The 57671-nt window shown below is 65.7% G+C and carries 49 protein-coding genes (2 of these 49 only partly in view); 30 read left to right on the forward strand and 19 right to left on the reverse strand.

What is annotated here, in order from left to right:
* Window positions 1-1792, reverse strand: the 5' portion of a protein-coding gene (locus ACFWAY_RS16680; RefSeq protein ID WP_378511304.1) for a protein kinase. The gene continues 1706 nt to the left of window position 1, outside the view; 1792 of the gene's 3498 nt are visible here — the first part of the coding sequence; it begins with the start codon at window positions 1790-1792; its stop codon lies beyond the left edge, outside the window.
* Window positions 1793-2295: 503 nt separating this feature from the next.
* Here ACFWAY_RS16680 and ACFWAY_RS16685 point away from each other — a divergent pair.
* Together ACFWAY_RS16685 and ACFWAY_RS16690 are read left to right on the forward strand one after the other, a co-directional pair.
* Window positions 2296-3558, forward strand: a complete 1263-nt coding sequence (locus tag ACFWAY_RS16685) for a M20 family metallo-hydrolase (protein ID WP_378511305.1) — start codon at window positions 2296-2298, stop codon at window positions 3556-3558.
* A gap of 43 nt (window positions 3559-3601) precedes the next feature.
* The gene (locus tag ACFWAY_RS16690; protein ID WP_378511306.1) at window positions 3602-4309 is read left to right on the forward strand and encodes a PucR family transcriptional regulator; all 708 of its coding nucleotides are present in this window, start codon (window positions 3602-3604) and stop codon (window positions 4307-4309) included.
* 103 nt (window positions 4310-4412) lie between these two features.
* On the opposite strand, the gene ACFWAY_RS16695 is transcribed toward ACFWAY_RS16690, so the two are convergent.
* From ACFWAY_RS16695 to gabT, 5 genes are all read right to left on the reverse strand, one after another.
* Window positions 4413-5300, reverse strand: coding sequence for an HpcH/HpaI aldolase/citrate lyase family protein (locus ACFWAY_RS16695; protein WP_378511307.1), 888 nt, complete (start codon window positions 5298-5300; stop codon window positions 4413-4415).
* Window positions 5287-5802, reverse strand: coding sequence for a hypothetical protein (locus ACFWAY_RS16700; protein WP_378511308.1), 516 nt, complete (start codon window positions 5800-5802; stop codon window positions 5287-5289). Before ACFWAY_RS16700 ends, ACFWAY_RS16695 begins: the two co-directional genes overlap by 14 nt.
* 74 nt (window positions 5803-5876) lie before the next feature.
* Complete coding sequence (locus ACFWAY_RS16705) at window positions 5877-8942, reverse strand: NAD-glutamate dehydrogenase domain-containing protein (protein WP_378511309.1); 3066 nt, start codon at window positions 8940-8942, stop codon at window positions 5877-5879.
* 54 nt (window positions 8943-8996) lie between these two features.
* Window positions 8997-10451: an NAD-dependent succinate-semialdehyde dehydrogenase gene (locus ACFWAY_RS16710; protein WP_378450468.1), complete on the reverse strand. Its 1455-nt coding sequence runs from the start codon at window positions 10449-10451 to the stop codon at window positions 8997-8999.
* A gap of 45 nt (window positions 10452-10496) precedes the next feature.
* Window positions 10497-11843 carry a 4-aminobutyrate--2-oxoglutarate transaminase gene (gabT, locus tag ACFWAY_RS16715; RefSeq protein WP_378450469.1) on the reverse strand — a complete coding sequence of 449 codons (1347 nt, stop codon included), beginning with the start codon at window positions 11841-11843 and terminating at the stop codon, window positions 10497-10499.
* A 174-nt stretch (window positions 11844-12017) separates the two neighbouring features.
* Here gabT and ACFWAY_RS16720 point away from each other — a divergent pair, with 174 nt between their 5' ends.
* Both ACFWAY_RS16720 and ACFWAY_RS16725 read left to right on the forward strand, forming a co-directional pair.
* Window positions 12018-13523 carry a PucR family transcriptional regulator gene (locus tag ACFWAY_RS16720; protein ID WP_378511310.1) on the forward strand — a complete coding sequence of 502 codons (1506 nt, stop codon included), beginning with the start codon at window positions 12018-12020 and terminating at the stop codon, window positions 13521-13523.
* Window positions 13524-13650: 127 nt separating this feature from the next.
* Window positions 13651-14157, forward strand: coding sequence for a DUF664 domain-containing protein (locus ACFWAY_RS16725; RefSeq protein ID WP_378450471.1), 507 nt, complete (start codon window positions 13651-13653; stop codon window positions 14155-14157).
* On the opposite strand, the gene ACFWAY_RS16730 is transcribed toward ACFWAY_RS16725, so the two are convergent.
* Window positions 14142-15374, reverse strand: coding sequence for an oxygenase MpaB family protein (locus ACFWAY_RS16730; protein WP_378511311.1), 1233 nt, complete (start codon window positions 15372-15374; stop codon window positions 14142-14144). The two genes, ACFWAY_RS16725 and ACFWAY_RS16730, sit on opposite strands and share 16 nt — an antisense overlap.
* Before the next feature lie 141 nt (window positions 15375-15515).
* Here ACFWAY_RS16730 and ACFWAY_RS16735 point away from each other — a divergent pair, with 141 nt between their 5' ends.
* Window positions 15516-16142 carry a TetR/AcrR family transcriptional regulator gene (locus ACFWAY_RS16735; protein ID WP_378511312.1) on the forward strand — a complete coding sequence of 209 codons (627 nt, stop codon included), beginning with the start codon at window positions 15516-15518 and terminating at the stop codon, window positions 16140-16142.
* Window positions 16143-16231: 89 nt separating this feature from the next.
* On the opposite strand, the gene ACFWAY_RS16740 is transcribed toward ACFWAY_RS16735, so the two are convergent.
* Entirely contained in the window at window positions 16232-18544 is a 2313-nt protein-coding gene (locus ACFWAY_RS16740) for a serine/threonine-protein kinase (protein ID WP_378511313.1), read from the reverse strand.
* Between the two features lie 260 nt (window positions 18545-18804).
* On the opposite strand from ACFWAY_RS16740, the gene ACFWAY_RS16745 reads away from it, so the two are divergent.
* Window positions 18805-19137, forward strand: a complete 333-nt coding sequence (locus ACFWAY_RS16745) for an ArsR/SmtB family transcription factor (protein WP_378511314.1) — start codon at window positions 18805-18807, stop codon at window positions 19135-19137.
* Window positions 19134-19622, forward strand: coding sequence for an SRPBCC family protein (locus tag ACFWAY_RS16750; protein ID WP_378450476.1), 489 nt, complete (start codon window positions 19134-19136; stop codon window positions 19620-19622). Before ACFWAY_RS16745 ends, ACFWAY_RS16750 begins: the two co-directional genes overlap by 4 nt.
* A gap of 38 nt (window positions 19623-19660) precedes the next feature.
* On the opposite strand, the gene ACFWAY_RS16755 is transcribed toward ACFWAY_RS16750, so the two are convergent.
* Window positions 19661-20683: a LacI family DNA-binding transcriptional regulator gene (locus ACFWAY_RS16755; protein WP_378511315.1), complete on the reverse strand. Its 1023-nt coding sequence runs from the start codon at window positions 20681-20683 to the stop codon at window positions 19661-19663.
* Window positions 20684-20864: 181 nt separating this feature from the next.
* Between ACFWAY_RS16755 and ACFWAY_RS16760 the strand changes: the two genes are divergently transcribed.
* The gene (locus ACFWAY_RS16760; RefSeq protein ID WP_378511316.1) at window positions 20865-22265 is read left to right on the forward strand and encodes an adenylosuccinate lyase family protein; all 1401 of its coding nucleotides are present in this window, start codon (window positions 20865-20867) and stop codon (window positions 22263-22265) included.
* A gap of 1 nt (window position 22266) precedes the next feature.
* Window positions 22267-23808 carry an SLC13 family permease gene (locus ACFWAY_RS16765; protein WP_378511317.1) on the forward strand — a complete coding sequence of 514 codons (1542 nt, stop codon included), beginning with the start codon at window positions 22267-22269 and terminating at the stop codon, window positions 23806-23808.
* A gap of 21 nt (window positions 23809-23829) precedes the next feature.
* Here the strand turns inward: ACFWAY_RS16765 and ACFWAY_RS16770 are convergent, their stop codons facing one another.
* The 3 genes from ACFWAY_RS16770 to ACFWAY_RS16780 form a co-directional block, all read right to left on the reverse strand.
* The gene (locus ACFWAY_RS16770) at window positions 23830-24999 is read right to left on the reverse strand and encodes an NADH:flavin oxidoreductase (RefSeq protein WP_378511318.1); all 1170 of its coding nucleotides are present in this window, start codon (window positions 24997-24999) and stop codon (window positions 23830-23832) included.
* Window positions 25000-25131: 132 nt separating this feature from the next.
* Window positions 25132-26571 carry an amino acid permease gene (locus tag ACFWAY_RS16775; protein ID WP_378450480.1) on the reverse strand — a complete coding sequence of 480 codons (1440 nt, stop codon included), beginning with the start codon at window positions 26569-26571 and terminating at the stop codon, window positions 25132-25134.
* 16 nt (window positions 26572-26587) lie between these two features.
* A complete protein-coding gene (locus ACFWAY_RS16780; RefSeq protein WP_378511319.1) occupies window positions 26588-27814 on the reverse strand; it encodes a Glu/Leu/Phe/Val dehydrogenase dimerization domain-containing protein in 1227 nt (408 codons plus the stop codon).
* Here ACFWAY_RS16780 and ACFWAY_RS16785 point away from each other — a divergent pair.
* Window positions 27813-28013 carry a hypothetical protein gene (locus tag ACFWAY_RS16785; protein ID WP_378511320.1) on the forward strand — a complete coding sequence of 67 codons (201 nt, stop codon included), beginning with the start codon at window positions 27813-27815 and terminating at the stop codon, window positions 28011-28013. The genes ACFWAY_RS16780 and ACFWAY_RS16785 overlap by 2 nt on opposite strands.
* Window positions 28014-28021: 8 nt before the next feature.
* Here the strand turns inward: ACFWAY_RS16785 and ACFWAY_RS16790 are convergent, their stop codons facing one another.
* The gene (locus ACFWAY_RS16790; protein WP_378511321.1) at window positions 28022-28549 is read right to left on the reverse strand and encodes an Lrp/AsnC family transcriptional regulator; all 528 of its coding nucleotides are present in this window, start codon (window positions 28547-28549) and stop codon (window positions 28022-28024) included.
* 182 nt (window positions 28550-28731) lie between these two features.
* On the opposite strand from ACFWAY_RS16790, the gene hppD reads away from it, so the two are divergent.
* The 4 genes from hppD to ACFWAY_RS16810 all read left to right on the forward strand — a co-directional run bounded on the left by hppD (window position 28732) and on the right by ACFWAY_RS16810 (window position 35011).
* Window positions 28732-29937 (forward strand): 4-hydroxyphenylpyruvate dioxygenase, encoded by a 1206-nt coding sequence (hppD, locus tag ACFWAY_RS16795; protein WP_378511322.1) that lies wholly within the window; start codon window positions 28732-28734, stop codon window positions 29935-29937.
* Window positions 29938-30038: 101 nt separating this feature from the next.
* A complete protein-coding gene (locus tag ACFWAY_RS16800; RefSeq protein WP_378511323.1) occupies window positions 30039-31589 on the forward strand; it encodes an FAD-dependent oxidoreductase in 1551 nt (516 codons plus the stop codon).
* A 14-nt stretch (window positions 31590-31603) separates the two neighbouring features.
* Window positions 31604-33979, forward strand: a complete 2376-nt coding sequence (locus ACFWAY_RS16805) for an FdhF/YdeP family oxidoreductase (protein WP_378511324.1) — start codon at window positions 31604-31606, stop codon at window positions 33977-33979.
* A gap of 126 nt (window positions 33980-34105) precedes the next feature.
* Window positions 34106-35011, forward strand: coding sequence for a DMT family transporter (locus ACFWAY_RS16810; protein WP_378511325.1), 906 nt, complete (start codon window positions 34106-34108; stop codon window positions 35009-35011).
* On the opposite strand, the gene ACFWAY_RS16815 is transcribed toward ACFWAY_RS16810, so the two are convergent.
* Window positions 34984-35751, reverse strand: coding sequence for a hypothetical protein (locus ACFWAY_RS16815; protein WP_378511326.1), 768 nt, complete (start codon window positions 35749-35751; stop codon window positions 34984-34986). The two genes, ACFWAY_RS16810 and ACFWAY_RS16815, sit on opposite strands and share 28 nt — an antisense overlap.
* Window positions 35752-35883: 132 nt before the next feature.
* Between ACFWAY_RS16815 and ACFWAY_RS16820 the strand changes: the two genes are divergently transcribed.
* Window positions 35884-36186, forward strand: a complete 303-nt coding sequence (locus tag ACFWAY_RS16820) for a sigma factor-like helix-turn-helix DNA-binding protein (RefSeq protein ID WP_378511327.1) — start codon at window positions 35884-35886, stop codon at window positions 36184-36186.
* A complete protein-coding gene (locus ACFWAY_RS16825; protein WP_378511328.1) occupies window positions 36161-36355 on the forward strand; it encodes a hypothetical protein in 195 nt (64 codons plus the stop codon). Before ACFWAY_RS16820 ends, ACFWAY_RS16825 begins: the two co-directional genes overlap by 26 nt.
* Window positions 36356-36371: 16 nt before the next feature.
* On the opposite strand, the gene ACFWAY_RS16830 is transcribed toward ACFWAY_RS16825, so the two are convergent.
* The gene (locus ACFWAY_RS16830; protein ID WP_378511329.1) at window positions 36372-37247 is read right to left on the reverse strand and encodes a helix-turn-helix domain-containing protein; all 876 of its coding nucleotides are present in this window, start codon (window positions 37245-37247) and stop codon (window positions 36372-36374) included.
* A 330-nt stretch (window positions 37248-37577) separates the two neighbouring features.
* Between ACFWAY_RS16830 and ACFWAY_RS16835 the strand changes: the two genes are divergently transcribed.
* The 9 genes from ACFWAY_RS16835 (at window position 37578) to ACFWAY_RS16875 (ending at window position 47800) form a co-directional block, all read left to right on the forward strand.
* The gene (locus tag ACFWAY_RS16835) at window positions 37578-38027 is read left to right on the forward strand and encodes a MarR family winged helix-turn-helix transcriptional regulator (RefSeq protein ID WP_378511330.1); all 450 of its coding nucleotides are present in this window, start codon (window positions 37578-37580) and stop codon (window positions 38025-38027) included.
* Complete coding sequence (locus ACFWAY_RS16840) at window positions 38024-39460, forward strand: MFS transporter (protein WP_378511331.1); 1437 nt, start codon at window positions 38024-38026, stop codon at window positions 39458-39460. Before ACFWAY_RS16835 ends, ACFWAY_RS16840 begins: the two co-directional genes overlap by 4 nt.
* 133 nt (window positions 39461-39593) lie before the next feature.
* Window positions 39594-40757 carry an iron-containing alcohol dehydrogenase family protein gene (locus ACFWAY_RS16845; RefSeq protein WP_378511332.1) on the forward strand — a complete coding sequence of 388 codons (1164 nt, stop codon included), beginning with the start codon at window positions 39594-39596 and terminating at the stop codon, window positions 40755-40757.
* 212 nt (window positions 40758-40969) lie between these two features.
* Window positions 40970-42457, forward strand: coding sequence for an aldehyde dehydrogenase family protein (locus ACFWAY_RS16850; RefSeq protein WP_378511333.1), 1488 nt, complete (start codon window positions 40970-40972; stop codon window positions 42455-42457).
* A 59-nt stretch (window positions 42458-42516) separates the two neighbouring features.
* Window positions 42517-43698: a MaoC family dehydratase N-terminal domain-containing protein gene (locus ACFWAY_RS16855; RefSeq protein WP_378511334.1), complete on the forward strand. Its 1182-nt coding sequence runs from the start codon at window positions 42517-42519 to the stop codon at window positions 43696-43698.
* Window positions 43695-45281 (forward strand): class I adenylate-forming enzyme family protein, encoded by a 1587-nt coding sequence (locus ACFWAY_RS16860; RefSeq protein ID WP_378511335.1) that lies wholly within the window; start codon window positions 43695-43697, stop codon window positions 45279-45281. Before ACFWAY_RS16855 ends, ACFWAY_RS16860 begins: the two co-directional genes overlap by 4 nt.
* A complete protein-coding gene (locus tag ACFWAY_RS16865; RefSeq protein ID WP_378511336.1) occupies window positions 45278-46027 on the forward strand; it encodes an enoyl-CoA hydratase/isomerase family protein in 750 nt (249 codons plus the stop codon). Before ACFWAY_RS16860 ends, ACFWAY_RS16865 begins: the two co-directional genes overlap by 4 nt.
* Before the next feature lie 54 nt (window positions 46028-46081).
* A complete protein-coding gene (locus ACFWAY_RS16870) occupies window positions 46082-46843 on the forward strand; it encodes an IclR family transcriptional regulator (RefSeq protein ID WP_378511337.1) in 762 nt (253 codons plus the stop codon).
* A gap of 210 nt (window positions 46844-47053) precedes the next feature.
* Window positions 47054-47800 (forward strand): alpha/beta fold hydrolase, encoded by a 747-nt coding sequence (locus ACFWAY_RS16875; RefSeq protein WP_378511338.1) that lies wholly within the window; start codon window positions 47054-47056, stop codon window positions 47798-47800.
* A gap of 527 nt (window positions 47801-48327) precedes the next feature.
* On the opposite strand, the gene ACFWAY_RS16880 is transcribed toward ACFWAY_RS16875, so the two are convergent.
* The 4 genes from ACFWAY_RS16880 to ACFWAY_RS16895 form a co-directional block, all read right to left on the reverse strand.
* Window positions 48328-49080: a 2,3-bisphosphoglycerate-dependent phosphoglycerate mutase gene (locus ACFWAY_RS16880; RefSeq protein ID WP_378511339.1), complete on the reverse strand. Its 753-nt coding sequence runs from the start codon at window positions 49078-49080 to the stop codon at window positions 48328-48330.
* 95 nt (window positions 49081-49175) lie between these two features.
* Entirely contained in the window at window positions 49176-50531 is a 1356-nt protein-coding gene (locus ACFWAY_RS16885; protein WP_378511340.1) for an MFS transporter, read from the reverse strand.
* Between the two features lie 123 nt (window positions 50532-50654).
* The gene (locus tag ACFWAY_RS16890) at window positions 50655-51032 is read right to left on the reverse strand and encodes a carboxymuconolactone decarboxylase family protein (protein ID WP_378511341.1); all 378 of its coding nucleotides are present in this window, start codon (window positions 51030-51032) and stop codon (window positions 50655-50657) included.
* Window positions 51033-51064: 32 nt separating this feature from the next.
* A complete protein-coding gene (locus tag ACFWAY_RS16895) occupies window positions 51065-51991 on the reverse strand; it encodes an NAD(P)-dependent oxidoreductase (protein ID WP_378511342.1) in 927 nt (308 codons plus the stop codon).
* Window positions 51992-52352: 361 nt separating this feature from the next.
* On the opposite strand from ACFWAY_RS16895, the gene ACFWAY_RS16900 reads away from it, so the two are divergent.
* The 5 genes from ACFWAY_RS16900 to ACFWAY_RS16920 form a co-directional block, all read left to right on the forward strand.
* Window positions 52353-53765, forward strand: coding sequence for an aldehyde dehydrogenase family protein (locus ACFWAY_RS16900; protein ID WP_378511343.1), 1413 nt, complete (start codon window positions 52353-52355; stop codon window positions 53763-53765).
* Window positions 53766-53909: 144 nt separating this feature from the next.
* Window positions 53910-54902 (forward strand): ABC transporter substrate-binding protein, encoded by a 993-nt coding sequence (locus ACFWAY_RS16905; RefSeq protein ID WP_378511344.1) that lies wholly within the window; start codon window positions 53910-53912, stop codon window positions 54900-54902.
* 320 nt (window positions 54903-55222) lie between these two features.
* On the forward strand, window positions 55223-56062 hold the full coding sequence (locus ACFWAY_RS16910) for an ABC transporter substrate-binding protein (RefSeq protein ID WP_378511345.1): 840 nt from the start codon (window positions 55223-55225) through the stop codon (window positions 56060-56062).
* A gap of 50 nt (window positions 56063-56112) precedes the next feature.
* A complete protein-coding gene (locus ACFWAY_RS16915) occupies window positions 56113-56952 on the forward strand; it encodes an ABC transporter ATP-binding protein (RefSeq protein ID WP_378511346.1) in 840 nt (279 codons plus the stop codon).
* Window positions 56953-57086: 134 nt separating this feature from the next.
* Window positions 57087-57671 carry the 5' portion of an ABC transporter permease gene (locus ACFWAY_RS16920; protein WP_378454930.1) on the forward strand. 180 nt of this gene lie beyond the right edge of the window, so the window shows 585 of its 765 coding nt (coding positions 1-585); its start codon is at window positions 57087-57089; the stop codon falls past the right edge of the window.

The raw sequence follows: 57671 nt of genomic DNA on the forward strand, positions 1-57671 counted from the left end.
TCTCGGCGAGGAACTCGCCGATGGCGTGGTGGCGTCCGGAGAGGTGGCCGATCAGCTGCGCGGGGTCGTCGGCACCGCGCAACGACAGCGACACCAACTGCAGCGCCGCGACCCATCCGTCGGTGGAGGCGGTAAGGTCGGCGACGTCCTCGGTCTCCAGGTCCAGCCCGCCGAGGCCGACCAGGAACGAGTGGGACTCGGTGGTGCTGAAACGCAGAGCGGCCGAGTCGATTTCGACGAGTTCGTCGCGGACCCGCATCCGGCTCAACGGCAGTCCCGCCTGCGTCCGGCTGGTGACGATGAGCTGCAGGTGGTGGCATCCGTTGTCGAGTAGGAACTCCAACGCGGCGATGGTCGCGGGATTCGTGACCCGGTGCCAGTCGTCGATCACGACCGCGACACGTTCGCTCGTTTCGTGGATCTCGTTGATCAGCGCGGTCAGCACGTATCGTTCGGCCTGGTCGCCGTGTTCCTCGAGTGCAGCGCCCAGCTCCCGTGCCAGCTGGGGGCGTACCCGCCGGATCGCCTCGATCAGGTGCGCGAGGAACCAGACGACGTTGTCGTCGTCGCGGTCGACGGTCAGCCACGCGACCGCCACGCCGTCGGCGGCGAGTGCCTCGCACCATTGGGCGGCGAGGGTGGACTTGCCGTAGCCGGTGGGCGCGTGGATGACGGTGAGCCGGCGCCATTGGCCCGCGCGCAGCGCCTCGATCAGCCGGGCGCGACCGACCAGTGCCTTGGCCGGAATCGGCGGCCGATACTTGGTCGCGGGGGTCGGTGGGGTCATCGCGGTCGGACGCCTGCTGACGCCCGTCGTGCGTGGGTTGGTCGGGCCGGACACAGTCCACCGCGTGCCGCGGGCGTGCTCGCCCGGCTGCTCGTCTTCCGGCATGGTGGGCAGGGCCATCTCGTCGACGCTCAGGCCGTTCCGCCGCTGCGCTTCGCGCAGCTTTTCCCCGAACTCGATGGCGGTGGCGGGCCGGTCGGCGGGGTGTCCGGCCATGGCGCGGGAGATGGCGGCGGACACCAGGTCGGGGATGCCGCGGTCGCGCAGGTCCGGCACCGGCTGTGTGGTGATTCGCAGGAATTGGGCCACGACCTGCTCACCGCTTCGGCGTTCGAACGCGGCATGTCCGGTGATCGCACAGAACAAGGTGGCGCCCAGGCTGTAGACGTCGGAGGCGGGGGTCGGTTTGTGGCCCCCCATGATCTCGGGGGCGGTGAACGCGGGCGAGCCGGTGACGGTGCCGGTGGTGGTCTCGAAGCCGCCGGCGACCCGGGCGATCCCGAAGTCGGTCAGCTGCGGCTCCCCGTACGCGGTGAGCAGGATGTTCGCCGGCTTGACGTCCCGATGCAGGGTGCCGATCCGGTGCGCGGTCTCCAGTGCCCCGGCCAGCTTGACGCCCACAGAAAGCGCCTCGCCCCACTCGAGCGGCCCGTACCGCCGCACCCGCGAGTCGAGGGAGCCGTGCAGGTGGCACTGCATCACGATGTAGGGCCGGCCGGAGCCGGTGGCGCCGACCTGCAGAATGTTGACGATGTGCGGATGGCCCGACAGCTGACCCATCGCCCGCTGCTCACGCAGAAACCGTTCCAGGTTCTCCGGGTCGAGGTCGGCGGTGAGCACCTTGATCGCCACCGTGCGATCCAACTCCGGCTGTCGACATCGGTAGACGACGCCGAACCCGCCGCGCCCGATCTCCTGCGCGTCCTCGAACCCCGCCGCGTCCAGCTCCGCGGTGATCCCCACGATCGCGTCCCGCTGGGTCGCGAGTGGATCGAACTCGGCCATCGACGGCCTCAATCCTCGGCTCCGAGGTCCGCTACCGGTGCTGCCAGTCCACCGACATCCACTCACGGCGCGCGACGCAAGGCCCCTGCGAACCGGTGGGGCCTCACCCCGCACACCAAGCGCTCCCACTCGAGCCGGTCACTTCAGAATAACGCGGAACCCACCCGCGCAGATCACAGCATCTGAGTCAGCTGCGAGCCACGGACGATCAGTCGTCGCAGTATGCCCACTCTCCCGCGGCCCGGTCGTGTGCGGCCCCGGCATCACACTCTTGGGCAAACTCACAAGGATTGTGAGTGTTTCGGTTGCGGTTTGCGATTTCCCGCGGGCCTGAGGCGGTGTTGCATGGATCACACAGCAGGCGCCCTATTGTTCATTTGCGATTTCGGAGCATATCCATGAGACCCACGCCGGTCCGACCGACTGACCGGTTGACGCCGGCCACACCCGACTACCGCATCGAGAACCTGTCCGGACCGCACCGCAAAGGAAAGGCCCCCATCATGACTACTGATTTCGTGAAGACCGAAGACGCCGTGCTCCTCGCCGACTTCCACACGCTGTCACGCTTCGGCGCGACGCCCGCAGGTGGGGTCGATCGACAAGCAGCGACAACGCAGGACGGGGAGCAGCGGGCCTGGCTGCACACGTGGCTGACTGAACGCGGGTTCGACGTGCGCTATGACAGGATCGGCAATCAATTCGCTTTGTCGACGTTGACGCCCGGCGCGCCGTACGTTCTGAGCGGCTCGCATCTCGACAGTCAGCCACTCGGTGGACGCTACGACGGGGCGTACGGAGTGCTCGCGTCGGCGCACGCCGTCGATCGGGCAGTGAATCGTTGGAGCCAATCGGATTCGCAGCCCAAATACAACGTGGCAGTGGTGAACTGGTTCAATGAGGAAGGCTGCCGGTTCAAACCCAGCATGATGGGTAGCTCGGTGTTCACCGGAAAGCTGGCCGTCGAAACGGCTCTGGCAACGACAGATCATTCCGGAACGACGGTCGAAGAAGCATTGGCTGACATCGGCTGCATCGGCACGTACGACGGACCCGATGTGGCAGCGTACGCCGAAATTCATATCGAACAGGGACGCAGCCTCGAGAACACCGGCACCACCATCGGTCTGGTCGAAGCGACCTGGGCGGCACGCAAGTACGAACTCGTCGTGCGCGGAGCGCAGTCCCACACCGGGTCGACGATCATGGCGGACCGGCAGGACGCGTTGCTCGGTGCATCGTTACTGGTGGTTGCCGCTCGCGAACTCGCGGACCGTCACGGCAGCACGCCCCTGCACACGTCGGTGAGCGAGATGACGGTCGAACCCAACTCCCCGGTTGTCATCGCGCGCGAGGTCCGGATGCACATGGACCTGCGATCACCCGATGAGGCATTGCTCGACGTCGCGGCGAAGGAACTGGCCGAGATGATTCCCGGCATCGCGGAACGTGCAAGGGTAAGCATCGAACAGATCCAGACCCACGCCTGGGGCGTCGCACCGTTTCAGCGTGCCGGAGTCGACTTGGCACGCGATACTGCCACCAACCTCGGATTGAGTCATCAATGCATGATGACCGTCGCCGGCCACGACTCGGTCAATATGAAGGACGTTGCGCCGTCCGTGATGCTCTTCGTTCCCAGCGTCGACGGAATCTCCCACAACGAGAAAGAATTCACTGGCGACAGCGACATCTGCGCGGGCGCGGACCTGTTGACGGTCCTGCTGTACCGGCTCATGGCCGGCGAACTGGATGGATGCCGGTGACGTTCAGCGGGGAGTAGGTGCATTGGTGATCGGATATCCAACCATGACCACCGATGCAGTGGCGCCGCATGTGTACTTCGCGGAAGCTGCAGGTATCGATGGTTCGGTTCGCGTTCTCGGTGTTCACGCCTGTGGCGTTCCGGCAGTCGATGTCGCGGCCGTGAGAACCGTCCTTACTCACGAACTCGAGGGTTCCGGGCGGCCACTTTTCCTCTACGAGATTGCCTCCCGGATCACGGTGCTACTCAGCGGTGACACCGACGCCGAAGGGTGCAGAGAGTTGCTCGTCGGCTTGCCTCCCGCGATTCGCTCACGGTTGCGTGTCGGGCTGAGCGCAGCGCAGCCGGTCGCTGAGGTGGCGAATGCCTCGCGGCAGGCACACGTTGCCGCGGCCGCCGCGTCGGAGGGAGCTGCTGTGTTGGATTTCGGGGAGATCGCGGGCGGCCAGGTCTTGGTGTCGTCGCCGTGTCGTGAGGTACTACGGGTGTTGGGCGAGTCGACACTCGGGCGTGTGGACGACTATGACCGCGTCAACCGTACAGCTCTACTGCCGACACTTCGGGCTCTCCTCGAAGCGAATGGTCACAACGAATCCGCGGCTGCGGTCCTGGGTATTCATCGCCATACTCTCCGCACCCGAATCGCTCGAATCGAGCGCATTCTCGAATGCTCATTGGCCTCGGCGTATGTGCGCGCCGAGCTGCTGCTCTCCCTCATCGTGTGCGATTACCCGAGACGGCCCGCTCCGTGACACCCGCTGACAGGCCGACTGTTCCGTCGGCCTGTCAGCGAGATCGACTACTCGGCGAGCTCTTCCCCTGCGCACCATCGACTCCGGCGCACCACGAAGTGGTTCAGTGCGGGACGGGTGCAGCGACATTCATTCCGAATGTCCTCGCCCGGTTGAGAACTTGATGAGCCCTGGCGAGCCGAGGCAGATCGCTTCCCTTTCGTGCGTTGGCTCCATCGGGTCCGAGGAGGGCGATCAATTCTTTCGCGTCCGAGATCTCCCGGCTGGTCGGACTGAGGGCCGTGTTGATCGTGCCGGCATGTGACGCGTGTAAGCACATGCGGCCGGTCATTCCCAGACCGGCTGCATACTCGGTTTCGTCGACGGCGAGGATCTGATCTTCGGGCACTGTCGGACCGTCTATCGGGGCGGGCAATCCCGCCGCACGACTCACCACGACCAGCCGAGAACGCGCGTAGGTCAGGGCGCTACGGTCGACGCCGGCTCCGACGTCCATGCGGAAGTCGCCGCTTCCGAAGGCCAGCCGACCCACCCGCGGGTGCGTGGCGATCGCTCCTGCAGCCTCGAGACCGGCGGCGGATTCGATGAAGGCAATGACCGGTGTGGTGGCACGAAGTCCTTCCGCAATCTTGTCGACATCGATCGCCGAGTCCGTCTTGGCGAGCATGACGCCGAGAAGGCCTGGTGACTCGCGGAGTTCCGCGACGTCGTCCTTCCAGAAATCGCTGGTGACGTCGTTGATACGGACCCACGCGCGTCGATGGTGAAGCGCGTTCACGACCTGGGTGCGTGCGGCGTGCTTCTTGCCGGGAGGTACGGCGTCCTCCAGGTCGAGGATATCGGCGTCGGCGCCGGATCCCCTCGACTGCGGGAGGTCGGATGCTCCGGAGATCAGAAACCAGGATCGTGCCACGGTGTAGGGCAATTCCTGGCTTCGCCCCCCGCTCCTCGATTCGTCCGTCCAGGTATCGATGTTGTTACTCGATTTCACTTTTCCACTTCCATTGTTCGTCGGGGGCGTCCTCCAGGGACCATGGAATCGCATGCCAGGTGATCGGGACGTGCAACCAGGCCCAGGCTTCGCAATCTCGGAGGGTCCGCAGTATCCAATGTCGGCCGGAACCGTTCGATGACAGCGGATGTCCGTGCGAAGAATTCTGGTCGTCACGTGTGTCGAGGCACCTGGTGTTCAGTCGATCGGACCGGCGTTCCACCACGATCTGCTCCACGAAACGTGAGCACTCCAGAGGGCGGTCGGTGAGGATCACATCCGCGTTCATCGCTGTACAGATGCGATCCACGAACCTGTCCTCGAGCGGTGTCGTGGGCACTGCCGCAGCAGCGTCCGCGAATCCGACTGCGTCCACGAGGATTCTGCGGTCCCGTTCGTCCTCGACGTGAACGAGGACGGTGTCGCCGCTGCCGACGCCGACTGCGCGAAGACGATCGAGGATGTGGCGGGAGGGTGAGCCCGGCAGGCAAGAGGACGTCATGATCGGCTCCTGGATCGTGGGGATGCAGAGCGGCCGGCGGAACCGCGTGTCGCGGATCCGCCGGCCGAACTCGTTCAGTTGTCGAGAGCGCGCAGCGCGGCTGTGACTGCGCAGGTCTTCGCCAGGTCGACCTCGCCGTCCCCACGAACCGCATCCACGACGAGTTCGAAGCGATGCAGATCGCGCGAATGGGCCTCGCACCACGCAGCGACTGCGTCGCCCGTCGCCGTGCCGTCGTCACGAAGCACCCGGACTGTCAGCGCATGATGCAGGTCGGACAGGTCGTCGTGCACCGCCGACGCGGCCAGCACATCCCAGTGGGTGGAACCCGTGCGATCCGACAACGCGTCGACCACCCAGCCGATGCCGAGTCGCTGCCCGAGTTCGTGATGCACCTCGGCCACCCGCTCCACCGAGATCCCCAGTAAGTCCGCGGTGTCCGCGAACTGGAGTGCACCGGGTAGATCTGCATCGAGCGAACGTTCGCCCCGGGGGAGTTCGACGAGCTTGCGGACGGAATCCGCAAATCGGTCTATCTCCCTCTCCGGCACCACGATTCCGCGTCGTCGGCGTAACAACCACGAGACGGCGTGTTCGATCAACCAGCTGGTGTCGAGTAGTGACTCCGGTCGTTCGATGCCGGTGCCCGGACCCTCGAGTGCTCGTTCCCACAGCGCATCCAGCTCGTAGATCGCGCTCACGGCAGCGTATGCCGAAGCGACCTCCGGAGTGGTGATTCCGAAGCGCTCCTGTAGCCAGAAGATGGCTCCCGGGCCCACGCGGTTGATCAGCTCGTCGGCGATCGACGTCGCAATGATCTCCCGTCGCAAGGGATGGGCTGCGATCTGAGCGGCAACGTTCTCGGTGATGGCGTCCGGAAAATACTTGGTGAGGCGCGCCGCGAATACTTCGTCGTCCGGCACGGTGGAGGCGAGCAGTTCCTGTGAGACCAAATTCTTCGACTGCGCAAGGAGAATCGCGATCTCCGGTCGTGTGAGTCCGTGCCCGGAGCTCGCGCGGCGCTTCAATTCCGCGGGCGAGGGCAGTCCCTCGGTCCGTGGATTGATTCCGCCTACCTTTTCGAGGTTGCCGATCAACCGGACGTGCCTGTCGAGGAGATGGCGGGCTTGTGCGGAGGCGAGGCTGATGGCCAGAATCTGGCTCGCGCTGTCGTCGAGTACCCGCGAGGCGACGTCGTCGGCGACCCGCGCCAGCAGGGGCGCCCGTCGTTCCGGCGAGAGGGTGCCCGCTCGCACTGCTGCGTCGAGCGCGATCTTGATGTTCACCTCGAAATCCGAGGTGGCGACTCCCGCCGCGTTGTCGATGAAGTCTGCGTTGATGCGCCCGCCATCCCCCGCGTAGTCGATTCTGGCCTGCTGCGTCAACCCGAGGTTGCCGCCTTCGCCTATCACCGCGCACCGGAGTTCCCCTGCCGACACTCGTACGCGATCGTTGGCCGGATCCTGAGCGTCGACGTCGGTCTCGCTCGCGGCCCTGACGTAGGTGCCGATGCCGCCGTTCCAGAGCAGGTCGACCGGTGCGCGAAGCAACGCCTGGATCAGTTCGTCGGGGTCGAGCGATGAGGACTCGATGCCGAGGCGCACCCGCACCTGTGGTGACAGGGTGATCGATTTCGCCGATCGAGACCACACACCTCCACCGGTCGAGATCTTCTCGCGGTCGTAGTCCGTCCAGGACGACGTCGGCAGTCCGAAGAGGCGCTCGCGCTCGCGGTACGACACGGCGGCATCGGGGTCGGGATCGAGGAAGATGTGCCGGTGGTCGAACGCACCGACGAGCCTGATGTTCCGCGACAGCAGCATCCCGTTGCCGAACACGTCGCCGGACATGTCGCCGATGCCCACCACCGAGAACTCGTCGGTTTCGATATCGTGGCCTGCCTCCGCGAAGTGCCTTTCGACGGAGAGCCACGCTCCGCGCGCGGTGATGCCCATGGCCTTGTGGTCGTATCCAGCCGAGCCGCCCGACGCAAACGCGTCGCCCAGCCAGAAGTTGTACTCCGCCGCAATGCTGTTCGCCAGATCCGAGAAGGTGGCGGTGCCCTTGTCCGCGGCGACGACGAGGTATGCGTCCTCGCCGTCGAGGCACAGAGTGTCGGCCGGATGGACGACGGCCCCATCGATGATGTTGTCGGTGATATCGAGGAGCCCGCGGATGAAGGTCGCGTATCCCGCCCGCGCCGGAGTGTCGGCCGAACGAACGACGAAGGCCCCCTTGGCTCCCATCGGGACGATAGGAGCGTTCTTGACCGACTGAGTCTTCATCAGACCCAGTACTTCGGTCCGGAAATCCTCGCTACGGTTCGACCAGCGCAGACCACCGCGTGCTACAGCGCCGCTTCGGACGTGGATCCCTTCCACTTCGTCGGAGTGAACGAAGATTTCACGAAAGGGAACTACTCGCCCTCGCGTTGCCAACCGTCCGGAATCGATCTTGAAGGAGAGGTAGGGCTTCGGCTGTCCCTGCGCGTCGCGCTGGAACCAGTTGGTGCGTACCACGGCCAGGACGAACGCCTGGAGGGCTCGTCGGATCCTGTCCTCGTCGAGGGTGGTCGCGCTGTCGACCAGGTCGGTCAGCGCGGCATTCGCCCTCTCGGGGTCGCCGGTCCGAGCAGGGTCGAGCCGTGCCTGGAAGAGCGTGACCAGGGCACGGACGAAATCGGGATTACTCGCCAGCGAGTCGACAAGATAGGTCTCGGAGAATCCGAGTTGAGTTTGCCGGAGAAAGCGGCACATCGCACGGACGAGCACGGCCTCGCGCCAGTCGATTCCCGCCGTCGCGACGAGACGGGCGTACTGATCGATTCTCCACCGGCCGGCCGAACCTGCCTCGAACGCCGCCGCGATGTGATTCAGCACCGGGGTGGAGAAGGACGATCCCGCGAAAGAAAACTCGTGCACCGATCCGGTGACCTCGGCACCGTCGGTGGAAACCTGGCGATGCGCTGCGGTGCGGAGACCGAAGCTTTCGAACATCGCGCAGACATCGACCAGCAGGGGTTCCGTCCCGGGCCACCCCACCGCCGCCGCCATGCCGGCGGCGGTGTGCTCGAACGTGACCTGTGGACGTCCTGACGCCGTGGGTGAATAGTCGACCGTGGTCTCGGTCTGGATAGTCATCGTCGTGTCCTCATCATCGAAGTGCCGGTACGTGTGACGTTGTGGGTTGCCCGGCTATCGGAGCGCGATGTACTTGATCTCGAGGTATTCCTCGATACCTTCGCTGCCGCTCTCACGGCCGAGCCCGGATTCCTTCACCCCACCGAACGGTGCCGCGACATCGGAGATGATGCCCCGGTTGACGCCGACCATCCCGGACTCGAGTGCGCTGGACACCCTCAACGCTCGGTCGAGGTTTTCGGTGTAGATGTACGCAGCCAGACCGAATTCGGTGTCGTTGGCCGCGGCGACGCCTTCGTCCTCGCCGTCGAACCCGATGATGGCTGCGACCGGCCCGAAGACCTCTTCCTTCAGAATCCGCGCGTCGGCCGGCACATCAGCCAACACCGTCGGCTCGTAGAAATAGCCCTCGCCGGCGGCGTAGCAGCCACCGGTCGTGACGACAGCGCCTTTGTCCACGGCGTCCGTCACCAACTCTGCAACACTCGACCGCTGCTTCTCGGTGATCAGCGGTCCCACCTGTGTGCCGTCGAGGTCCCCGGGCCCTACTTTCAGTGCTTTCATACCAGCGGTCAGCTTCTCGATGAACTCGGCGCGTACCACGTTGTCGACGTGGATCCGGTTGGCGGCTGTGCACGCCTCACCGGTGTTGCGCATCTTCGCAGCCATCGCGCCCTCGACGGCCTCGTCGATGTCGGCATCGGCGAACACGACGAACGGCGCGTTGCCACCCAATTCCATCGACGTCCGCAACACACGTGTCGCGGACTGCTGCAGCAGGATCTTTCCCACGCCGGTGGAGCCGGTGAAAGTGACCTTCCGAAGTCGATGATCGTCGAACAGCGGAGCGGTGAGCTTGGACGAACTCGAGGTCGGCAGGATCGAGAGCACGCCCGCCGGAAGGCCCGCCTGCCGGAAGACCTCGCCGAGCAGGAGCATCGTCAGCGGTGTTTCGGCGGCGGGCTTCACCACCATCGTGCACCCGGCCGCGAATGCCGGTGCGATCTTCCGGGTGCCCATCGCAAGAGGAAAGTTCCACGGCGTGATCGCCAGCGTGGGGCCGACCGGTTCCTTCGTGACCAGAATCCGGCCGTTGCCCGACGGTGACTGCGTGTAACGGCCGTTGATCCGCACAGCTTCCTCGGAGAACCAGCGCAGGAATTCACCGCCGTACGTCACCTCTCCGTAGCTCTCGGTGAGAGGCTTACCCATCTCGAGAGTCATCAGCAACGCGAAGTCGTCCCGGCGCTGGATGACCAATTCCCAGGCCCGGCGAAGTATGTCGGAACGCTCGCGAGCCGGCATCGATGCCCATCGGGCCTGCGCCTCCGCGGCGGCGTCGAGCGCCCGTACGCCGTCCTCCGGCGTCGCGTCGGCCACCTCGATCAGTACCTCGCCGGTTGCGGGATTGCGGACCGGGAACGTCTTGCCGCCGGTGGCCGGCACCTGCTCGCCACCGATCCACAGGTCGGTCGGAAGTGAGGCCAGAAGGGTCTGGGTGTCGGTCATGTGTATTCCTTCAGGTTTCGAGGTGATCGTTGGCCGCGCGTGGGATCAGCGACGCGCGTGCGCGCGGACTGCGTCTTCGAGGACGGTGAGGGCCTCGTCGAGTAGGTCGTCGCCGATGACCAGGGGTGGCAGCAGGCGGATGACGTTCCCGTACGTACCGCAGGTGAGAATGATGACTCCCTGTGACAAGGCCTCGGCGGCAACCGCTTTGGTCAGTTCCGGGTCGGGTTCGGTGGTGCCGGGCCGGACGATCTCGATGGCCAGCATGGCGCCACGACCGCGTACCTCTCCGATGACACCGATCTCTTTCGCGAAAGCTTCGAGGCGCGGTTTGACGGAATTCTCGATCTGGCGCGCGCGGGCCGGTAGGTCCCACTCGCGCATCGTGTCGATCGTGGCGAGCGCAGCCGCGCAGGCCACCGGGTTTCCTCCATAGGTTCCGCCGAGCCCTCCGGCGTGTACCGAGTCCATGAGGTCGGCGCGGCCGGTGACCGCCGCCAGCGGCATGCCGCCCGCGATCCCCTTTGCCAGGGTGATGAGGTCGGGAACCACGCCTTCGTGCTCGCTCGCGAACCATGCGCCGGTCCGCGCGAAGCCGGTCTGCACCTCGTCTGCGATGAAGAGGACGCCGTTCTCCTTCGCCCAGGCGACCAGGGTGGGAAGGAATCCCGGTGCAGGCACGATGAAGCCGCCCTCACCCTGGATGGGCTCGTAGATTATCGCGGCCACCGAGTCGGCACCGATCTGCTTCTCGATCTGCGTGATCGCCCGGCTCGCTGCCTGCTCGCCCGTGAGGCCGGACTCGTCGCGGTAAGGGTAGGACGCGGGCATGCGGTAGACCTCGGGCGCGAACGGACCGAAGTGCGCCTTGTACGGCATCGACTTCGCCGTCAGTGCCATCGTGAGGTTGGTTCTGCCGTGATAAGCGTGGTCGAACGCGACCACCGCTGTCCGGCCGGTTGCGAGTCGAGCGATCTTGATTGCGTTCTCGACAGCCTCCGCACCGGAGTTGAACAGCACCGAACGCTTCTCGTGGTCTCCCGGGGTCAGTGCGGCGAGTTCCTCGGCGACCCGGACGTACCCCTCGTAGGGGGTCACCATGAAACAGGTGTGGGTGAAGCGTTGCGCCTGCTCCGCCACTGCGGCCGCTACGGCGGGGTTCGATGCGCCGACGCTGGTCACGGCGATTCCGGCGCCGAGATCGATCAGGGAGTTGCCGTCCGCGTCGACGACGACTCCACCGTCCGCGTCGACTGCGTAGACGGGCACCGAGGAACCGACACCTGCAGCGACGAAGTTCGTGCGCCGGGCCGCGATCTCGGCGGAACGCGGGCCGGGAAGCGTGGTGACGAGATGCCTCTTCTGGGCGAGTCGATATGTGAAGTCGGTCATGAATTCTCCCATAGGCGTTGAGGAACCCGACGATGACGGCCGAACCAGTGGGTTCGGCTTTCACGCATCTCCGGTCGATGTCTTCAGCAAGTGTTGCGTCGAGGGCCGCCAACGAATAGTGGCCAAACTGGGCAGAGCGGCTTCGCTGATGCGCCAGAATGGCACACTGGGTGCATGCCGATCACAGTCCGCCAACTCTGCGACACCCAAGCGTTCCACCTGACCGTTCGGGCCGGCGAGGAGCATCTCGAACGTGAGCTGAGCTGGGCACACGTCTCCGAATTGGAAGATCCCACGGCCTTCCTCAGCGGGGGTGAACTCCTACTCACCACTGGGGTGTCGCTACCCGCCGACGCCGAGGCCATAGGGGAGCGGGTGCGGCGACTGGTTGCGGCAGGTGTCGCGGCCGTGGGGTTCGGCGTCGGACTGCGCTTCGACACCGTCCCGGACGCATTTGTCGCGGCGGCCCGCGCCGAACAGCTCCCCTTGGTGGAAGTACCCCTCGCTGTTCCGTTCATTGTCTTGGAAAAGGCTGTATCGCAGGCACTCTCGTCCGACGATCACGCCCGGTTGCAGCGCACGCATCAGCAGCAGCGTCGCCTGATTCATGCGACGCTGGCCGCGGACGGTGCGAGGACCCTGGTGCGGCGCACGGCGGAACTCATCGGCGGCTGGGCCGCGCTGCTCGACGCCGCAGGGCACGTCGTGCACAGCTCGCACCGCACTGTGCGTGGAGCGGTGAACCGCACTGCACCGCAACGCATCGCGCGACCGGGCGAAGTGGTGTTCTCGTCCGAGGGTGGCGAGGACATCATCTCTCAGCCCCTGGCGGCCGTGGACGGCAGAGTGCTCGGGTATCTTGTTGCGGGACGCGAGGGCGTGGTCGGATCGCTGGACCACGGGGTCGTGACGGTGGCAGCCTCCCTCCTGACGTTGTTCGTGCGAAGAACCGACGAGACCCAGCGGGCACTCGCTCGCGCTCGGGCCGCGGCCCTTCGACTCCTGATCGCCGGTCAGATGGCCGCGACCCGGGAGATTTCCCAGGATCTGTGGGGCGGGTTTCCCTCCGAACCGGTCAAGGTGATCACGGCGGTGGGTTCGCAGAGTGGGTTGAACAGCGCGATCGCGGTCCTCGACACCGGACCGAGCGGGGCAGCCATCTTCGGCCGGGTCGAAGGCCACCTGCTGGTGGTGGTCTCCGAAGCCTCAGTTGAAGAGTCGGTTTCGAGGCTCGTCACGGTCTCCGACCTCCGGCTGGGAATCTCGGAGAACGCGTGGTGGGACGAGTTCGCCCGCGCCCGCCGCGAGAGCCGGCAGGCTGCGGACGAGGCCGCACAGCGCAACGAGGGGGCACTGCACTTCGCTCAACTCGGCGGTGAGGGCCTCGCCTCGTACCTCGACAGGTACCGTGCGCGATCCTATGCGGAGAACCATCTCTCGGTATTGCAGGACGCCGGAAGCACGGGACGGGAGGGAAGCCTCTGTCGAACCCTGCGTTCATGGCTGACTCACAACGGTCAAACCGACCCCGCGGCCAAGGACCTCGGAATTCACCGACACACCTTGAGACGTCGTCTCGATCGTATCGAGAATCTTCTGGGCGTCTCGCTGAACTCGCCTGCTACCCGCGCCGAATTGTGGTTCGAGCTCGAACTACTCCGAGGAAGCTCGGATTCGTAGACTTCGATCGACTGACCGTGAGACGTGAGTCCCACTCGGCTGCCGAACAGTTCTCGGAGTCGAGACGTACCGAATGAGCCCGGGGGGCGTCATAGTGGAACGTGATGAACACGACGAAAGGAAGATCGTGGACCAGAGCGCGCTGTTGACCGACGCCTTCGACCGCATTCAGGAGACCGTGCATTCCACGCTGGCCGATCTCCCCGCCGACGCCCTCACGTTTCGGGTGGACGCGAAGGCGAACACCATCGCCTGGCTGATCTGGCATCTGACGCGAGTGCAGGACGACCACGTCGCCGGTGTCGCGGGCACCGCGCAGGTGTGGACGTCCGGTGGGTGGGTGGAGCGGTTCGACCTCCCGTTCCCGGTCGCCGACATCGGTTACGGGCACTCCGCGGACGAGGTGGCGAAGGTGCGGACCGGCGCCGACCTCCTGCGCGAGTATCACGATGCCGTGCACGACCGCACCGTCGATTACGTCCAGTCGATCGGCGCGGACGACCTCGACCGGATCGTCGACGAGCATTGGGATCCGCCAGTCACTCTCGGTGTCCGATTGATCAGCGTCATCTCCGACGATCTGCAGCATGCCGGGCAGGCCGCGTACGTCCGCGGCATCTACGAGCGCCGCTGAGTCCGCGACGACGTCTCGTTGGCGGCGAGCCACGCCTCGACTCGCCGCCGGGAGCGTCGGCCGACGCGTTCCCGGACGGCCGGACTCACTCGCGCCGCACCGTGCAGCGTCCCGTTCCCGACCAGTGCCAGCGGAACGAACCAGGCCGGCACGACCGGCAATCCGAGTTCTCGCATGCCGCGCTTGCCGGAGAACAACCGCTGGATGCTGAGCAGACGCTGGCGGTTGAGCCGGCGTCGCAGGGGCTCTGCATGCGGGTAGTGGAACGTGGCCCACGACTTCTGCAGCGAGTCGGCCAGCACCCTCGAGTTCTCGTCCGGGCCGGGAGCGAACATCCCGATCTGGCACATGTTGCGGCGTCCGGTGTTCTCGTCGTCGACCAGCCAGTGCTCGTCGATCCCCATCAGCCAGCCGATGTACCGCCACAGATGCATGACGTCGCGGCCCTCGTCGGCGGAGACCCACACGCCCAGCGACCGGAGTCCGATGAGGAACGTCGTCGAGAAGAGGGCGAGCGTCCCGGCCTGATCCGACTGGTTGATCGGCATGCCCCAGTCGGACACGTCCCAGCTGTCGTCCTGCAGCAACGTCAGATTGACGAACGCGTGCATCAACCGGACGTGGACGGACAACTGCCAGCCGTGGCGGTCGCGGTCCATGCCGCCGGGCAGGACGCACTCGTACCACCACCACACGGTCTCGGCGACCCGCTGACCGGCACCGTCCCCGACGAGTCTGCCGGTGGCCACGAGTTGGCGGGAGGTGGCGGCGCTGCGGTAGCCGTTCATCAGCGAACCGGTCGCGAGCAGGTCGAGTCCGGTCATACCGCTACGCAGGCAGACGGCGGCCCCGTGCTCGAGGCGGCGATCGTCGACCCACGACGGCCGACGGTCCACTGCGTCGAAGAACGCGACCAGCGGCGGCGCGGCGTCGGGCACGCTGCCGATTCCGTCGGAGAGTGCCTGGGAGAACTGGGTCATCGTCACGGTCTTGTCGACGAGGACGGCCCGCGCCACTGCGGCACCGATCTCGTCCTGACCGACCACCGCCCGGGCGTGGAGTTCCCGCTCCGCCGCAGTGGGCGTCGGGTCGCCGTGCACGAACCGCGACAGCGTCCGCATCGAGCGGCGACCCCACTCCGAGTCCATGTCGAACCGCCGCGGCGGCGTGAAGTCGGCGAAGCCGGGCGCCGACTCCCGGGACTGGGTTTCTGTCATTCCGGTGCACTCGATTCGGTAGTCGAGAAAGGGGCGTTTTTGTGCCTCAGCCCGTGCTCGAGGGACTGTGAGTTACAGTTCACCCCACCGAATCGGACGGGTACAAGTCGCATTGCGCGGCAGATCGGGAGGGCTGCGCGAATGGGCACTGGCCAGCGGAAAGGCCCCTCTCAGCAGCGGTCGCAGGAGACCGTCGCACGCATCTTGTCGGCAACTGGTCAGGTTTTGCGGGCCAAGGGATACACCGGCTGCAGCACGAACGCCATCGCGGAAGCCGCCGGCATCTCGAAGGGATCGGTGTACCAGTACTTCGCGAACAAGGACGAGATCATCGAGGTCCTGATCGACAAGATCATGGAGGAAACCACCGCCACGTTCGGGACGCAGCTCGAGCACGCCGTCGCGAAGGGCACGTTCCTGAAGGACGCGGCGCTGCAGTCCCAGCTCCTCGCCGTCCTGGACAGGTATCGCGACATCCTCGGTTCGCTGCTCAACGACGCTCCGCATCTGGCCCTCACCGCTCACCGTTCGGTCCGGATCGAGGAACGGTGCCGCGACCTGTTGCGTACGTATGTGACGTTGAATCCGGCCGCGATCGGTCCGGGTGTCGACCTCGAAGCGCTGCTGCTGGTACTCACCGTCAGCTACCGGGAGGTGAGTCTCGAATACCTCCGCCGCGACCTCCGCGACCGGCGAAACGAGCTGGCCACCGTCCTCTACGACATGACGATGGGCGGCCTCGCCGGCCGCGCGACACACGGGGTGTAACGCGGAGGGGGTTTCGAGAGAAATACACAGTGAGCCCATGGCGCTGTCGGACCCCGACCCGGCAGCGCCAGGGGCCTTCTTTTTGGCTCCTACCGCCGTCGCCTGGTCGGAGATCCCGGCACCTCCAGCCACACGACCCTCTCGAGCGCGCGCAGATCGCTCTCGATCCGCCGGAACAACTGGTATACGGCGATGAAGGCGAAGATGCCGCCCAGACACAGCGCGCGAACCGTCGCGTTCACGGCGTCGCCGGTGCTTCCGCCGACGAAGCTGAGCCCGGCGACCCCGATCAACGGGACGGCCGCGGCGACGGCGAGGTACCGCGGCATGCCCCGGCCGAGGGCCCGGATGTTGCGTCCGTCGCTTCCGCGCAACTCGCCGTGCGACAGCAGGATCGGGCAGAGGCACCGCACCGCGTAGAACGTGAGAATGAAGAAGGGGTAGGCGAGCGCGACCGCCCCGCACACGGCGAGGGATGCGAGGAGCTGCGTGTATGCGCGCAACGGAATCCCGCCGGCGGTGATCTCCAGGGCGATCGGGTAGGCGACGCCGGCGACGACCCACAGCCCGAAGCTGACCACGACCGCGCGATGACCGAGTCCGAGCGTCGTGGCTCGTGCCTTCTCCAGCACCTCGGAACTGTAGGTTCTGCCGTTGCGGAGGCCGCGCGGCACCGTGAGCGAGAGACGACACCAGTAGACGATGAGCACTGCGCCCAGCGGAAACGCGATCCCGCCGATCACCAGGTGGACGAATTCGAGATCCTGCTGCGCCTCGACGGGCAGCGTGGCGATGATCAGCACCTTGTTGTAGTAGTAGTTGTATCCGGCTGCCAGCAGGTTCGGGATGCCGACGGCGGCGATCACGATGGGAAGCGCCCACCGCCACATCGTGGACCGCACGCTTCCCGGTGCCGGGTCGACGAGATCGCGGGCGTGCGGGTCGAGGCACAGAGCGAACTGCCGCGTCAGCTTCCGGCCACTCGACCACCGGTCGTCCCGGTCAGGGGCGAGCGACTTCACCAGGATGCGCCGCAGCGCGGCGGGACAGTCTTCGGGGAGCGCGGACCGTTCCGGGTCCACTCCCCGGCGTCGCGACTCGAGAAGTACCCGAGGCGACGGCGGCGACGCGGTTCCGTCGTCGTCCGGGAAGGGGCGCGCCCCGGTCAGCAATTCCCACAGCATGACGCCCAACGCGAAGATGTCGCTGCGGGAATCGAGGTCGGAGGCGGTCCGGTGGGTGCTCGGGTCGATCGCCTCGAGCTGCTCGGGCGACATGTAGGCGACGGAACCGCCGATGAATCCTCCGGCGCCGCGATTCTCGACGCTGTCGCTCGAACTGACGTTGAAATCGGCCAGCTTGGGGATGCCTTCGAGTCCCAGCAGCACGTTCGCCGGTTTGATGTCGCGGTGCAGGACGCCGTGCGCCCGGGCGTAGTCGAGCGCGTCGGCCAGCCGCAACCCGATCCACGCGACCGTCTCCGGCCACGACAGCGCGGCGATCTCGTCGCGCACGCTCGAATACTCGGGCCGGATCTCGCCTCTCTCCGCGAGGAGGCGGTCCACCGAATCGAGCAGCAGCTGTCCGGATCGCTGTTCCGGCGGGGTCTTGCGGACCAGTCGCACCACGTCGAGGAGCGTGCCGCCGGGGACGTATTCCATGAACAGCACGCGCAGCCGGCGGTCTTCCAGCACCCGCTGGTCGTAGACGCGGACGATGTACGGGTGGTCGAGCTGTGCGAGTGTCTGCGGCTCGTTGCCGATGTTCCGGGAGATCTTCAGCGCCACCCATCGCTGCATCGAACGCTGCCGGGCGAGGAACACCCGCGCGAACGCGCCGTGACCCAGCTCCATCATCAGATCGAAATCGTCGAGGCGCTCACCGACGTCGAGGTCGTCGCCCGGGCCGAGTTCCGCGGTGACGGTCCGCCGGTCCATGCGGCGGTCGTCATCGAGGAGGGTCTCGAACCGGGCGGCCTGCTGCGGGTATTCGGTGACGTACTCACCGGGATCGACGTCGGCGCCACTCTGACGGCGAACCCGGTACTCCAGATAGACGAGTTCCGGTGGCAGAGGTTCGGCGAGCAACTCCGGGAATTCGAGGCAGTAGTCGGCGATGCGCTTCGGGCGGCCCGACCGCAGCCACCGGTAGTCGAGGTCCACCTTGATCAGCTCGATCAGTGCGGCCCGCCGGATCGCGGCGGTGTCGGGGAGATACTCGGTGAGCTCGGCCGGCGAACCGGAAGACTCCCAATCCGCGACGAGGCGTTCGACGCCACTTTCGACGACGAACACCGGTTCGGCGCCCGACGTCGTCGTCGACGGTGGCAGCTGAGTGTCCTGCCCCAGTTCGGTGGGCGGCCCAGACGCGATCGTCGAATCACTCGGCGGGCGATCGTTCATGGCGGTCCGATTCCGGGCGGTGCAGATTCCGGGAGGTGCATGGGGTGTGTACTTGCCAGGGTATTCCTGACGGTGCGCGAAGGGGTACGGAACAGCAGGGCCTCACGCGCTCCGCAACGGCACTTCCGACAGTGATGTTCTGCAGGAGGAACGCGATCGGCGACGACGGCGGGTACAGGAACAGTCCGACGACGATGAGGTTCGGGCTCCACCGGCGAAAACCGTTGACGGAGCGCCACACGCGTGCAACACTGAACTCGATGGTTCAGTATTCGATTCTCGACGCTACGTTCGCCGCACTGGCAGACCCCACGCGGCGTGGGATCCTCCGCCGGCTCGGAGAGGGCGCCTGCTCGATCAGTGACCTCGCCGAGGTCTTCGAGATGACGCTCACCGGCGTCAAGAAACACGTGCGACTGCTCGAAGAGGCCGGGATGGTCGTGACCGAGAAACGTGGCCGGGTGCGGTACTGCATGCTGGGGACCAATTCCCTCGAGCGTGAGGTGGCCTGGATCCGCGACTACCAGCTGTCGCTGGAAGGGCGCCTGAACCGTCTGGACGAATTCCTCAATCGAACGGAAGGCACGTCATGAGCACCTCGCAGACTCCCACGACCTCGACCGTCTCGACGCCGACGGACCGGGAGATCCACGTCGAACGCATCTTCGACGCTCCCCGCGACCGCGTGTGGGCCGCATTCACGAGACCGGAACTCCTCGCCCAGTGGTGGGGCCGCGGAAACGAACTCGACGTCGAACGCTGGGAATTCGAGCGCGGCGGGCACTGGCGCTTCGTCGAACACTCGGACGGCGACACCCACGGATTCGAGGGAAGGTTCCGGGAGATCACCCCGGAGGAGCGTCTGGTGTACACGTTCGAGTGGGACGGCATGCCCGGCCACGTCATCGTCGAGAACAACACGTACACCGACCTCGGTGACGGACGCACCAAGCTGTCCGTCGTCAGCCAGTTCCACACCCCCGAAGAGCGCGACGGCATGCTGCAGTCCGGCATGGAAGGCGGCATGAACGAGAGCTATGCGGCGCTGGATGCGGTTCTGGCGCAGACGAGCTGGTGATCGTAAGCCGTAAGCCGTAAGCCGTAAGCCGTAAGCCGTCAGGCGGAGGGGGCGGGGATGCTGCCGCCGATCGAATGACGTTGGTGGACTTCGCCCCTCATCCTCGTCATGGTGGGCGCGCCGTCCCCGGCTCCGGACTCCATCTTGGCAAGGATCCTCACCGCCGCCTCCTGTCCCATCTCGGCCAGTGGAGGGGCGTAGGACGTGATTCCGGGTGGAAACACCTCGTACCATTCGGGATTGCCGTGTGCGGCGACGGACAGGTCGTCGGGCACCGACAGGCCGAGGTCGGAGCAGGCGTGCAGGACGCCCAGCGCGATCCGGCTACTGGCGGCGATGACGACGCCGGGCAGGTCGCCGGCGATCGCGTGCATCGCGTCCCGCCCCCATTCCGAGGTGAAGTCGCCCTCGAGGATGCGGAAGCGGTGGCCGGCAGTTCCTTTGGGCACCTCCGGTATTCCCGCACGGTCGACGGCGTTGCGGAACCCGCGCATGCGGTCGGCGGTGGTGCTGTGATCGGCTCCGCCGATGACGAGGGCGAGATCGGTATGTCCTGCCTGCAGGGCCAGTTCGGTGATTGCTTCGATGCCGTATTCGTCGTCGCTGACGACTGCATCGGTCTGTAGCGGGACCGAGTGACGGTTGAGTTGCACGATCGGCACGCCGGTCGGCAGTGTGCGTCGAGCGTCGACGGGGACGTGGATGATTCCGTCGACGCGGTGATCGAGCAGTGAGCGCAGTCCGCGTTCCTCGGATTCGGGATCGTTGCCGCTGGCGCTGACCACAAGTTGGAATCCGGCCTCGAATAGAACCGACTGCAGCACGGCGGCGCTGTCGGTGTAGAACTCGTTCGAAATGTCGGGTAGCAGCAATCCGACGACGCGCGTCTTGTTCTCCCGCAGTGCCTGGGCGACCTTGTTCGGCCGGTAGCCCAACGCATCGGCCGCCTCGAGGATCCTCTTGCGGGTGTCGGGGTCCACGTAGCCGCGCCCGCTCATCGCGCGTGAGGCGGTACCCACCCCCACCTTGGCCAGTGCGGCGACGTCCTGAAGTTTGGGCACAAACCCACCCTACCCAACGTAACTGCAGGTAAAGGCGTCGAGGACGACCGCGGACGTCGATGAAACCTCCTCTCTTGACAGAACGAGTGGCTTGCGCCACAGTCATGTGGAACCGATTCCACATGGCGTGAGTCACAGTCGCGGATGTGGGTGATCCACTGCGTCAGGCGAAAGGCCCTTCGTGTCCATTCAGTCAAGAAACCCGTTCTCTCTCCTCACACATCTGGCAGGGGACGAGGCACAACTCGACATCTTTTCCGCCGACAGCTGCATCGAGAGCTGGTTGGCCACCGAGCGGGCCCTCGCCATCGCGCAGGGTGAGCACGCGGTCATCTCGGCAGACGAGGCTGCGGCGATCGCGGCAGCGGCCCGGATCGACACCATCGACCGCGACTCCCTGTGGGAGACGTCGAAGAACGTCGGGTACCCGATCCTCGGGCTGGTGCGGCAGATCTCCGGGGCACTGCCGGACGGACCGAACGGTCGCGTCCACTACGGTGCGACCACGCAGGACATCATGGATACCGGGCTCGCCCTGCAGCTCGCGCGATCACTGGCCGCACTCGACTGGCAGCTCGGCGAACTCGGAGATGCGCTCGCGGTCCAGGTCGAAGCCCACGCCGGCACCGTGATGCCCGGCCGGACCCACGCCCAGCAGGCGGTGCCGACCACGTTCGGCGCCACCCTCGCGACACTGCTGGGTCAGTTCACCCGTCACCGCGACCGTCTCCAGCAAGCGGTGCCGCGGATCGCCGTGATCTCCCTGTTCGGGGCGGGCGGCACGTCCGCAGCGCTCGGCGCGAAGTCCGCGGACGTCCGAACCCGCGTCGCCGACCTGCTCGGCCTGCACGACACCGAAATCCCGTGGCACGTCGACCGCGACGGTGTCGCCGAATACGGCTGGCTCTGCGCCACCGTCGCGGCGACGTGCGCCAAGCTCGCGCGCAACATCGTCGACCTCTCCCGCACGGAGATCGGCGAGGTCTTCGAGCCCTACAACAGCCACCGCGGTGCGTCGTCGACGATGCCGCAGAAGGTCAACCCGATCTCCTCGGAGGCCATCATTGGACTGTCGCAGACCGCCGGAGCGCTGCTGTCGTCGCTGAGCCGCATCCAGGAAGCGGGCCACGAACGCAGCGCCGGCGAGTGGCAGATCGAGTGGCAGGTGATCCCACAGCTCGGCGTCCTCGCCGGCAGCGCGCTGTCCGAAGCGCTGGTCATCGTCAGGGGCATGCGGGTCGACGCCGACAGGATGCGCGCGAACCTCGACCTCGACGGCGGATTGGTCATGGCCGAGGCGCAGATGATCCAGCTCGCCGAAGCCCTGGGCCGCGAACGCGCCCACGACCTGCTCTACACGGCCGCGACCCGCGCCCGGACCACGCATCGTGTGCTCGCCGACACCCTGCGCGAGGTCGCGGCGGAGGCCGGTGTCGCCGAACTGCTGCCCGCACAACTCGTCACCGCCGACGACTATCTCGGCGAGGCGAAGGACATCGCCGCGAGCGCTGTCCGGGGATGGCACAGCCGCGTCGCAGTCGACGAAGACCTGCCCTCCATTCCCCAGCTTGCAAGGACCTGACATGAGCACATTGACCACCGTGACGGAGCAGCCACCGAAACTCGCAGGAGAGGAACGCTTCGACTACATCCGCGGACGGTTCGGTCTGATCGCCGCTCTGCCCCTGCTCATCGGCATCCTCGTCCTGCCGATCGACATGCCGAACGCCCAGCAGGCCATGCTCGCGGTCCTGACCGTCGTGGTCCTGCTGTGGATCACGGAGCCCGTCCCCATCCCGGTGACCGCGCTGATCGGCATCGCCCTACTCGTCGTCCTCGGCGTCGGTACACCCCAGGAGGTGTACGGCTCCTTCGGCTCCGCGACCGTGTTCCTGGTGATCGGCGCCTTCATCCTGGCTCGCGCAATGACGGTGCACGGGTTGGACCGACGGTTCGCCCTCAAGGTGCTCTCGTTCCCGGGCATCGGTAACAGCACGTACCGGACCGCGGCCGCATTCGGAGTGGTTGCGTGCTTCCTGTCGATGTTCGTGTCGGCGTCGGCGACCGCCGCCATGTTGCTTCCCATCGGTATCGGCGTGGTCAAGACCATCGGCGATCTCATTCAGGCGCAGAACCCGGGCATCAAGACCAACCGCACCAAATTCTCCTGCCTGTTGATGCTTTCCATCGCCTACGGCGCGAGCATCGGGTCGGTCCTCACCCCGATCACCGGCATCGCCAACGTCATCGGCCGCGGCACGATCGAACGCATGACCGGCTACAAGGTGGAACTGTTCGACTGGCTCTCCATGTCGGCCCCATACCTTCTCGTGATGGGTGCGGTCATGTGGGTCGCGCTGATCTTCGTCAACAGGCCCGAGGTGAAGCACATTCGCGGTGGGCAGGACTACTTCCGCGCCCACTACGCAGATCTCGGCCAGATGAACCGCGGCGAACGCAACGTTCTGGTGATCTTCCTCGTCACGGTCGTCCTTTGGGTGTTGCCCTCCCTGGTCACCACTTTCGGCATCACGAGCCCGATCGTCACCGCCTTCACCGACCATCTCAACGAGGGATCCGTCGTGGTCCTCACTGCAGGGCTGCTGTTCTTCCTGCCCCGCGGAAACGGGAGCGGTGAATCCACCCTCACGTGGACCGAGGCCGCGAAGATCGACTGGGGCACGATCCTCCTCGTCGGTGCAGGTCTGACCATCGGCACCATGATGAATGCAACCGGACTCGCCGAAACCCTCGGCACGACCATCGCCCGGGCCACGGGGGTGCAGAGTTCCTGGGTTCTCGCCCTGATCGCCATCGTCATGGGGCTGGTCATCTCCGAAACCACCAGCAACACGGCCAGCGTCGGCATCGTCGTCCCGATCATCATCCCGATCGCCCTCGCCATCGGCGTCGACCCGATCATCCCGGCCATGGCCGGCGTGTTCGGCGCGAACGCCGGAGCCATGCTCCCGGTCTCGACACCACCGAACGCCATCGTCTACGGATCGGGGTACGTGCCGATGATCAAGATGATCAGCACCGGCATCTTCATCGACATCATCTGTATTCCACTGATCTTCGGCGCCGTCGTCGGCATCGGATCCCTCATCGCGCTCCACGTGTGAGCCAACCGACCGTGCAGTGAATCACTCGACGAGCACGCAGCGCGCTCCGCTGAAGATGGTGGGCATGCACTTGTTGCAGTGGATACACAACGACTGGGTGCGCGGCTCGGACCGGATGCGGTTCACCAGGTCGGGTTCGCGCAGCAGCGCCCGGGCCATGGCGACGAATTCGAAGCCCTCGGCCATGGCGGTGTCCATGCCCGCCCGATCGGTGACTCCGCCGAGCAGGACGAGCGGCAACGCCACCGCCGCGCGGATCTGGCGTGCGTGCTCGAGCATGAACAGGTCGCGGTACGGGTAGTTGTGGAGCATCGACCTCCCGGCCAACTGGACGCCGAGACGGACCGGCTGCGGCATGGCTGCCGCGAACTCCCGCACCGGTGCGTCGCCCTTGAACAGGTACATCGGATTGAGAAGCGAACTGCCCATGGTGAGTTCGAGGGCGTCGACACTGCCGTCGTGCTCCAGCAGTCCGGCCACCTGGATGGCCTCGTCGAGCCAGAACCCTCCGGGGACGCCGTCGTCCATGTTCAGCTTGGCGAGAATCGCGACCCGGCCGCCGACGGCGTCGCGCACGGTTCGGGCGACGTCCCGCACCACCCGGGCCCGGTTCTCGAGTGATCCGCCGTAGGAATCGGTGCGACGGTTCAGTTTCGGGCTGAGAAATGAGCTGGCGAAGTAGTTGTGGCCGAAGTGGATCTCGACGGCGTCGAAGCCGGACTCGGCGGCGAGCCGTGCCGCGGTTCCGTGGGCGGCGGTGATCCGGGTGATGTCGGTGGTGGTGGCACTGCGGATCATCCGCATGCTGAGCGGGTTGAACGACCGCGAGGGTGCGAGCGCAGTCAGTCCGGTGGACTTCTCGTTCGCGACGGGTCCGGCGTGGCCGAGTTGGGCAGATGCGGCGGCACCCTCGGCGTGGATGGCGTCGGTGAGTCTGCGCAGCCCGGGGACGGCGTCCGGGCGCATCCACAACTGCCCGCGTTCGGTGCGACCCTCCGGTGCCACGGCGCAGTAGGCCACCGTCGACATCCCGACCCCACCCGCCGCGGGCCGGCGGTGGAACTCGATCAGCTCGTCGGTGACCAGCGCGTCGGGAGTGCGGCCCTCGAACGTGGCCGACTTGATTGTCCGGTTGCGTAACGTGATGGGGCCCAGCGTGGCTGGAGCGAAAACGTCTGGATGTGTGGTCATTCCCGGCCCTTCGTCGCGTGCAGCCGACGGTAGGCCGCGGGGACGTTCGGCGACCGGAACGTGTCCGCTGAGCGGGAGACTGTCACGGTCTCACGGATGACCCCTCGACATCCGTGAGACCGCGGTGTCGTCTCAGCCGACGGTCTCGGGCAGCTTCTCCGGCATCGCGCCGGCGGCCGCACCGCGTTGCCTGCGCCCGAGCACCCAGCAGGCCAGTGTGATCGCACACGTGAACGTGAGCGTCGCGAACAGCTGGTTGCGTGCCGCGTCGTCGAACAACGCCAGCGCGGCGACCGCGGCCAGCAGCGCGAGAGCGACATACGACAGATACGGGAAGCCCCACATCTTCAGCGGCAGATCCGTCCGGCCCGACTTCTCGGCGCGGCGCCGCAACACGATCTGCGAGACGGTGACGAACGTCCACAGCACCAGGATCGTCGAGCCGACCGCGTTGAGCAGCAGCGGGAGAACACGATCCGGGGCCAGGTAATTGAGGACGACGGTGACGAACCCGAATGTCACCGACGCCAGCACCGCCACGCGGGGAACGCCGTTGCCCGACACCCGGCCGAACACCTTCGCCGCCGCCCCACGCTCGGACAGCGAGTAGATCATCCGGGAGCCACTGAACAGCATGGCGTTCAGCGACGACAGCAGTGCGATGACCACGACGACGGTCATGACGGCGCCGGCGCCGGGCACGTGTGCGGCGTTCAGGACCGCGACGAACGGTCCCGTCGCGAGTTCGTCGGCGGTCCACGGCAGCACCGTCACCATGATGAGGACGGAACCGACGTAGAACACCAGGATCCGCCACACGATGGACCGCACCGCCCGGCTCACGTTGCGTCGCGGTTCCGCCGTCTCGGCGGCCGCGATGGCCATCACCTCGGTGCCGCCGAACGCGAAGACCACGATCAGCAGGCCGGCGGCGATGCCGGTGACACCGTTGGGGGCGAACCCGCCGTGGCCGGTGAGGTTCGACAGGCCCGGCGCGTCGAAGCTGGGAAGCCAGCCGAGGATCATCGCGGAACCGACCGCCAGAAACGCGACGATAGCGACGATCTTCAGTGCGGCGAACCAGAATTCGAACTCGCCGAAGCGGGAGACACCCGCCAGGTTCACGGCCGTCAGCACACTCATGTACGCCAGGGCCGCCACCCATTGCGGCACTGCGGGTATGGACGCGGCGGTGATCGCCGCCGCCGCGGTCGCCTCCGCGGCGACCACGATGACGACCTGCACCCAGTACAGCCAGCCGATCGTCCGGCCGGCGACCGGGCCCATCGCGTTTTCGGCGTGGACGGAGAACGCGCCGCTGTCGGGGTCGGCGGCCACCATCTCGCCCATCATCCGCATCACGAGGACGACGAGGAATCCGGCGATGAGGAAGGAGACGAGTACGGCGGGCCCGGCGACGGCGATGCCCGCACCGGAGCCGACGAACAGTCCGGCGCCGATCGCGCCGCCCAGACTCATCATCACCAGCTGGCGTGGTTTCATCGCCTGCTGAAGGCCCTTGGTGACAACGGCTCCGGTGGTGGATGCCGGTGGGTCGTGAACTGTGTTCATGGGATCTCCCGTGCCGTCAGACGAGCTGATCGAGTGCGATCTCGAACGCGGTACCGGCGATTCCGGTCGGCTGCGACGAACGCGCGAAGCAACGCTCGAGCGCCGTCGCGACGGTCGCGGAGACGTCGCCGAAGATCGCCTCGTCCGACACCTCGATGTCGCCCTCCATCAGCAGCGCGAACGCCCGCGCCATGCCGCAGTTGGCGATGAAGTCGGGGACGACGGCGACGCTCTTGTCGGCGTACTCGTAGATGGGGCCGTAGAAGATCTCGTCGTCCGCGAACGGCACGTTGGCGCCGCTCGCCACCACCTCGAGACCGCCCGCGATCAGCCGGTCCACCTGGTCGCGGGTCACGAGACGTGATGCGGCGCAGGGGAGGAAGATCTCGGCGCCGGAACTCCAGATCGCGTCGTTGATCTCCTCGAACGGCACCATGCCTGCTGCGCGCAGTTCGTTGCCCTCCTTGGCCAGGAACAGCGCGCGGATCTGCTCGAAGTCGTAGCCGTCGGTGTTCGACAGCCCACCGTTGCGGTCGAGGATTCCGACGATCCGGGCCCCGGACTGCGCCAGGTAGTACGCGGCGGCGGCGCCGACGTTGCCCCAGCCCTGCATGATCACGCGCTTGCCGCCCAGTTCGCCGCCGTAGACCCGGTAGTAGTGCCGTACCGATTCGGCGACACCCCAACCGGTGATCAGGTCGGACACCGTGTACTTCGCCTGCGGATCGGGAGTGAACCGCGCATCCTCGACGACCTTCGCGACGCCCAGTCGCAGCTGTCCGACCCGCTGGACGCGCTCACGATCGCTGGCCGCGAAGTGTCCGTTGACGACGCCTTCCTGCGGATGCCAGAGGCCGTAGCTCTCGGTGATCGGCACGACCTCGGCCATCTCGTCGACGTTCAGGTCGCCGCCGGTGCCGTAGTACGCCTTGAGGAGCGGGGTCACGGCCTTGAACCAGCGTCGCAGCACCTCGTCCTTGCGCGGGTCGGTCGGGTCGAAGTCGATGCCCGACTTCGCGCCACCGATGGCCGGACCCGAGACGGTGAACTTGACCTCCATGGTCTTCGCGAGCGACTCCACCTCGCGCCGATCGAGACCGCGACGCATCCGGGTTCCGCCGCCGGCGGCGCCGCCACGCAGCGAGTTGATCACCGTCCATCCGCGTGCGGAGGTCTCCGTGTCGTGCCACTCGAAGACGATCTCGGGGGCCTTCTCTTCGAATCGGGTGAGCAGATTCTTCATGGCTTCTCTCGGTTTCTGGACGGCCGGGGGTCGGGGCGATCCGGCCGGTGTTCCCGACCGTGCCCGCGCTGTTACGGCGATCACTGTGGCGGGCACCACTCGTGCGCCGCAACCGGCTGGGCAGCACATAGCCACGATGAACATCACCGAGAAAGAAGTTCGTCGTTTTTCTATTCAGTTTGTGCAGCAGGGCCGATGATCGCGTTGCTAATCCGCGTCTGTGGGGGCCGCGCGGTAGGCCGGCGCCTTCGCCGAGCGCGGCCGGTCGAGGGTCCGCAGGAGGGGCATCGACCGGTACGGGACGATCACCGACAGCACCATCACGCTGGTGGACCGGGCGACGACGCTCGACTTGTTCAGTTCGATCAGCGTCTGCTGCAGCCCGAGGTGGGAGCCGGCGGCGATGCGGCACAGGATGTCGCCGGAACCGGTGGTCGCGAAGGCCTCGAGCACGCCGGGAATCGACTCCAGCTCCGACGTCACGGAATCGAGTGCGCCCTGCGCCGTCTCCAGTGTGACGAACGCCTGCACGTCGAACCCCGCGGCCGCGATGTCGAGGTGCGGCTCGTACCCGGCGATCACGCCCGACTCCTCGAGTTTGCGCACCCGCGCCTGGACGGTGGCCCGCGCGACCTTGATCCGGCGCGACAGCTCCAGCACGCCGGCCTTCGGGTCGTCGTGCATGGCGTCGAGGAGGGCGAAGTCGAGCTCGTCCAACTGCACTGCGTCCTTCATGGCCAGACCTCTCCGGGCGGATTCAACTAGTCCGACTGTATAAGAAAATCGGCTCCAGGGTCGCCGAAGGTGGCACTGTGGCTAGCTTTTGCTGGCTCGGTTGCCTATGTGGACGGTCTGGGTTTTCGTAGTGACCCAAGCAACAGGCCACGCCCCCCGTCCCTCGAACCAGGAAGACAGCGATGACGATCGAGCAGACTCTCACCGACAAGGAACGCCTGGCAGGTCTCGACCTCGGCCAGCTCGAGCAGCTGGTCGGGCTCGTCGAGTACGACGGCACCCGCGACCCGTTCCCGGTCAGCGGCTGGGACGCCGTCGTCTGGGTGGTCGGCAACGCCACCCAGACCGCCCACTACTTCCAGTCCGCGTTCGGGATGACCCTCGTCGCCTACTCCGGACCCACCACCGGCAACCGCGACCACCACGCCTACGTCCTCGAATCCGGGGCCGTCCGGTTCGTCATCAAGGGCGCCGTCGACCCGGACAGCCCGCTGATCGAGCACCACCGGATCCACGGCGACGGCGTCGTCGACATCGCCCTCGCCGTCCCCGACGTCGACAAGTGCATCGCCCACGCCCGCGCCCAGGGCGCCACCGTCCTCGACGAACCCCACGATGTGACCGACGAACACGGCACCGTCCGTCTCGCCGCGATCGCCACCTACGGCGACACCCGCCACACCCTCGTCGACCGCACCCACTACACCGGCCCCTACCTGCCCGGCTACGTCGAGCGGGCGTCGTCGCACACCAAACGCGACGGGGCCCCCAAACGCCTGTTCCAGGCCCTCGACCACGTCGTCGGCAACGTCGAACTCGGCAAGATGGACCACTGGGTCGACTTCTACAACCGGGTCATGGGATTTACGAACATGGCCGAGTTCGTCGGCGCGGACATCGCCACCGACTACTCCGCGCTGATGTCGAAGGTCGTCTCCAACGGCAACCACCGGGTCAAGTTCCCGCTCAACGAGCCCGCCATCGCCAAGAAACGGTCGCAGATCGACGAGTACCTCGACTTCTACCGCGGTCCCGGCGCCCAGCACCTGGCCCTGGCCACCAATGACATCCTCACCGCCGTCGACCAGCTGACCGCCGAGGGCGTCGAATTCCTGGCCACCCCCGACTCCTACTACGAGGACCCCGCACTGCGGGCGCGGATCGGCAACGTCCGCGCCCCGATCGCCGAACTGCAGAAACGCGGCATCCTCGTCGACCGCGACGAAGACGGCTACCTGCTGCAGATCTTCACCAAACCCCTCGTCGACCGCCCCACCGTGTTCTTCGAACTCATCGAACGCCACGGCTCCCTCGGCTTCGGCATCGGCAACTTCAAAGCCCTCTTCGAAGCCATCGAACGCGAACAAGCCGCCCGCGGAAACTTCTGAGCGAGAGGGTCACTCCGCGAGGCCGGTGAGCGAGGACCTTCGTCGACGATTGTGCAGCGACTTTCCCGCCGGATCGGTGCCGTCACGAATACGATGACGCCATGAGCCCTACCGAGGCAGTGGTGGCCGGTGCCGGTCCGACCGGGCTCACGCTCGCGCTGGAACTGGCGCGGCGCGGCGTCGAGGTGCGGATCCTCGACAGGTCGCCCGAGCCGTTCGCGGGTTCGCGGGGAAAGGGATTGACCGCGCGCAGTCAGGAAGTGATGGACGATCTCGGCATCGTCGACGAAATCGTCGAGGCCGGGTTCCGGCACCTGCCCAACCGGGTCGCGGTGCGCGGCCAGGTGGTGAGCGACAGCGACCCGCACGCGGACCTGAGCCCCACGCCTGATCGGCCCTACGACAGCGGTCTGATGATCCCGCAGTGGCGGACCGAGAAAATCCTGCGAGAAAGACTGTCGGAGTTCGGGATCGACGTGGAGCGTGGCGTCGAGGTGGTCGGCTTCGAACAGACCACCGACAAGGTGACCGTCCGGCTCGCCGGCGACGGGACCATCATGACGCGCTACCTGGTGGGCTGCGACGGCGGGCGCAGCGCGGTGCGCAAGGCGCTCGGGGTGTCGTTCGAGGGGACGGGCGGCATCGAAGCCATGCTCCTCGGCGACGTGTCCGTCGACGGCCTGGTCCCGGATCACTGGTATCAGTGGACGCACCCCGAACGGGGGTTCGTCGCGTTGTGCCCATTCCGAGGAATCAACTCCTGGCAGTTCCAGGGAGTGCCGTTCGCGGACTTCGACGAGGAAGGAAACCTGCCCGAACCGTCGCTCGAGTACTTCCAGCGAGTTCTCGACGACATCGCCTGCGACCCCGGCGTGCGGTTGTCCGAACCGACATGGCTGTCCACCTGGCACGTGAACGTGCGGATGGTGGACCGCTTCCGCGACGGTCGGGTGTTCCTGGCCGGGGACGCGGCCCACGTTCACCCGCCGGCCGGTGGGCTCGGGATGAACACCGGTATCCAGGACGCCTACAACCTCGGGTGGAAACTCGCTCTCGTCCTGGCCGGCTCCGCGGACCCGTCGCTCCTCGACACGTACCAGGAGGAACGGTTGCCGCTCGCGCGCTGGACGCTCGGGGTGAGCAGCGCGGGGCTGCAGAAGGTGGCCGCGAACCTCGGACGCGAGGACTCCGAGGGGTTTGCGGGCGCGGTGACCGAAGACGGCCAGCAACTCGGTCTGGGCTACCCGTGGAGTTCGCTGTCTCGGGACGGGGACGTGACGACGGGTGTGCGCGCGGGCGACCGCGCACCCGACGCGCCGTGCCTGAGCCCGGACGGCACGCCGCTGCGACTGTTCGACGTCTTCCGGGGGACGCACTTCACGGTTCTCGGGTTCGGCGGCGGCTCCCGGCACATGCTGCAGGCCCTGGCCGAAGACGCGCCCGACGACGTGAAGTACGTGGTGGTGGGCGATTCCCGTGGCCCCGGCGTGGACGTCGTCGACGACCGCGGTTTGGCGCGCAGCGCATACGGGGCACACGGTGGCACGCTGGTGGTGGTGCGCCCCGACGGTTACGTCGCGCTCACCGCCGCGGCCACCGCGGCCGACGACGTCATCGACTATCTCGGTCGACTGGTCGGGAGGTCGTCCTGACGAAAGGCTGAACGATGCGACACAAGGACGAGGAACGCGACTACGACGAGGCCGATCTCGAGGTCCGGCCCCCGCAGGACCACGCGGCAGGGCCGACCGCCGTCGCGGTGTCGATGAAGCGCGCGCTCGAGCACATGGGTGTGGTCCGTACGGCCGAGACGTTGCTGCAACTGAACCAGGCCGAGGGGTTCGATTGCATGAGCTGTGCGTGGCCCGATCCCGACCCGGGCCACCGCCACGCCGCGGAGTTCTGTGAGAACGGCGCCAAGGCGGTCGCCGAGGAAGCCACCCGCGACCGCGCGACACCCGAATTCTTCGCCCGCCACAGTATCGCCGAGCTCGACTGCCACAGCGAGCACTGGCTGGGGCAGCAGGGCCGGATCACGCATCCGATGGTGAAGCGGCCCGGCGGAACGCACTACGAGCCCATCGAATGGGACGAGGCCTTCGCGCTGATCGGGGATCAGCTGAATTCTCTGGCCAGTCCGGACGAGGCGATCTTCTACACCTCCGGCCGGGCGTCCAACGAGGCGGCGTTCGCGTATCAGCTGTTCGTCCGCGCGTTCGGGACGAACAATCTGCCCGACTGTTCCAACATGTGCCACGAATCGACCAGCATCGCGCTGCAGGAATCGATCGGCATCGGCAAGGCCAGCGTCATGATGGACGACGTCTATCAGGCGAAACTCATTGTCCTGCAGGGGCAGAATCCGGGGACCAACCATCCGCGGATGCTGTCGGCGCTGGAGAAGGCCAAGCAGAACGGTGCGAAGATCCTCTCGATCAACCCGCTCCGCGAGGCGGGTCTGGTCAACTTCAAGAATCCGCAGACGCCCCGCGGCATGGTGGGCCCGGGCACGAACCTGTCCGACATGCACCTGCCCATCGCGCTGAACGGCGACCTGGCCCTGCTCCAGGCGTTCGGCTCGCTGCTCGTCGAATGGGATGCCCTCGACCACGAGTTCATCGACCAGCGCACGATCGGATTCGAGCTGTGGAAGCAGCACGTCACCGACATCGACTGGGACGTCGTCACCCGCACGACCGGGCTGTCGCGGGAACAGATCACCGACGCGGCCCGGCTGCTGCGAGATTCCGACGCCACCGTGTTCTGCTGGGCGATGGGCCTCACCCAGCACCACAACTCGGTGGCGATCATCAAGGAAGTCACCAATATCGCTCTCGCCCAGGGAAACATCGGCAAACCCGGTGCCGGGCTGCTGCCGGTGCGCGGGCACTCGAACGTGCAGGGCGACCGCACGATGGGGATCTGGGAGCGTCCGCCGCGACACTTCCTGGACGCGCTCGCGAAGGAATTCGACTTCGACCCACCCCGCGAGAACGGCTACGACACCGTCGATTCCATCCGGGCCATGCGCGACGGCAAGGCGCACTTCTTCCTCGGACTGGGCGGCAACTTCGTCCAGGCCGCCCCGGACACCGACGTCACCGCCGCCGCACTCCGCAAGACGCGGATGACCGTCCACGTCTCGACGAAGATCAACCGCTCGCATCTCGTCTGCGGTGACACCGCGCTGATCCTGCCGACGAAGGGGCGCACCGAGCAGGACGTCCAGGCCGGTGGGCCGCAATTCATCTCGGTCGAGGACTCGACGTGCTCGGTCCACGCGTCCCGTGGTCCGTTGAAACCGGCCAGCCCACATCTCGATTCGGAGGTCGGCATCGTCACCCGCATCGCCGAGGCCACGATCGGCGACCGCTACGGTCTCGAGTGGAAGAAGATGCGTGACGACTACGCGAACATCCGCCTGCACATCTCGCGGGTGGTGCCCGGCTGTGAGGGGTACGAGGTGAACGTCCGCCGGCCGGGCGGGTTCGTCCTGCCGCATCCGCCGCGCGATTCCCGGACGTTCCCCACCCACTCGGGGCGCGCCGAATTCGCGGTGTCCCCGATCGAGGTGCTGCAGGTGCCGCCGGGGCACGTGATCCTGCAGACGATCCGCAGTCACGATCAGTTCAACACCACGATCTACGGGCTCAGTGACCGCTACCGCGGAATCGAGGGCGGACGCCGCGTGATCTTCCTGCACCACGACGACATCGCCGCCCTCGGATTCGACAACGGCGACATGGTCGACCTCTTCACGCACTGGGTAGACGACGACCGCGTCCGCTGTGCCCACGATTTCCGGATCGTCGAATACGACACGCCCCGGGGTTCGGCCGCCGCCTACTACCCGGAGACCAACCCACTCGTCCCGCTAGATTCCACGGCGGTCGGCAGCAACTGTCCTACGTCGAAGTCCGTCGTCGTGTCCGTGGAACACGCCGGCAAATACAGCGCCGAATGCCCACCGGGCGCGAGCCAGGACGAGGTCGGATCGGACCGATTCCACAAGGCGACCCCTCAGCCGAAGCATCTCTCCTGACGTGAGTGGCATCGTGTGTCCCGGCACGCTTTGCCACTCACCTGCGCAGGTGAGTGGCGATGTGTGCGGGGGTGCGCATCGGCGCTCACGTCACCGGGCGAACCGGACATTCTGCACTTACAGTGAATGACTGTGACCGACTCCGTGCTCGCCGTGGTGTTCGCAGTGGGTGCCGCGCTGTGCATCGCCGTCGGGACGGTGGTCCGTCATCGGAGTGCGGCGCAGATCCCCGACGAGAACGTCGGGATACTCGGACCGATCACGACGCTGGTGCGTCAACCGGTGTGGTGGGTCGGCACCGTCGTCGGGATCGGCGGGTACGCGCTGCAGGCGGCCGCCCTGGGTCTGGGGTCACTGCTGCTGGTGCAGCCGCTCCTCGTGCTGTCGCTGCTGTTCGCGTTGCCGCTGGGTGCCCGGTTCTCCGGGCGCACGGTCACCCGCGCCGACTGGTTGTGGGCCTCCGCCCTCACCGCGGCGATCGCGGTCCTCGTCGTGGTCGGCGACCCGCGGCCGGGCGTCGAGCGCGCGGAGACCCGGCACTGGATCGTGATCTGCCTGATCGGACTGCCCTTCGTCCTCGCGTGCCTCCTGGGTGCGCGGTCGGGCAGCCGGTCGCGCCGCGCGCTGCTGCTCGGGCTGGCGGGTGGCGCGCTGTTCGGGGTGGCCGCCGTACTGACGAAGGGCGTGGTGCACCTCGCGGGTGAGGGACCGAGGCCGCTGTTCACCTCGATCGAGCTGTACGCGCTCGTCGTCGTGGGAGCCGCGGCGGTCGCGCTGCAGCAGTCGGCCTTTCAGGTCGGAGCGCTGCAGGCATCGCTACCCGCGACCACGGTGATGGAGCCACTCGTGGCGTCGCTGCTCGGTTTCGTGGTGCTCGGCGAGTACCTCGACGCCGACCGGAAGGTGACCGCCGTCCTCGTCGTCGCCCTGGTCGCCGTCATCCTGGCGGCGGTGGCCCTGGCGCGCGGCGCCGCCGTCGTGGAGGACACGGGCACGGATCCGGCTCAGCCCCTGTCCCGGTCGCGCAGATAGGCCGCCAACTGTTCGTGGCGTTGTATGCGTGACAAGGCGATTCGACGCGCCGCCACCCATATCAGCGCCGAGATGACGACGGCGAGGGCGACGCACAGTGCGAAGTCCGCGGTGCCGATCCGCGTGTGCACATCGGCGGGTCGCACGAGGCGCCACAGCACAGCCGGGACGACGAAGATCGCGACCGAGAACGCCGGGAACACCCCGTACGGCACCACCAGCAGGATCAGCCACCGGACGACGACGGTGCGCCACCGGTCGCGTTGCTCCCACCGCCACCGCAGCGACCGCTGGTGGTACGGAAAATAGACCCCGACGAGACTCGACCCGGCGAGTGCACCGAACGGGCACAGCGCCACCGCGACCACCACCACCGCGGTGAACAGCCAGTCCTGCTCGGCGAAACCCACGACGATCGCGATGGTCGCGCAGATCGGGGCGATCAGCATCCACAGCGCCACCGCCTTGGCGGCAAGCAACGCACCCAGCGCGTCCCCGTCGTCGAGTGCGGCGAGAATGCGTTCGCGGTCCGGTGCCAGAACGTTGGTGGCGGTGACGTCGGCATACATCCAGCCGGCGAGGGCCAGGGCGAAACCCGACGGTCCGGTCCACTCGAACAACCAGTTCCGGGGCAGCAGGAACCAGGCCCCGACCATCAGGACGGCGTTGAAGGCAACGGTCGCAAGCGTGTCTGCCGGGTTGCGCCAGATTCTGATCCACTCCGCGCGAAGAGCGGCCATGCCGTTCAGCGTAAAGCGTCGGGCGGGCCGTCGGAGCCGTGTCGGCAGGATCCCGGACGATCGGGACGCCGGTCCCTTCCACCTGGGACATCGGGTCGGCGACAGTGGTGCGATCCGAGAGAAAGGCCTGTCGTGACCATCGACGACGAGGAGGCAGCCGGGGTCGTCACCCTGATGGACACCCTCCCCGACCGCCACCGGACCGTGCTGCGACTCCGGCTCGCGCACCGCCTCCCTGCCGTCGAGGTCGCGCGCATCCTCGGGACGAACGTCGAGGCCGTGCTCCTCCTCCAGCACGCGGCGCTCAATCGGCTCCGGCGGCAACTCGCGGCGGCGGCGGTGTGCGACGGCGACGTTCCGGCGGACGGGCGGTACCGATCAACGCTGCGAGATCCAGGCGGAGCTGTCTGTGGGAAGCGCCGAAATTGTCGATGAGCCGCTCGAGCGCGCCATTGTCGGCGTCTGGGAAACGCGAGAAGACTGGTCGGCCTGGCATCATGACGAAGCCTTCCGCTCGACTCGTGAAGAGCTTGTGGGACTTGAGGCCGGCCAGATGGATTCCACGTGGTTCGAGGTGGTCCAGAACACTGCGACTGAAGACTGATCGAGGTGCTCGGTAGCTACCGGCTGGAACAGAATCGCGCATGTCGTCGGCCGGGATACCGATGCCGCGATCCACGATCTCGAGCCGGACCTACGCCGTCCACGGCGCGAGGTCGCCCGGCAAGACACGGGACGCAGCTTTGTCGGTGTTCGCGCAGATGTGTACAGCAACGAAGGGTGGGCTGCCCGGTGTATCGAACTGTGGCGACGGGCCGCCATCTAGTGGTGTGTCTCGCAAATAATTCTTGATCGATTCGATAGAATCCGTATATGAGGGACCCGGTACCCGCTTCGGTGAGCCCCTTGTCGAGCGGATTGCGTCCCGCGTAGGTGCGCAGGTCGGCGACGATGTCATCGGCTCCGCGTTCCCAAGCAGGATAGTAGGTGTGGGCGGCGGGATCGAGGAAGACGAAACGGGCGTTGTTGCCGCGGTTTGCCGGATCGGTCAGCAGCGGCGCCAGCAGCGCGTGCCCGAGGGGGTTGGCGGCGATGAAATCCATGCGCTGGTTGCGCACCCAGGCCGGAGTGCCGGTGACCGCGTCGAGGAAACGTTGGAGAGTCGGTCGGACTGCCTGGTCGTCGCTACGTTTACGTCGCCGGATCGGCTGCGGCTGCGCGGCGCGGGTGAGGGCGTAGAGGTGCCGGGTTTCGGCTTCGTCGAGTTGCAGAGCCCGGGACAGGCTGTCGAGGACGTCATCGGAGACACCGGCCAGGTTGCCACGTTCCATCCGGGCGTAATAGTCGATGCTGATCCCGGCCAGTAGCGCGACTTCCTCGCGCCGCAGTCCCGGTACTCGGCGATGCCCGGTACCGGTGGCGAGTCCGGCCTGGGTCGGGCCGATCCGCCCGCGCCGCGTGCGGAGGAACTCGCGCACCTCGATCTGGTTGTCCATGTCGTGACGGTAGATCGCAGCCTGCACGTGAAGAAGGAACTACCAGTACACGTAACAGCAGGCACTTGCAGCCGCGTTCGCTCGCGCGTCCAATGGCGTTGACTACGGCATCGGTCCTCGTCGTATTCACCACCCGGAAAACATCCTCTCGGCGGACTTCGGACGCGCGATCGACAAGGTCTGATCGGGCTTCACGTGACTTGTCGACTTGGTTACATCCACCAGAATAGGCAGCAATGCTGTGTATTGTTCACGCATAGATCGCGGGAAAGATCGAGTATTGCGTCCTGAATAACAAGCAAGACTGACTAGTTTGGTGGGTGAGAACTGATGGATGAACGTGTCGATCGGTTGAGAGAGAACGTCGTCGCATTCAGCCGCAGGATTCGGAGTAAGAGCTCCGGACATCTGATGTCGCCGACACAGATGCAGGCTCTGTCTCATCTGGATCGGTCGGGGCCGTTGAGTGCACGCGCGCTTGCCGACCTCGAGCAGGTGGCACCGCAGACCATCGCTCGCACGGTCTGCTCCTTGGAGGGCAGGGGGATGGTCACTCGTTCCATCGATCCTAAAGACGCTCGTTCGCAGCTTATTTCGATTACCGAAGTGGGTGTCGGCACGCTTACGGCGGATCGGGCGAGGCGTAGGGAGTGGCTCGCGGCGGCGATCGAGGAACGATGCACCGATGTCGAGCGGGAGTTACTGTTCCTTGCGGGAGGCCTGTTGGCCCGTCTCGCGGAGGCTCCCGGGTCGACCCGGCCGCCGGAGGCGCAGTCGTGACGGCTGTCGGCAATCGGCTCCCGCCTGCATCGGAGGGTCGGCCGATCCCGTTCCGTGTGAGTGGAGCGCTCGCGACCGGTAGTGTTCTGCAGCCGCTGAACTCGTCGATGATCGCCGTTGCCATCGTCGGCATCGCTGCGCAGTTCGGGTCGACCTCGGGAGTGTCCTGGGTCATTTCGGCGATGTACATTACGACGGCGGTGGGTGCGCCCACGGCGGGCCGCATGGGTGCACTCTTCGGAGCGCGACGCGTATTCGTCGGTGGCCTGGTTCTGGCCGGTGCCGGCTCGATCGTGGGAATGCTGGCCCCCGATGTGGGATGGCTTATTGCGGCGTATATTCTTCTTGGCTGCGGTATTTCGGCACACATGCCCAATGCGATGACAATGATCCGCAGCTATGCGCAGCGTTACGGGCGGCAGTCGCGCACCGCGCTCACCACGTTGGTGGTGTGCGGCCAATCCGTCGCTGCCCTCGGGCCCACGATCGGCGGTCTGCTCGTGGGTACATTCGGATGGCAGTCGATTCTGTGGGTGAACCTTCCAGTCGTGTTGCTCAGCGCTATTGCTGTGATGCATGCGGATGTCGGTTTTGCCGGTGGGCGCCCGGCGTCGGTACGCGAAGCGCTCCGTGCGCTCGATGTGGTCGGAATCGGGATGTTCCTTGTCGCGATCACCTCGCTGATGTTGCTGCTCGTCTCGCTTCGAGGCAGTCCCTCGTGGTGGCTGCTGCCTGTGGCCGGAAGCGGACTCGCCCTGTTCGTCTGGTGGGAGTGGCGTGCGCCCGAACCCTTTTTCGATGTTCGTGCTCTGGTGCGCAACCGTGCGCTCAGCAACACTCTCGGTCGGACACTGATCACCTACACCTGCTTCTACTGCGTCTTCTTCGGCATTCCCCAGTGGCTGCAGTATGTGAGGGGGATGAGTGCGATCGAGGCCGGCCTGACGATGCTGCCGGTCGCGGGGGTCAGCGTCTTCTCCACGATTGTCGGGTCTCGTCTCTACCGGAGGGCGGGGGCTCGGGCGACCCTTCTCGTCGGCACGATCGCTCTGATGATCGGGGGCATCCTGATTGCCTCCGTCGAGCGTTCGACAGCGCCCCTGCTGGTCTTGCTGCTTGTCGCTGCGGTGCTGGGCATTCCCAACGGATTCAACAACATCGGCAATCAGAGCCTGGTCAATTCGGTGACCTCGGTCGAGGAGGTCGGCACTGCTATCGGCATGTTCCGCACGATGGCGTTCATCGGAGCCAACCTCTCGGTGGTGGTGCTTCAGGTGACTGCCGGTCACGAGGTCGATGACGCCGGACTGCATCGAATGGGCTGGTTCATCGCCGCCACAGCGTTCGTGCTGGTTGTCGGGGTCGCGTGCTCGCGCAACATGGGTCCGAGGGTCGAGGTGGGAAGAGCCGATTCTCAACCACGCTCGGGGTAGCTCCTGCCTTTCTCCATTGCCGCCAGCCCGTGAAATGATTGCATATACGACCTAGGGTTCCTATATAAGGACAACGCCGCTACGCTCGGGACGGAGAAGACGTCACGAATTCACCGACTCCGGAAGGCTCCCCATGACCGTGTTGGCCGTGCGGCACACAACCCCGGCGTTTCGCACCTACTCCGGTGAGAACGCCCTCGACCTGCTGTCGAAAGAACTCGACCGTCCCGGCCCCCATCGCGTGATGCTGGTCTGCGGCGCCTCGATGCTGGCTCACGACGAGGCGCTTCGTCGGGTCGAATCGGCCATCGGAGAACGGTTGGTGGCGCGCTTCAGCGAAGTGCGCGAGCACAGCCCGGTGCCGTCTGTGGAGAAGGCACGCGATGTGCTGATCGATTCCGGGGCGACCGCGGTTGTGGCGCTGGGCGGCGGCTCCGCCGTCGTCACCGCGCGGGCAGCGGTGATTCTGGCGGGTGAGAACGGAGATGCCCGCGACTTGTGCACCCGACGCGCGGACGACGGCCGGATGATCAGTCCGCGCCTGTCTGCCCCGAAGGTTCCGATGTGGGTCGTCCCGTCCACACCTACGACCGCCTACGCCAAGGCCGGCGCCGCTGTGAGGGATCCCGCGACAGGGGAGAGGCTCGCGCTGTTCGATCCAAAGGCGCGAGCGGCGGGGGTCGTCTTCGATCCGGCGGTAGCAATGACCGCGCCGGCGCCGCTGATACGTTCGTCGTCGCTCAACGCCCTCGCTATGGCAGTTGACGGGATGCAGTCCACGGGCGGGAACCCGCTGGCCGAAGCGCTGCTCGGCCACGCGCTGACCGTGTTGACAACGTGGCTGGGCCGTCTCGGCGACCGGCCCGACGCCGAGGCTGCCGTTCAGTTGATGTTCGGCGCGCTCCTCGCGGGGCAAGGCAGCGACCTCGCCGGAACGGGGTTGGCGCAAGCGCTTTCACATGCGGTGGGGCCGCGGTCTACGGTGGGTAACGGCGTCGTCGAAGCCCTTCTGTTGCCGCACACGATGCGTTTCAATCTCGGCGTGACCGACGAGGCCCTGACTCGGATCGCGCGTCTGCTGGGTGCACGGGGAGCCGTTTCACCGGCCGATGCCATCACCGCCATCGAAGAGGTGTTGACCTCTACACAAATTCCTCTACGACTTCGCGATGTCGGCATCGAGCAGTCCGACCTGCCGGAGATCGTCGAGCACACGCTGCACGACTGGGCCCTCACCGCGGTCCCGCGTCCTGCTGATCGCGACGGGCTGCGCAGCATCCTCGATCAAGCCTGGTAGCGCAAGCTCAGCCCCACACGCTTCGCCTGCGTGTTGTCGGTTCGGGGACTTCTTTGCCCCAAGGTGTTCCCAAATACAACCAAGAGTTCTAATATACGAACTATCGCATTCCGTTGACCTCGGGCCAGCGAGTGCCGCCGACACGAGAACACCGTCACGTCCAGCCGGTCTGCCCTACAGAACCGGCCGTCCATTCACAAGGAGAGACGTTCATGACGACACAGCCGCAGAGCTGGTCCTTTCCCCTGCAGGCAGATAACGGGCCCGCACCGATGCTCATCGACGGGAGTTGGCTCTCGTCGATCTCGGGGCAGACGTTTCCGACCTACGACCCGGGAACGGGAGAGAAGATCGCGGACGTCGCGCTCGGTTCGGAAAAGGATGCCGAGGTTGCGGTCGCGGCCGCCCGCCGCGCCTTCGACGAAGAGCGGTGGATGAAACTGCCGGCGCAACAGCGGGGTGCAATCCTGTGGCGGGCATCCGAGCTGATCAAGGCCTCGGCAGACGAACTGGCCGAGCTCGAGAGCCAGGACATGGGAATCCCGGTTCCCCAAGCCCGCGCCATGGTGCTCGAAGCAGCCGCGCAATTCCAGTACTACGCAGGATGGGCAGACAAGATCCACGGTCGCACCGCCGACCTCGGCCCCGCCGAACGTCGCATCCAGGGTTACACGCTACGAGAACCGGTCGGCGTGGTGGCGATGATCGTGCCCTGGAACGCCCCGCTGATCTCGGCATCGAAGAAACTTGCCCCCGCCCTCGCCGCCGGATGCGCCTGCGTCCTCAAGCCCGCCGCCGAAACCCCCCTCACCGCGCTGTGGCTGGGACAGATCCTCTTCGCAGCCGGCGTCCCTGCGGGTGTGGTCAACATCGTCACAGGCCCCGGCTCGACCGTCGGAGCCGCGCTGGCCGAGCACGACGACGTCGATGCCGTGGCATTCACCGGCTCGACCGAAGTCGGACGCTCGATCATCCGTGCCGGCGCCGGCAACATCAAGAAACTGTCCCTCGAGCTCGGCGGCAAGTCACCGGTCATAGTCATGCCGGACGCCGATCTCACGGCCGCGATTCCCGGAGTGGCAGGCGCCGTCTTCTGGAACACCGGTCAGGTCTGCGCCGCGGGCACCCGACTGTTCGTCCACGAGGCGGTCTTCGACCAGGTCGTGGAAGGTGTCGCGGAAGAAGGCCGTCGACTGCGCATCGGTTACGGAGCGGACCCGGACGTCGATCTCGGTCCGTTGATCTCCCGCAAGCAACTCGAACGCGTCACCGCGTACGTCGACGGCGGTCGAGAGGCCGGCGCCCGCGTCGTGTCAGGCGGCAACCGGATCGGCGACAAGGGCTACTTCTTCGAGCCCACCGTCTTGGCCGACGTCGACCAGACCATGGCCGTCATGCGCGAGGAGATCTTCGGACCTGTCCTCGGGGTGATGCCCTTCTCCGATGTCGACGAGGCCGTCGCCCTCGCAAACGACAGCTCTTTCGGGCTGGCTTCGAGCGTGTGGACACGCGACGGCGCAGTCGGCCACGCGATCGCGCGGCGACTGCGTGCCGGGCGCGTGGGCATCAACGTGCATCGTGCCGGCGGAGTGCACATGCCTGCCGGCGGCTACCGCCAGTCGGGATGGGGTCGCGAGAGCGGTCCCGAGGCGATGGAGAACTACCTCGAGACGAAGTCTGTCGTCTCAACCCTGAGCTGATCCACCCGGAAAAGGCTGCAGCCAACTCACCGCAGGCTCATACATCCACAAGGAGAACCATGACCCAGACACAGGACCCCCAAATCGGGAGCGAACTCGCGCAGGCAAAGTTCACCGACGAGATGCTCGACAACATGCGCGCACTGATCGGTACCGAACTGCGCACCGCCTCGGCGGTGAACAACGAGTACGCAACACGATTGGCCATCCTGCGCTTCTGCGAAGGCATCGGTGACGACAACCCGCTGTGGACCGACGAGGAGTATGCGTCGACCACAGTGCACAAGGGAATCATCGCTCCGCCGTCGTTCATCTTCGCCTGCCTGGGTTCGGTGCAGGTCGGATGGCCCGGCCTCGGCGGATTCCACTGCGAGACCACCATCAACTTCCACGAACCGATCCGCGTCGACGACAAGATCACCGCGAAGGTGGTTTTCGACGGGTTCGACGGCCCGACCGACGCAAGTAACTTCGCCGGCCGACGGATCAAGGACTACCTGCGGCAGGAGTACCGCAACCAGAACGACGAGCTCGCCGCAACATTCATCTGCTCGCGGATGCGGTTCGAGCGCACCGAGATGCAAGCGAAGCGTGAGTCCCGCAAGGTCGAACTTCCACACCCCTGGACCGAGGCCGAGCTCGAACGGATCGAGTCGGACATCCTCGCCGAGACGCCGCGTGGTGCCGAACCGCGCTACTGGGACGACGTTCAGATCGGTGACGACCTCGACGTCATCACGAAGGGCCCGATCGGACTGACCGACGAGATCGCGTTCGTCGCCGCAGGTGCCGCACCGATCCCGCGCATCGCCGCCCACGGTGTCGCGCTGCGCCGATACAAGAAGCACCCCAAGTGGGCCTTCCGCGACCCGTCGACCAGCGCGCTCGAGCCCGTCTACTCCGTGCACTACAACGACTACGCGGCCCGCCTGCAGGGCGCCCAGGTCGCCTACGACGTCGGAATCCAGCGCACCTCCTGGCAGATCCACCAACTGACGAACTGGATGGGAGACGACGCCTTCCTCGAGTCGATCCACGGTCAGTACCGCTCCCACGTCTACCTGTCCGATGTCGTCCGCCTGGGCGGCCGGATCACCGACAAGCTCATCGACGACGCCGGCCACCACGTCGTCCACGTCGAGACCTGGGCAACCAACCAGCGCGATCAGTCCGTGATGCCCGGTTCCGCCGTCATTCGCCTGCCGCACCGCGCGGCCGACGCCGAGGAGAACGCGCAGTGACCCCCGAGCCCACCACCACGGCCTGGGGAACGTCGATCGTCCCCGTCGTTTTCGACGGCCGAGAATTCCGCATGTACGCGGAACGCCCACGAAACCTCGGGTCACTGTTGCCTTTCGCGGACCGCTGGAGCGATCGTGCACACATCGTCCAGGGCGACCGCGTGATGACCTTCGCCCAGTTCCATCAGGCAGTTCGGACACGCACCGCTGAACTGCGAGCACGCGGCGTCACCAGCGGCGATCACGTGGTGATTCTCGGATGGAACAGCCCGGAATGGATCGTGAACTTCTGGGCCACCGTCTCCGCCGGCGGCGTCGCGGTTCTGGCGAACGCCTGGTGGAGCGAGAAGGAACTCGCCGACTCGCTGGACACGGTTGTCCCCGCATTGGTGATCGCCGACGACCGGGTCGTCGACCGGGTGCCGTCCCAGTGGGAGTTGCTCCCCTGGGATCCGCAGTCCGGGACCGACTCGGAGACACAGCTGGAAGCGTCTGTCGATGACATCGACGAGAACGCCCCCGCGACGATCATCTTCACCTCGGGAACCTCGGGCCGCCCCAAGGCCGCCGTCCTTTCGCACCGGTCGCTGCTTGCCGGCCTGCAGATGCTTCTGCACATCACCAGGCGGTTGCCGCATCAGGTCGACGAATCGACTGGCCAGCCCGCCCTGCACACCGGACCCATGTTCCATGTCGGCGGAGTGCAGACCCTCCTGCGGGCGATCTGCGTCGGGGACACGCTGGTAATGCCGGCAGGCCGGTTCGATCCCGTCGAGGCAATGCGACTGATCGAGCAGTGGCGCGTGCAACGGTGGAGCGCGGTGCCGACCATGGTCTCCCGTGTTCTCGAGCATCCGGATGTTCGGACCCGCAACCTCACCACGCTGAGGTCGTTGACCGTCGGCGGCGCCCCGGTGACCCCGGAGTTCGTCGAACGCATCCGCACCGGGCTCTCTGGTGTGGAGCCGCGAATCGCCACCGGCTACGGGCTGACCGAGAACGGCGGACAAGGCGTCGCGGCCTCGGGAGCCGACACCGTCGAGCGACCCGGAACCACCGGACGGGCCCTTCCCTGCGTCGAGATCACGATCGCCCCGGCCACCGAGTTCACGGACGGGGAAATCCTCCTGCGCAGCCCGACACAGATGCTCGGCTACCTCGGGGAAAAGGAAGCGCCGATCGACTCCGATGGCTGGCTGCACACCGGCGACCTCGGACGCCTGGACGACGACGGATACCTGTTCATCACCGGACGCTCGAAGGAGATGATCATCCGCGGCGGTGAGAACATCGCCCCCGCAGCAGTCGAAGCGGCTCTGACGGCCTTGCCGGACGTGGCCGACGCCGTCGTGTTCGGGATGCCTCACCCGGATCTGGGCGAGGAGGTCATGGCGGCGGTCGTTCTCACCCGCGACGTCGATCCAGACACCCTGGCAAGTCAGCTGCGTGGCCGGATCGCATCCTTCGCCATCCCGAGCCGCTGGGTCCCGCACCGCGAGCCCTTCCCGGTCAACCACGCAGGCAAGATCGACAAGAACGCGGTCGTTGCCGCCGCACGACAGCTCCTCGAGGAGGTCCGATGACCAGCGTGGTAGCAGCCCTCACCCAGGGACGGGTGGGCATCGTCGAAGTACAGCGAGGACCGCACAACTTCTTCGACGAGGCCAGTCTGCGCGACATCGGTGAGGCACTCGTGCACTTCGACTCCGTCGCCGATGTTCGTGCGATCGTCCTCTGCTCACAGGGACGGAACTTTTGTGCGGGCGCCGATCTCCGGGGTGTGGACCAACACATCCTTCGCCGGGTCTACCGCGCAGCGGCGTCGCTGTTCACCACCCGAAAGCCCATCGTCGCGGCAGTCCAGGGCGCCGCGGTCGGAGGTGGGCTCGGTCTCGCGTTGGCCGCGGACTTCCGTGTTGCGGGCAAGGACGCCAGGCTGACGGCGAACTTCGCGAGACTCGGCTTTCATCACGGCTTCGGGCTGTCTGTCACCCTTCCCGCGGTCGTCGGCCAGCAGAAGGCACTGGACCTGCTGTACACCGGCCGCAACGTCGGTGCGGACGAGGCTCTGGCGATCGGATTGTGTGATCGGGTCACCGCCGGTGATCCCCGTGAGACCGCAATCGAGTGGGCAACCGAGATCGCGGAGTCCTCACCGCTGTCTCTGGTTGCCATCAGGTCCACGATGCGACGCTCCCTCGCCGCGCAGGTGACGGCGGCCTTGGACGAGGAAGCCACCGCGCAGACGATGCTGCTGGCAACCGCTGATCTGCACGAGGGCATTGCGGCTTCGATCGCCAAGCGTCCCCCGGTATTCGTCGGAGCCTGAGATGAAAGGCTGCAGCGGCCGGATACCACGAATGGATGGGGTTAAATTGTGACCGTGAGCGATTCTTCGAGCGACCGCGTGGACCGAGGTCCCCAGAACCACCGGACGATCGACCGTGTCACACGCATCCTCGAAGAGGTTGTCTACAACCCGGGGATGACCTTCGCCGAGCTGTCCCGAGCGTTGGACGCTCCGAAGAGCTCGGTACACGGCTTCATTCGCGGGCTGGTCGCTGCCGGATGGCTCCACCAGGACAACAACCGGTTCTACATCGGTCCGGCCCTGCACGGGCTGACGCTGGCAAGTGGACACCTTCGTGCCGGATCGGTCACCGACGCCGATCTCCAGGCGCTGCACGAGGCGACCGGCGTAACCGTGTTTCTCGGCGTTCAAGCCGGCGACAACCTCATCTATGTCTCCGAGATCGGTGCGGATCTCCTCGCCGGGTTCGGCGCCCGCAAGAATATCCGCCGGCGGCTGCTCGAGACCGCCGGCGGCAAGGCACTGCTGGCCGACCAGCCAGCGAGCCAGATGGACTCCTACCTTCGTCGGTGCGGGAGCGACGAAGCGGCGCTCGTCGACACCTTCCTCAGCGAATACGACGAGATCAAACGCACCCGCGTCGCCCGGAACACTCTCCACGCCGGTACTCGGTTCGCGCTGGCCACGGTGGTTCGGAACAAGGCCGGGAAACCTGTTGCCGAAGTGACCCTGGTCGGTGCGAGCGCCGACATGCTGCCACGCGAGCAGGAACTGAGGAAACTGCTGCTCGACCACGTCGACGGATGGCAGCAGCGGATCGGTTCCCCGCGCTGAGCGCTGAGTCGCAGAGCTCGTGCGGCAGTTGCACCGCTGGGCGCCACCGCTCGTTTCACCGCGAATCGTGACCTCGCAGGTGAACCGAGCGGGCGCGCCCGGCGGCATCAGCAATGACGAAACACCAATGCCGCCTTCGCCCTGATGACATGTCGGATCGATCGTCCACACCAAACTTGTGCAGTAGTGACTCGAGAAAGGGAAGCTGCGATGGATGCGGCCTCTTCACCAGTATCGACACCCTTCGTGCTGCTCCACGGCGGTCGCCACGGCGGGTGGTGTTGGCGACGTGTCGCCGCGCTTCTCCGCCAGGATGGACATGAGGTCTACACACCGACCCTGACGGGGCTGGGCGACCGATCTCATCTCCTGAGCCCGCAGATCGGCCTCGACACCCATATTCAGGATCTCGTCGCGACTTTCACCTTCGAAGACATCCGAGACGCCGTGCTCGTCGGTCACAGCTACGGCGGCATGGTGGTCACCGGTGCGATGGAGGTCATCTCCGACCGTGTGAAGACCGTCGTCCTGCTCGACGCACTCGTGCCCCGCGCCGGGGAGTCGGTCTTCGACCTGAACGGTGAATCGCGGGCCGCGGCGATGACCGCCCTGGCCGATGAGCACGGAGATTCCTGGTACATCCCCCCGGCCGACGCGAGTCGCTACGGAGTGACGGACCCGGACGACGTCGCGTGGGCGAACAGTCGAATGACCGCGCAACCACTAAAGACGTATCAGGATCGGATCGGCGCCACCGACCGGCTCTGGAGTCACCCCGGGATGTTCGTCGAGTGCGTCCCCTCGTCACTCGAACCCCATCTGCTCGAGCGAGCAAGGAAACGAAGTGCAACCGATCCTCGCTTCCACTACCGGGTACTGCAGACCTCCCACAACGCCATGGTCACCGATCCCAAGGCGGTGGTGGAGCTCCTGGTCGAGGCTCGTGATCTCGCTTAGCGCGCGCCTGTGCATAAGGCGCTGAGCGCGCCATGATGTCGTCGCGTGCTCTTGGCGGCTGTCCGGCGTACCTGGACTTCCCCACCGAGTAGCTGGCGCAGAAGCGCATCCATGAATCTCATACCGTCTGCCACTAGTGTGGCGGGCGGTATGCGTCATCCGCCGTGTCACGGCTAGCCGTCTCACTTTGTGGGGTGTGCGTGTGAGCCTGTCTCACACCGGGTCTCGGGGTGCTGTTCGGTCTCACCTCCGCTCGCGTGGGTGCGGGCGCGTGCTGTCTCGGTGACATCGAACACGGCGTGTCTGGCGAGGTTGACCCCGGCTCAGGTGGTCTCGGCGGCGATCCGATCGTGCAGTGTGGGCACCAGCCGGCCTGTGCGGGTGCACCGACGGACTTACGGCGGGTGTGGGCTGCCCGTTGTAGGGGACCGCGGCCGTGACCGCGAATTTCGAGGTCGCCGCCGCACTACAACGCATTAGGTACACAGAAGTAGCGGGAAAGAGCTACAGCGACAACCCGCTGACGGTCAGACGCATTGCCTGGCAGTGGGCTCCAGGACGACACCTCCGGGCACGACCGGGCGCAGAGCGCCGTCCAAGTCGTATCGAATCGGGATTCCGGTCGGAATGTTCACTGCGCCGATGTCGTCGGCAGTCAGGCAGTCGAGGTGCATGATCAGCGCACGCAAGGCATTGCCGTGGGAGACGACGAGTGCCGTTCGGCCACGTACCAGATCGGGGACGATCGCTTTCTCCCAGTATGGGAGTAGCCGGTTCTGCACGTCCTGCAGTGACTCCGCCGAGGGGACATCGACGCCCAACTCGCGATAGCGTGGGTCGCCGGCCTGCGAGAAGGTGCTGTCATCTCGAATCGCAGGTGGCGCAATGTGATACGAGCGCCTCCACAGCCTGAAGCGGGCCTCGCCGACGTCAGTGCGGACCGCTTCTCGGGTTCGCCCTTGGAGATCGCCGTAGTGCCGCTCGTTGAGCCGCCAACTGCGATGGACGGGAATCCAGTGACGTTCAGCGGCATTGAGCGCAACGTCGGCCGTCGCGACAGCACGCCGCAGCAGCGACGTGTGCACGACATCCGGAAGCAGGCCGGCCTGACGGATCAGCTCACCGGATCGGTGGGCCTCGGCCCGCCCCGCGTCGGTCAGCGGAACATCGACCCAGCCGGCGAACCGATCAGCGGCATTCCACGCGCTTTCCCCGTGCCGTAAGAGGATCAGGCGGCGCCGCCCACCCGTCTCGCTTCTGTGTCCGGAGTCGGAGTTCATCGTCAGCTCCCTTCGTAGCGTGCTCATGGCCATTGACGCCGGACTGCCTCCGGTCCCGATGAAGGACCGGAGGCAGTCTGCTGTCTACGGATTCGTCACGAAACGGGGACGCCGTCTTCGCGGTCGAGGTCCAGTTGCTTCGTTTCGCCGATCATCAGGACGCAGGTCAGACTCACCACCGCCAGGGCGGCCATGACGAGACCGAAGGCGAATCCGCCCCAGGCTGCGATGATGGGCGTCGCGATGAGCGGGGGGATCGCCCCGCCGAGCATGCCGGCGAGACTGTAGCTCAGGCCGGTCGCGGTGTAGCGGTAGCGAGTGTGGAACAACTCGGAGAGGAACGCACCGAGGGGACCCGTCGCCAGACCCGAGATGAACATCGTCACCGGAACACCGAGCGCGAAAGCGAACAACGACCGCGTCTCGAGGATCGGGAACAGCATCAGTGTCCAGACGATCGCCAGACACGCAGCCGTCATGATCATGCGGCGCCGACCGATTCGATCGGACAGGACGGCGCCGAGGATGACCGCAACGGAGATCGCGAAACCACCGACGACCGCGATGCTGAGGACAAACGGACGCGGCAGTTCGAGAATCTTGGTGCCGTAGCTGATCAAGTAGGTACCACCGATGTACGTCAACGACAGCGTCATCGCTGCAGTACCGGTTGCCAGCAGGACCTGCTTCGGCTGGCTCTTGAACGCATCCAGGAAAGGCGTGCGCGCTGCCCCGTGCTTCTTGATCTGCTTAGCGAACACCGGTGTCTCGTCGATGGTCAATCGGACCCAGAGTCCGACCCCGATCAGAAGGATGCTGGCCAGGAAGGGGACTCGCCAACCCCACGCGAGGAACGTCTCGTCGCTCATCCCGACGGCCGTCCCGAAGAACGTGGCGTTGGCCAGAATGATCGCGCCGCCACCACCGAGCGACGGAAACATCGACCAGAACCCACGCTTGGATTTCGGTGCATGCTCGGAGACGAACAGCACCGCGCCGCCCCATTCACCACCCGCGGCAAGGCCCTGCAGGATCCGTAGAACAACGATGAGAATCGGTGCGGCCACGCCGATCTGTGTCGCAGTCGGCATCACGCCGACCAGGAGGGTAGCCACACCCATCAACAGCATCGTGACAATCAGAGTCTTCTTTCTGCCCAGACGATCACCGAAGTGTCCGAACAGGATGCTGCCGAAAGGCCGGGCGACGAAGGCCACGCCGAGTGTGGCGAAGGATGCCACGGTGCCCGCCACCGCACCCAACGCGGGGAAGAACACGGTCGGGAACACGAGCGCCGCGGCGACACCGTAGATGTTGTAGTCGTAGAACTCGATCACGGTACCGATGAAGCTCGCTGCCGCGACCTTCTTCATGCCCGGCGGATCGGCCTTACCCGTGGATGATCCGGATGTGGGGCTCGGTGGGTGGACCTTCTCCTGCGAGTGGGTCATTTAGATCTCCTTGCTGCCGACGAGTCACATCACCCAGCGAGGGGAGGGAGGTGCCGGAAGTTTCGTAGAGGAGTTGGGGGGGATTGACGGGGACGGGCCGGCCCGAAGAATGGGTGGCACGTGTCAGTCGAGGTGGCCGTGTTCGCGCAGCACGTTCTCTGCGACCCGGAACGCTTCACCAGCTGCGGGAAGCCCGCAATAGACGGCCGCCTGCAGCAGCACTTCCTGAATCTCGGTGACCGTGCAGCCGTTGGTGAGCGCGCCTTCGACGTGGTGGGCGAGCTGAGCCGGGCGATTGAGCGCGGTCAGCATGGCAATGTTGACGATGCTCCGTTGCTTGCGGTCGATGCCCTCGCGGGCCCAGATCCGGCCGAAGCAGACCTCGATGGAGTAGTCGTGGATGACGTCATTGAAGTCGTTGCGGGTCTGGTCCTTCTTCTCGACGTAGTCCGCGCCCATGAGTTCGCTCATGATGCGACGTCCGGTCTCGTTGGCTTCCAATGCTTCTCCTGATGTTGTGAACGGGCGGCCGGTCAGCCTCGATCGAGGACTTCCTGTACTTCTTCTGCGGAGAGCTTGATCGTCACGTTCGCCCGCTCGTTCTGCAGCTGCATCGGCGACTGGGAGTCGCGATGGCCCCATCCCCGGGCGAGCGCCTCGGTAAAGTCGGCCTGCGCAACTTCCGCGCACGCCATGGGCACACCGAGCTGGTCGGCCAGCTCGAGGGCCAGGCGAAGGTCCTTGTTGGCGAGGGCCAACGCGAAGGACGGCGGGTCGTAGGCGGATTGCAGGTACCGATCGCCGATGCGGTCGAACGTTCGCGCGCGTCCGATGGCCCCTTGCCGCACTGCGTGCCAGAGTGCCGCCGGCTCGACTCCGGCCTTGACCCCCATCGTGAACACCTCGGCGATGGCACGGCGGATCGTGATGCTCGCGCAGTTGTGCACGAGCTTGGCCGTATTGCCCGCACCGATCTCGCCGACATAGAGGATCTGGTCACCGATGGCATCGAGCACCTGCTTGTGCTGGTCGAATGCCGTCTGACTGCCGCCGACGTAGATCGCGAGCTTTCCCGTCCGTGCACCCTTGGGCCCACCGCTGACCGGCGCATCGAACAGTTCGACGCCGTGGTCGGCACACACTGTGTGCACCTCCCGGACGACGGCGGGGGAATTCGTCGTCAGATCGAACCAGGCGCTTCCGGTCCGCAGTGTGCTCAGCAGGCCGTCCTTGCCGAGGCCGACCTCCTGCATCTCCACCGGACCGGGCAGTGAGGTGAACACGACGTCGACCTGCCGGCCGAGCTCGGCGACGCTGTCGGCCCAGCTTGCGCCTGCCTGCTCGAACGGTTGCCCGCTTTCCCTCTTGATGTCGTGCACGACGAGGTCGTATCCGGCGTCGAGGAGGTTGTGGGCCATGCCCGACCCCATGCCGCCGAGGCCGATGAACCCTACTTTCATCTGCGGACTTCCCTTCAGTGATCCTATATACGAACAATGGTTCCTAAACGGGAACAAAACGACCGTAGCTGTGGTGGGTGTCACTCGTCAACAACCTGGTAGGCGACCGGGCGCCGGCGGGGCGAGTTCCGCGAGAGTCTCGGCGAACGACCGGTGAGAGACATTGACAGCTTTGTCCGAATCCGCGTAGCGTGCTCAAGGTCACACTTACGATCAAAGGTTCGTATATACGAACTAGCGATGGGTTTCCACACGGAACCAGGGTGGCGAGCCATCTACATATCCGCGTCCGCCGGGGCATCCAAGCGCTGCAGCTTTGTCCCCCCGCGACGTCCCGACAACGTCACAGGAGTGAGTTCGGTTGATCGTCAAAGATCAGATCTTCATCAACGGCAAGTGGGTTCCTTCAGCAGGCGCCGACGTCATTCCCGTCATCAGCGCGATCTCCGAGGAAGTAATTGCGACCATTCCGGCAGGTACTGCGGAGGACGTCGATCTCGCCGCACAGGCAGCGGCCGACGCGTTCCCGGCCTGGTCCCAGACGCCGGCCGACGAGCGCGCCGACATGCTGCACAAGATTGCGCGCGGCATGGAAGCGCGGGTCGACGAGATCACCAAGACCATCATCAGTGAGCTCGGATATCCCGCCAAGATGGCGGAGGCCGCGCATGCACGAGCCTCGATCAAGGACCTTCAGATCGCCGCGGACAGCCTCAGCGACATCGTGTGGTCGGAACAGGTCGGCGACACGACGGTCTCCCGTGCGGCCGCGGGCGTCGTCGGCGCCATCACGCCGTGGAACGGCCCGATGCGGATGGTGAGCCTGAAGGCCGGAGCGGCTCTTGCTGCCGGATGCACCGTCGTGCTGAAGGGCACGGAGCTCGCTCCGCTGAGCTCGTTCCTGTTCGCGGAGATCGCCGAGGAAGCAGGGCTCCCCGACGGCGTGTTCAACCTGGTGTCGGGAACCGGGCCGGTCGTCGGCGAGGCGCTCGTGACGCACCCGCTGGTGGACATGGTGTCGCTCACGGGATCCGTCCGCGCCGGCCGGCGTGTGATGGAGCTGGCCGCACAATCGGTCAAGAAGGTCTGCCTCGAACTCGGCGGCAAGTCGGCGAACATCATCCTCGAGGATGCCGACCTCGAGACCGCGGTCACCAGCGGAATCACGGATGCCTTCCGCAATACAGGGCAGGCCTGCGGCGCGCTCACGCGGATGCTCGTACCGCGATCGAGACTGGCAGAAGCCGAGCAGCACGCAATCCGTACCGCGGAAAGCTTCGTACTGGGAGATCCCTATGACCCCAGCACGACCCTCGGCCCGGTTGCGAACGCGTCGCAGCGCCAGCGCGTCCGTGACTACATCCAGGTGGGAATCGACGAGGGAGCGCGCCTGCTGACGGGCGGCCCGGAGGCACCCGAGGGCATCGAGCGTGGATTCTTCGTGCGCCCCACCGTCTTCTCCGGCGACAACTCTCTTCGAGTCGCCAGAGAGGAAATCTTCGGGCCCGTCGTTGTCATCATCCCCTTCGACAGCGAGGAAGAGGCCTTCCAGATCGCGAACGACTCCCAATACGGGCTGGCCGGGGCGATTTGGGCCGGCGACGCCGATCGGGCGAAGAAGCTGGCGAGCAAGCTGCGCGCCGGTCGCATCCGCATCAACGGTTCACCCGTGAACCTGAGGGCGCCGCACGGCGGATTCAGACTGTCCGGAATCGGCCGCGAATCGGGCCGCTTCGGAGTCGAGGAGTACCTCGAGTACAAGTCCATCGGATAGCTGCTCCGGTCCGACCAACGCCCAGGGGCAGCCGGTCTCGCACCGAGTTCTCCTTGCGCACCCCCGAAATGAGACGAGGTGTGAGAAGTGATGTTTCGCCGACTGTGCTTGTTGGTCGCTTCCGCCGCGATTGCGACTTCCTTGGTGGCCTGCAGCGCTCGATCCGGGCAGCTGGAGGCCAACGAGGACGGAATCACGACAATCCGAATCACGAGCACGCAGTCGTTCAACACAGCGCCCGCGGCACTCCTGGTCCACGGTGATTTCGCGGAGAGGTACGGCCTGGACTTCGAACAGGTCAACATCGCCGGATCGGGAAGCTCGAACCAGATCGCGGCGATCCTCTCCGGCGACGCCGACATCGCGGTCGCAGGTTCCAACGCGTTCGTGGACTCGGCTATCGGAGGAGCGGATCTTCAGATGTTCGCAGGCCTCAGCGACATCATTCAAAGCCTGGTCGTGTCGAACAACGCGATCGAGCGATTCGGTGTCGACGTCGATGCCGACCCGCGGGACCGCGTGCAGGCACTGCGCGGGATGAAGATCGGTGCGGGACCGACCGGTTCGGCGGGCAATTCCGCTCTGCGCGTGGTGTTGAACGATGCCGGACTGGACCCAGACCGGGACGTCACGCTCGTTCCACTCGCAGACACCAATAGTGCAGTGGCAGCGGGCCTCGAGCAGGGGTCCTTCGATGCAACCTGGACGACCATCGGTTCCGGCGAGGTTGCCGTTGCGCGGGGTACCGCCACCACGGTCATCTCGGTGCCGGCCGGCGAAGCACCGGCACTGAAGGGCTACGTCTGCAATGTGGCCTTCGCGCCGACCCGCTTCATCGAGCAGAATCCGGAACTCGTCGACCGCATACGTGAGGCACTCGCCGAGGCCACCCGCATGACGAAAGAGGAGCCGGAAAAGGCGGGACAGTTCCTGAAGAACTCCGTCTACAGCGGTATGGATCAAACGGTATTCGACCTCGCCTGGAGCGAAGCCGTCAAGGGATACAACGAGGGCAACCTGTTCACTCGTGAGGACTGGAACTCATTTGTCGACATCTTCGATGAGTCCTCCGAACACGACTATTCCGCAGTGGATTACGAAAAGATCATCAATCCGGTGGCGCGCGGACAGAGCTGACTGCGCTCGAGTGAACGCCTGCTTCCCCGGATAAACCGACGAAGCCCACGTGCAACCGGTGTCATACCGATTTCTCCTTGCACCCCCCTTTCGAGATGACAAGAGGTGGATACATCATGCATCGCCGATTGGCCTTACTGGCCATTCCTGCCGCGCTCGCGGTTGCATTGACGGCCTGCGGCGCTCAGTCCGGGCCACTGAAGGCCGACGAAGCTGGCGTGACGACAGTCCGAGTCACCAGCAGCCAGTCGTTCAATACGGCGCCCGCAACACTCTTGACGCAAGGTGATTTCACTCAGTACGGCCTGAACTTCGAACAAGTGAACATAGCTGGATCGGGAAGCTCGAACCAGATCGCGGCGATCCTCTCCGGCGATGCCGACATCGCGATCGCAGGCTCCAACGCGTTCGTAGACTCGGTTATCGGAGGAGCGGATCTTCAGATCATCGCAGGTGTCAGCGACATCATTCAGAGCCTGGTCGTCTCGAACAGCGCGATCGAGAAGTTCAACGTCGACGTCAATGCCGGTCCGGACGAGCGAGTGCAGGCACTTCGCGGAATGACGATCGGCGCAGGAGTGACCGGCTCGGCCGGCAATTCCGCTCTGCGCGTCGTGCTGTCCGACGCAGGACTTGACCCCGACCGCGACGTCACGCTCGTTCCACTCGCAGACACCACGACCGCAGTAGCAGCAGGCCTCGAGCAGGGTACCTACGATGCAACGTGGGCTGCTGCCGGTTCCGGCGAGGTCGCCGTGGCGCGCGGTACCGCCACCACGGTCATCTCGGTGCCGGACGGTGAGGCGCCGGCGCTGGACGGGTACGTGTGCAATGTGGTTTTTGCCCCCACGCGCTTCATCGAGCAGAACCCCGAACTCGTCGACCGCATCCGCGAGGCGCTCGCCGAGGCCACCCGGATGACGAAGCAAGAGCCGGAAAAGACGGGGCAGATCCTGAAGAATTCCATCTACTCCGGTATGGATCAGCAGGTGTTCGACCTCGCGTGGAGCGAAGCCGTCAAGGCGTACTACGTGGGTAACCTGTTCACTCGTGAGGACTGGAACACCTTCGTCCGAATCTTCGATCCCCTCTCCGAACATGACTATTCCGAACTGGATTACGAGAAAATCGTCAACCCGGTGGCACGCGGAGAGAACTGACGGAGCTCGAGTCAACGCCTACCCCGAGCTACACCTTTAGGAGCCTGATCATGTCGAAGTTAGCCCACCATGCAAGACGAGCCGCCGCGAAATCAGCTACCAGCCCCGCATCCGGGCCGATCTTTGAGGTACGGAACCTAGCGATAGGTTTCGACGAACGTGAAGACGTTCTCCACAATGTGACAATGCAGGTCGAACCTGGCGAGTTCGTCGTGCTGCTCGGACCGAGCGGATGTGGAAAGACCACCATTCTCAACCTCGCCGCCGGGCTGCTGAGCCCGCGCAGCGGATACGTTCGTTTCGACGGCGCCGAGATCAATGGTGTCAACACCAATGTCGGCTACATGACTCAGGATGACACCCTCCTGCCCTGGATGTCCGTGCAAGCGAATGTCGGTCTGCCTCTGCGCATGCGAGGAGTGAGCAAGTCCGAAACCAAGGCGCAGGTCGAGCACTACCTCTCGCTTCTGGATCTCTCGGAAGCCGGAAGTCTGTTTCCGAGCCAGCTCAGTGGTGGCATGCGCCGCCGCGCACTCCTCGCACGAAGCATGATCTACGATCCCCGCCTGCTCTTGATGGACGAGCCGTTCGCGGCTCTCGACGCCCAGCTTCGTCACCAGATGCATGTCGAGCTACGACGAACAGTGAAGAGACTGAACCAAACGGTCGTCTTCGTCACTCACGACATCGCCGAGGCAGCAAAGCTGGCCGACCGAGTGCTGATCGTCGGCGGAGGGCGACCCGGCCGCTTGGTTGCCGAGTTCCAAGTTCCCTACGGTGACGAGCGGGACCTCGAAACCCTCGCCTACACAGACGAGTACGCCCGGTTCGAGCGCGAGTTGAATGAAGGGCTCCGTAGCGCGCGTGACCCGAGCATGCCAGCCGTTTGAGCGTGACGAATCCATCGAGCTTCAACCCCTGACCAAGACAGGTGAAACTTATGTCCACACAAGTCCTCAGTGCACCGACGGGTCCGGCGTCCCCGTCGGTGAAGCCGCGCAGTTCGGTCTCACACACTCGTAGGATGCACCGGGCGAAAATCGCCGTCGCACAGATCGCGATCATTGCCGTCCTGCTCACGACCTGGGAGCTCGTCTCCGGTCGGCTGATCAACGACATCATGATCAGTGCGCCATCGAAGGTGTTCCCGCTCTTCTGGGAATGGCTCACCACCGGTGTCATCCTCGATGCCGCTCTCCAGACGTTCAGCAACGCCGCCCTCGGTATGGTGCTCGGTGGAACCGCCGGCATCGCGGTCGGAGTGATCCTGGGTCAGTCACGGCTATTGGGTGACACCTTCGAACCATTCATTACCGCGCTTTACACCATGCCGAAGTTCGCCCTGATCCCGCTCTTCATCATGTGGGTCGGAATCGGGTCAGCACTGGGAGTCCTCACCGCGGCGGTCGTCGCGTTCTTTCTCATCTTCTTCAACACTTTCTTCGGCATCCGGGAAGTGAAGCAATCGCTGATCAATTCGGTCCGCATCATGGGCGGATCGACCCTGGATGTCCTGTGGCGCGTCCGGCTTCCCTCGGCGCTGGTGTGGGTCTTCGCAGGACTCAAGCTCGCGGTGCCGCAGGCGATCGTCGGAGTCGTGGTCGCCGAG

Source organism: Rhodococcus sp. NPDC059968, from assembly GCF_042738615.1.
Taxonomy (GTDB): domain Bacteria; phylum Actinomycetota; class Actinomycetes; order Mycobacteriales; family Mycobacteriaceae; genus Rhodococcus_F.

What these genes read in the sequence shown, in the direction of transcription:
- ACFWAY_RS16885 (WP_378511340.1), bottom strand. Translation starts at nt 50,531, where the DNA reads ATGACCCACTCGCAGGAGAAGGTCCACCCACCGAGCCCCACATCCGGA.
- ACFWAY_RS16750 (WP_378450476.1), top strand. Translation starts at nt 19,134, where the DNA reads ATGAGCACCTCGCAGACTCCCACGACCTCGACCGTCTCGACGCCGACG.
- ACFWAY_RS16705 (WP_378511309.1), bottom strand. Translation starts at nt 8,942, where the DNA reads ATGACTATCCAGACCGAGACCACGGTCGACTATTCACCCACGGCGTCA.
- ACFWAY_RS16730 (WP_378511311.1), bottom strand. Translation starts at nt 15,374, where the DNA reads ATGACAGAAACCCAGTCCCGGGAGTCGGCGCCCGGCTTCGCCGACTTC.
- ACFWAY_RS16880 (WP_378511339.1), bottom strand. Translation starts at nt 49,080, where the DNA reads ATGAACTCCGACTCCGGACACAGAAGCGAGACGGGTGGGCGGCGCCGC.
- ACFWAY_RS16740 (WP_378511313.1), bottom strand. Translation starts at nt 18,544, where the DNA reads ATGAACGATCGCCCGCCGAGTGATTCGACGATCGCGTCTGGGCCGCCC.
- ACFWAY_RS16800 (WP_378511323.1), top strand. Translation starts at nt 30,039, where the DNA reads ATGAGCCCTACCGAGGCAGTGGTGGCCGGTGCCGGTCCGACCGGGCTC.
- ACFWAY_RS16775 (WP_378450480.1), bottom strand. Translation starts at nt 26,571, where the DNA reads ATGAACACAGTTCACGACCCACCGGCATCCACCACCGGAGCCGTTGTC.
- hppD (WP_378511322.1), top strand. Translation starts at nt 28,732, where the DNA reads ATGACGATCGAGCAGACTCTCACCGACAAGGAACGCCTGGCAGGTCTC.
- ACFWAY_RS16770 (WP_378511318.1), bottom strand. Translation starts at nt 24,999, where the DNA reads ATGACCACACATCCAGACGTTTTCGCTCCAGCCACGCTGGGCCCCATC.
- ACFWAY_RS16875 (WP_378511338.1), top strand. Translation starts at nt 47,054, where the DNA reads ATGGATGCGGCCTCTTCACCAGTATCGACACCCTTCGTGCTGCTCCAC.
- ACFWAY_RS16690 (WP_378511306.1), top strand. Translation starts at nt 3,602, where the DNA reads ATGACCACCGATGCAGTGGCGCCGCATGTGTACTTCGCGGAAGCTGCA.
- ACFWAY_RS16830 (WP_378511329.1), bottom strand. Translation starts at nt 37,247, where the DNA reads ATGGACAACCAGATCGAGGTGCGCGAGTTCCTCCGCACGCGGCGCGGG.
- ACFWAY_RS16780 (WP_378511319.1), bottom strand. Translation starts at nt 27,814, where the DNA reads ATGAAGAATCTGCTCACCCGATTCGAAGAGAAGGCCCCCGAGATCGTC.
- ACFWAY_RS16855 (WP_378511334.1), top strand. Translation starts at nt 42,517, where the DNA reads ATGACCCAGACACAGGACCCCCAAATCGGGAGCGAACTCGCGCAGGCA.
- ACFWAY_RS16720 (WP_378511310.1), top strand. Translation starts at nt 12,018, where the DNA reads ATGCCGATCACAGTCCGCCAACTCTGCGACACCCAAGCGTTCCACCTG.
- ACFWAY_RS16915 (WP_378511346.1), top strand. Translation starts at nt 56,113, where the DNA reads ATGTCGAAGTTAGCCCACCATGCAAGACGAGCCGCCGCGAAATCAGCT.
- ACFWAY_RS16845 (WP_378511332.1), top strand. Translation starts at nt 39,594, where the DNA reads ATGACCGTGTTGGCCGTGCGGCACACAACCCCGGCGTTTCGCACCTAC.
- ACFWAY_RS16785 (WP_378511320.1), top strand. Translation starts at nt 27,813, where the DNA reads ATGGCTTCTCTCGGTTTCTGGACGGCCGGGGGTCGGGGCGATCCGGCC.
- ACFWAY_RS16735 (WP_378511312.1), top strand. Translation starts at nt 15,516, where the DNA reads ATGGGCACTGGCCAGCGGAAAGGCCCCTCTCAGCAGCGGTCGCAGGAG.
- ACFWAY_RS16850 (WP_378511333.1), top strand. Translation starts at nt 40,970, where the DNA reads ATGACGACACAGCCGCAGAGCTGGTCCTTTCCCCTGCAGGCAGATAAC.
- ACFWAY_RS16700 (WP_378511308.1), bottom strand. Translation starts at nt 5,802, where the DNA reads ATGACGTCCTCTTGCCTGCCGGGCTCACCCTCCCGCCACATCCTCGAT.
- ACFWAY_RS16765 (WP_378511317.1), top strand. Translation starts at nt 22,267, where the DNA reads ATGAGCACATTGACCACCGTGACGGAGCAGCCACCGAAACTCGCAGGA.
- ACFWAY_RS16745 (WP_378511314.1), top strand. Translation starts at nt 18,805, where the DNA reads ATGGTTCAGTATTCGATTCTCGACGCTACGTTCGCCGCACTGGCAGAC.
- gabT (WP_378450469.1), bottom strand. Translation starts at nt 11,843, where the DNA reads ATGACCGACTTCACATATCGACTCGCCCAGAAGAGGCATCTCGTCACC.
- ACFWAY_RS16805 (WP_378511324.1), top strand. Translation starts at nt 31,604, where the DNA reads ATGCGACACAAGGACGAGGAACGCGACTACGACGAGGCCGATCTCGAG.
- ACFWAY_RS16810 (WP_378511325.1), top strand. Translation starts at nt 34,106, where the DNA reads ATGACTGTGACCGACTCCGTGCTCGCCGTGGTGTTCGCAGTGGGTGCC.
- ACFWAY_RS16710 (WP_378450468.1), bottom strand. Translation starts at nt 10,451, where the DNA reads ATGACCGACACCCAGACCCTTCTGGCCTCACTTCCGACCGACCTGTGG.
- ACFWAY_RS16835 (WP_378511330.1), top strand. Translation starts at nt 37,578, where the DNA reads ATGGATGAACGTGTCGATCGGTTGAGAGAGAACGTCGTCGCATTCAGC.
- ACFWAY_RS16685 (WP_378511305.1), top strand. Translation starts at nt 2,296, where the DNA reads ATGACTACTGATTTCGTGAAGACCGAAGACGCCGTGCTCCTCGCCGAC.
- ACFWAY_RS16815 (WP_378511326.1), bottom strand. Translation starts at nt 35,751, where the DNA reads ATGGCCGCTCTTCGCGCGGAGTGGATCAGAATCTGGCGCAACCCGGCA.
- ACFWAY_RS16865 (WP_378511336.1), top strand. Translation starts at nt 45,278, where the DNA reads ATGACCAGCGTGGTAGCAGCCCTCACCCAGGGACGGGTGGGCATCGTC.
- ACFWAY_RS16790 (WP_378511321.1), bottom strand. Translation starts at nt 28,549, where the DNA reads ATGAAGGACGCAGTGCAGTTGGACGAGCTCGACTTCGCCCTCCTCGAC.
- ACFWAY_RS16895 (WP_378511342.1), bottom strand. Translation starts at nt 51,991, where the DNA reads ATGAAAGTAGGGTTCATCGGCCTCGGCGGCATGGGGTCGGGCATGGCC.